This is a genomic window from Kribbella sp. NPDC055110 (assembly GCF_053607525.1).
Genome location: NZ_JBSGTS010000019.1, coordinates 56,897 through 113,388 on the forward strand (window position 1 = coordinate 56,897; position 56,492 = coordinate 113,388).

Consider the following 56,492-nt stretch of genomic DNA (forward strand, 5'->3'; position numbering starts at 1 on the left):
TCTTAGAACCGCCAACGATGGTGGGAGCGATCTTGTTCGCCCGGTCTGCCCAGTGGCGGGCGTGCTTCCATCCATTCGCAGCCATGAGATCCACGAGCTCTTCGCCGACAGTCCGCCGAATTGACGAAGCCTCAGGCCAGCTGAAGTACGGCGCGTCCTCTTCGCTCAGGGCGACGAGTACGAAGCGGGGACGCAACTGCGGAACCCCGTAGTCGAATGCGTGCAGCAGACGCCAGTCGGCGACGTACCCAAGGTCATTCAAGCGGTCGAGAACGTGTTGCCGGTACGCCGAGAAGCGTGGCGCGGACAGACCTCTAACGTTCTCAAGCATCAGAGCGCGCGGCCGCATCACGCCGCAGAGCTCGACTGCCCATGCGAACAGATCGCGCTCGTCATTCGCACCGAGCTGCTTGCCTGCGATGGAAAACGGAGGGCAAGGCACTCCTCCGGCCAGGAGGTCCACATCGCGGAATTGCTCAGGATCCCAGACTGCGGGATCGGCGACATCGCCAACGCGCACGTCCCACTTCGGCCGATTGAGCTTCAAGGTCTCCGCAGCCATAGGGTCGAGCTCGACAGCCAGCGCGTGTTCGAACCCAGCAAGCTCAAGCCCGAGGGCCTGACCGCCTGCCCCTGCACAGATCTCTACTACTCGCAATGAACTCACGAGACCTCCCCCGTAGTTCGAACATTTGTTCGAGTGTAGAGACGAGCTTCGGGCCTGGTCAAATCCGCGGACAGGTTCGCGGCAAGGGGCTGAGTCGAGCTAGGCCAGGTCAGATCTCGAGCCTTGCGCTGCTTCGACTCGGCGCATCTCATGCCGACGGGTTCCGCTCTGCCAGGGGATCGAACAGGCAGAGCTTAGCGCCTGCCCGCACGCTGTCGCGGGACGCAGGCCGGCCCTCACCCCAACTACTTTCCGGGCACGTCCAGACACTACTCTCCGGCCGGGCCGGCGGCGCGCTCAGAAGTCCGGACGATCAGACTGTGCGGATTCTCCTGTTGGACATCTGTCCGTGGTGGATGGAGGTTTGGAGGTATGGACTTTACTCAGCTTGGGCGGACAGGTCTGTCGGTTAGTCGGATCGTTCTTGGGACTATGAACTTCGGGCCTCTTACTGAGGTGGGGGATGCGCACGCGATCATGGATGCGGCGCATGACAAGGGGATCAACTTCTTCGATACGGCCAATGGGTACGGGCGGTCTATCTACCCGGGCCGTACCGAGGAGATCATCGGCGAGTGGTTCGCCAAGGAAGCCAAGAACCGGGAGAAGACGGTGCTGGCGACCAAGGTGTACGGCGATATGGGCGATGGCTGGCCGAACGAAGGAAGGCTGTCGGCGCTCAACATCCGGCGGGCGCTCGACGCGAGCCTGAAGCGGTTGCAGACGGATTATGTGGATCTGTACCAGTTCCACCACGTCGACCGGAACACGCCGTGGGAAGAGATCTGGCAGGCGATGGAGGTCGCCGTACAGCAGGGGAAGATCCTGTACGCCGGGTCGAGCAACTTCGCCGGATGGCACATCGCGCAGGCGCAGGAAGCGGCTGCGAAGCGGAACTACAACGGGTTGGTGAGCGAGCAGTCGCTGTACAACCTGATCCAGCGTGACGTCGAGCGTGAGCTGCTGCCGGCGGCGCAGGCGTACGGGCTGGGCGTGATCCCGTGGTCGCCGCTGCACGGCGGGCTGCTGGGTGGCGTGATCCGGAAGGAGAACGAGGGTGTACGGCGCCTCGAGGGCCGCTCCAAGGAGACGCTCGAGAAGCTCCGGCCGCAGATCGAGCAGTACGAGGAGTTCGCGGACGAGCTCGGGCACGAGCCGGGTGAGCTCGCGCTCGCGTGGCTGCTGCACCAGCCGGCCGTGACGGGCCCGATCGTCGGCCCGCGGACGATGGAGCAGCTGGAGTCCGCCGTACGCGCGGTCGACATCAAGCTCGACGAGAAGTCGCTGACCCGCCTCGACGAAATCTTCCCGGGCTACAAGACTGCGCCCGAGGACTACGCCTGGTAGGTCGGTTTTGCGGCGGCCTGGGCACACGTCCAGGCCGCCGTACGCCGATCAGTTCTGAGGGGCCGTCTCGACGAACTTCTCGCCGGCGAAGCGGGTCAGGGCCTCACGTACCTCCGCGGCTCGGCGGCTCTCCCCGAACCAGCCCACCGCCCGCGCGGGCCGGGCGATGAAGAAGCCGGACCCGAAAGGCTTGATGTAGGCCCTCCCTGCCCAGTCCCAGGGAACGTCCTCGTCGCGGCGAAACCACACGACGAGCTTCGGGTCGCTGTCCGGAGTGGTTGAGGCGTCTACCTCATTTCCGACCAACCCGACCCGTTCCAGTGCGTCCCAGCGGATCGAGAACTCCTTTGCCTGCTGGTTCTTCGGCCGGACGGTGAGCTTGTCCTCGTCCAACTCGAGAACCTCGTACGTCTTGTCCTGTCTGCTGATCCCGGCAAGGAACCAGAAGAAGATGAGCCCCACGTCGAGGCCATCGAAACCGGTGCCGTCGGCGTGCAAGTAGAAGGCGACCAAGCCGAACGGGATCGCGGCGAGCATGAACCGCAGGATGGTCGCCCTGGTCATGGCGTGCTTGTCCAGGGCGAAGACAACCGGGTCCTTCGCGGGCGGGTGGTTGACCGGCGGGTGTTCCGGTTCGGGACGTAACTTCGGCGGTGCGACGGTGTAGGGCTTGGTCGCACGCTCGTGCTCATTGATCAGCAGGGTGACCTGCTCGGGCAGCCAGCCCCCGGCGGTTCCACCGTCCACCCCGAGCCGGTCGAGCAGGTCGGAGATCGGCGGCCGGTCGGCCGGCTCCTTGGCCAGGCAGGTACGCAGGATGTCCGCGAAAGGATCGGGCAGACCGGCCAGATCGGGTTCGTCGTTAAGCAGGCGATAGAGGACCGTGGCCACTGCACCGGTGCCGAAGGGACTGCGGCCAGTGCCGGCGTACGCCAGCACGCTGCCGAGCGAGAACACATCGCTCGACGCGTCGAGGTACTCGCCCCGGACTTGCTCAGGCGACATGAACGACGGCGTACCGATCACCGACCTGGTGTGCAGAGTCGCGTCCAGCGCCTGGGAGATCCCGAAATCGATGATGCGCGGGCCGTCCGCGGCCAGGATCACGTTGCCCGGTGTGAGATCGCGGTGCACCAGCTTGCACGCATGGATGGCGGCCAGCCCTTCGGCCAGACCAGCGCCCAGCACCTGCACGGCCTGCTGCGGCAACGGCCCGTACCGCTCCACCGCCTCTCGCAGCGAGGGACCCGGGATGTACGCCGTCGCCAGCCACGGCCGATCAGCCTCGACATCGGCGTCGACCACTTGCGCGGTGTAGAAGCCGCCGACGCTTCGCGCCGCCAGGACCTCTTGGGCGAACCGGCGCCGGAACTGCGGATCGACGGCCAGCCCCTCCTGCACCAGCTTCACCGCTACCAAGCGGCCGCCGCGGGACTGTCCCAGAAACACCTGTCCCATCCCACCGGCACCCAGCCGGCCCAGCAATCGATAGCGACCGACTTCGTTCGGCTCACCAGGCAGCAAGGGGTCCATCCGGACGATCTCCCGTCGTGGCTGTCGGTTACCAAACCCCCATTACATCGTGAGCGAGTGTCATTTCTCAGCTGTGGCCGGCCGTGGTGGGGAGCATTCCGATGAGGGCGTCAGCGGCCAGGGAGGCGGCTGGGCCGGTGGGGACGGCGACGGAGACTTGCCAGTCGGACGCGGTGCCGGGGGCCAGCGAGACGGTGACGTGGTCGCCGCGCTTGGCGGCGATGCGTTCGGGGACGAGGGCTACGCCTAGGTCGTGAGCGACGAGAGCCAGAAGGGTGTGTACGTCGTTGACCTCGATCGTCACCGGGTGCGCGACGCCTGCCGTCGTGAAGGCGCGGTCCGAAATCGCGCGGGCGCCCCAGGTCGGGTCGAAGTCGACGAACGACTCCCCCGCCAGGTCGTCGAGAGTCACGCCGGACGCCTTCGCGAGCCGGTGGTCGGGCGCGCAGACGAGGACCATCGACTCGCGCGACAGCGGCCGCAGATCCAGCCCGTCGACCGGGTCGCCGGCGGTCGCGACGAACGCGACGTCGAGCCGGCCGGACGCGAGTTCGTCGAGCATCGGCGTGGAGCCGGCCTGGCGGACCTCGATCTCGACCCCCGGGTACGCGGACCGGAACTTCGCGAGCAGCGCCGGTACGTCCACCACCCCGAGGCACTGCTCGAGCCCGACCGTGAGGTGACCGCGCAGCAGCCCCTGGACCGCGGCGACGGCATCCTTCGCGGCCTCGGCGGCGGCGAGGGTACGTCGTCCCTCGCACAGCAGCGCCCGCCCCGCCTCGGTGAGCTCCACGCTGCGGGTGTTACGGACAAACAGACTCGCGCGGAGCTCACGCTCGAGCGCACGGATCGAGGCGGACAACCCCGACTGCGAGATCGACATCGCCTCAGCAGCCCGCGTGAAGTGTTTCTGCTCGGCCACCGCCACGAAGTGTTCCAAGTGCCTCAGCTCCATGACTAAGAACTGTAGTCGATCGAAGGAAATCGATTCACCTGTCCTACATGTCGGCGCGACCACCCGCCCCACCACCGCGGACCGCCAGGCCATCACAAATGCACCCGTGCCGCTCCCTCCAGGCGGCGGACCGCGTCTGGAGCGCGATTGTGATGGCCTGGCGATCCGCATCCAGGTGGTCCAGCGGACCTGCGGCACTCATCAACCGCGCCCGGCTGGGACTCGCGCTGCTCCGGCACGCTTGGCAGCACGACGCGCCGACCGAAACCATCACGTTGGTGAGTGCGGCAACTCCGCGCGGCGAGCGGACGCCCAGATATCCACAGCTGCAAAGAGGTGCGTTCGCCGTGGGGCCAATCCGAATACTTTTCCCGGCATGGAAGGCGAACCGGCGGATCAGCACCGCAAACCCGAACCCGACACCCACCCCAACCGTGCATGCTCGCCGCTCGACGCTGCGCGCGAGCATGCAAGGCACAAAGAGCATGACCAGGCGACCGCGATCTGGCAGGAGCTGATCGCCGGACGAGGCGACTCCAGTAGCGACGCAGCCGCCGATTACGCGGACTACGTCATCAGGCAGCAGCACGACGACATCGAGTCAAGCGCAATCCAGGAGGCGGTCAGCAAGAGCGGTTCATCTCCGTTCGCCCAGCTGTGGGCAGGTTCGGTGCTCGAACGACGCGGTCAGCTCGTGGACGCACTGATCTGGTATTCACGGACGATCGGTCACCTGACAGATGACGAAATCCGCGCTTCGCGATGGGCCACGCTGATGGCGGGCGGCCGACGCAGAGTCAAATGGGCGCTCGGACTCGAATTGGACAGTATCGACATGATCGGCGAGATCGGTGATGTCGAAGCGATGGACGGCTACTTCGACCTGCTCGATATCCTGCGCCTGCCGACGATCGTCGACGGCCGTGTGCAGGCTTGGAGCCGAGCCGAGTTCGCCGAGGCCCGCGAGTCGTGGCCCTCGCGCATCACGCCCAGCAGCGTCGTTGCTTACTACCGAGCGGTCGAAGGCGTGCTCCGCGAGTACGACGAGCACGTGACCGTCGAACTGATGACTTTCGAGAACTTCATGGACCGCGTCATGGCGTACCGCGCCGGCTCGGGCGATGACTTGTCGCCCGACGAGTCGAATCCGGACGAGGCCGTTGGGGTCCGCTGGCCGCCCGGACGTAACCAGCCCTGCTGGTGTGGGTCCGAGAGCAAGTACAAGAGGTGCTGCGGCACCGGCGAACCTCCCGGGCCACCGCAGGCGTGGGGGCCTGCGGGTCTGCGTGCGGGGGCGGAGCTCGCGGTCGGTAGGGTGTGATGCATGGCGGATGAGGAGTTTCGGGTTGAGGTTGTGCTCAGTGACGAGGGGCACGGGTTGACGTTCTGGGATCGGTTGCGGGCGTTGGATCTGGATGACGACGCGCGGAAGCGGCTCGGAAGTCAGGTGACGGTGACCCGGGACGGGAACCGGATGCTGATGTACACGCTCACGCTCGAGGACGCGCAGGAAGCCGAGCGGACCGCCAAGGATCTGGTGGCCGACGAGCACCTCGACGCGACGTACACGGTGACGCGGTGGAATCCGGCCGAGCAGGACTGGACCGACCCGAGCGTGCCGGTCGGCGCGCACGACGCGGCCAGCGATGAGGCCAAGAACGCGGACATGGAGGTCCCGGACCCGCGGTACGTCGTACTGCAGGCCTACAAGCCCGAATTCCTCCGCGACCTCGGCCTGTAAACCGTTCGCCTCACCCTGCAGGTCGAGCAGAAGTCCTTGGAAAAGAGGGGGTTCCGGCTCGGCGGGGTGGTCCGCGGGTTCCGGGCCGGGCCGCTGCGGGACGGGTGGCTTCGGGATGGGCGGCTTCGGGGCGGGTACCTGTGCAGCCGGTTGCGGGACGAAGCCGGCACCGGAACTCGGCAACGGTTCGGTGACGGGATCTGCCGGTGTACCCGTTGAGGAACCTCTCGCAGATTAGTCTCGGCGGGTCGCTGCACGCTTACACGGCGTGGTTCTGCGACGCTGAAAATGCTGAGGGAGAGGGGAATCCGTGTCTCGTCGACGTGGTCTTGTTGCCGGTGCCGTCGTTCTGTCGTTCGTACTCGCCGGCTGTTCCGACGTGGCCGCAAGTGAGACAACGCCTTCGCCTACAACGTCCTCTCCCGCACACGCTTCGACCAGTACGACGCCGAACGCCACGCCGACTGCCAAGCCCACCGTGAAGCCGACGGTCAAGCCGACGCCCAAGGTGAAGCAGAAGCCGGAGTACTACGCGCTGCGCGTGGAACGTCAACTGGACAAGCTCGGGTACCCGGTCGGCGACATCGACGGCGACATCACCGCCCGCGCCAAGCAGGCACTGTGCGCGTGGCGCGAGACGCACGGTATGCCGGTCAGCCGCAGCGGACTCAGCCTGAACGACGCGTACTCGGTGCTCAACGCAACCAGTCGCCCGGCACCGACCCGCTCCCCCGGCATCTACGTCAACAAGACCTGCCAGATCCTGTACCAAATCGTCGGAAAGACCTACAAGCGGATCGTCTGGATCTCCACCGGCGGCCCCGGGTACGAGACCCCGAACCGCACCGGCACGGTCTGGCGCAAGTGGGCCGGCGCGCACGAGAGCAGCCTGTACGACGACGCGTACATGTACGACTCCCTCTACTTCCTCAAGGACCGCCCCGGCATCGCCCTGCACGGCTCCCGGGTCAACTCCCTCGTCAAGCCCTACCCCGACAGCCACCGCTGCGTTCGCGTCCTGCGCCCCGAGATCCACCAAATCTTCACCGACACCCCGATCGGCACCAAGGTCCAAATCTACGGCGAGTACTAGTGCCGTTCCTGCCGGGCGTCTGATGACCGACCGGAAGACGCTGGACCTTGCGTGCGCGCGGCTGGCCGAGCATCACAACGAGGATCTGCCGCAAGGTGTCCCTCCGGTCATCGCGGAGACGTTCGCGGGCTACCGGGTGACGCCGTACGAGGAGTGGCTGATCTTCACCTCCGCGGGCGGTTTCACCAACCAGACCTTCCTGGTCAGTGGTCAGATGGTCTACGAGTCGCCGGGCTGGCAGTCGTACGAGGACGCCCTCACCGAGGCCCGGGCGTTGAAGGCGGCCGGCGCTACCCGGCGCCGGTCGCAATCGTCACGACCAGTGTGGCGGCGCGGGTGGTCAGCTCTTCGGGGGTGGCGGCGCCGGCGTGGATCTGCATCGCGACCCCGTCGAGCAGGGACGTGATCAGGCGCGCGCGCAGTCGAACTTCCGCCTCGGGGACTCCCTCGGAGACACCGCGCAGGAGAACTCCGAGTTCCCTGTAGAAGGCCTCATAGATCTCGTGGTTGAGACGCGAGAATCGTTCATGGTGGTAGGCAAGGAGCGACATCGTTCCGAAGACGGCGCCTGCTCCGGTCGTCCAGTTCCGCACCAGAGCCCGCGCGGCCGCTTCCAAGCCGTCGGCTGTCGTCGCGCGTTGGACGGCCGCGAGATCGTGCTCGAACTCGGCTCGGATCAGCGCCTCGAGCAGGTCGTCACGGGATGGGAAGTAGTACTGCAGGTTCCCCAGCGTCATCTCGCTCCTGGCCGCAACGCGGCGGAGCACGAACTGGTCGAACCCGTCCTCGACCAGCAACTCCCGCGCCGCAGCCAGCACGGCGTCCCGGCGGGCTCTGCCACGGTCGCTGAACGAGGTGGTCACACCTGCACCCTAGCTGGCTCTAGGTCGTTGACCTAGTATTAGGTCAACGACCTAAATGAGAGGAATTCGGATGCCGAACCGTATGACCCGGGCGGAGCGCGAGGCCTTCCTCGCCGAAGCACGTATCGGGGTGTTGTCAGTCGAAGCGGAGGATCCAGAGCGTGCGCCGGTCACTGCCCCGGTGTGGTACGACTACTCGCCGGACAGTGGTGTGACCGTGATCATGAACGGAAAGTCCCGCAAGGGCATCGCGATCGACGCCGCCCGGCGGTTCGTTCTCGTCGTCCAATCGGAGGCGACCCCGTACCGCTACGTGACCGTCGAAGGACCGGTCGCCGAGATCCGGGCAACCGATACATCGAAAGACCTACTACCCCTCGCGACCCGCTACCTCGGCGAAGACTTCGGCAAGGAGTACACGAAGGAGTGGGAACGGGCCGGCGGGCCTGAGACCGACCTCGTCTACGTCATGAAGCCACAGCAATGGAACACTGCGGACTTCACGAGCGATTTCAGCTGATCGCACCGAGCGGCCAGTTGCCGAAGGCTTGGCCGCTCGGTCACCGCCGACCTGGCTCCGACGCTAAGTACATCAGCGTCCGGCACATCGACCGGATCGATCACGACCAGCGGGATTCCTGCTCCACGGAACGAGCGCCAGTGCTTGTCGGTCAGGGACGAGGTGACGGGTACGACGTCCGCCCGACCCAGTCGCCCGGCCGTCAGACACTCCGCCGCCATCTGCGACGTCGTGCCTGATCCCGCGACACCGTTCAGAGAACTCCCGGCCAGTCCTCCTGGTTGGGACGGCTGCAGCCGGCTCAGCCGACGAGGATTCACTGGCTCTCCTCGGTTCCCTCCATGCCGCTGCGCCCCACAGCGATTGATCGGAGACAATCCTTCGGGCTGGGTGGACCTGCTGTCACGGGGCCAGGTAGATGGTTTTCAGGTGTTGGTAGGCGTGGAGGCCCTCGGGGCCCAGTTCTCGGCCGGTGCCGCTGGCCTTGATGCCGCCGAAGGGGGCGGTGGGGTCGTTGACGTAGGCGTTGATGCCGATGGTGCCGGTGTGGACCTGGCGGGCGATGGACTCGCCCCGGTCGGGGTCGGTGGTCCAGACGGAGCCGCCGAGGCCGTAGTCGCTCGCGTTGGCGATCGCGATCGCCTCGTCCTCGGAGCCGTAAGGGATCACGGCGAGCACCGGGCCGAAGATTTCCTCCTGAGCGATGGCGTGCTGGTTGTCCACCTCGGCGAAGACCGTCGGCTCGACGAACCAGCCCTGGTCCAGATCGGCCGGCCGGCCGCCACCGGTGGTCAGGCGGGCGCCGTCGTTCAGGCCCTTCGCGATGTACGACTCCACCCGATCCCGCTGGCGTGCGGAGACGAGTGGTCCGACCTGGGTCGACGGGTCCATCGGGTCGCCCAGGCGCAGGGATCCGGCGAGGCCGGTGACGGTGTCCACCACCTCGTCGTACCGCGATCGAGGCGCGAGGACGCGGGTGCCGAGCCAGCAGATCTGGCCGTTGTTCAGCAGGGTCGCGGCGAAGAAGCTCTCGATCGACGACTGCAGGTCGGCGTCGTCGAGGACGATCGCGGCCGACTTCCCACCCAGCTCCAGTGTCACCGGCCGCAGCAGCTGCCCGCAGGTCGCGCCGATCGCGCGCCCGGCCGCGGTCGACCCGGTGAACGAAACCTTGTCCACCTGCGGATGCGCCACCAGATAGGCGCCGACCTCACGCCCACCAGGAACGACGTTCAGCACCCCTGCGGGAAGCCCCGCCTCGACAGCTGCCTCACTCATCAGCAGGGCGTCGAGCACGGTCTCCGGCGCCGGCTTCAGTACGACGGTGCAGCCCGCGGCCAACGCCGGCGCGAGCTTCAGGAAAGTGATTGCCTGCGGCACGTTCCAGGGAACGATCGCCGCGACGACACCAATCGGCTCGCGGGCCACGACCGACTTGCCACCGAGCATGCCCGGCCGGATCTCTTCCTGCGCCACGTCCCGCACGAGCGCCCCGTAGTACCGCAGCAGCAGTGGAGGAAACGGTCCCTCGAACTGCTGCGCCAGCCAGATCGGCATCCCGTTCTGTACGCTCACCCGCCGCTGCATCTCCTCGCTGCGCTTCTCCAGCGAGACCGCGAATCGCTCGAGCACCTCCGCCCGCTGCGACGGTTCCCATCGCGACCACCCGGCAGGATCGTCGAAGGCCTTGCGCGCGGCCGCGACCGCGGCGTCGATGTCGGCCTCGCACCCTTCTGGTACGACGCCGATCCGTTCCTCGGAGGTCGCGGAGTGCACGGGGATCGTGCTCGATCCGGCCGGCGAGGTCCACTCGCCGCCGATGTACAGCTGGTCGTACTCGATCATGGCTCTGTCCTCGGATCAGTCGTGCACGAGCACGATCTTGACGGCATCGCCGCGGTGCTGGGCGGCGACGGCTTCGTTGATGCCGGCGAACGGCATCGTGGTGATGAGCTTGTCGAACGGGAACCGGCCGGCCCGGTGCAGATCCAGTAACTGCGGAATGAACACGTCGGGGACGCTGTCGCCCTCGACGATGCCGGTGATCGTTGCCCCGAGCATCTGTGCCTGGATCAGGCCGACCGGCAACGCGGCCGCCGGATCGGAGGGTACGCCGATGATCCCGACCGTCCCGCGCTGCGCCAGCGACAACATCGCCTGCTCCAGGACGCTCACCACGCCGGTCGTGTCGATCACGTAGTCGACACCGCGGCTGATGATCCCCCGGACCTGTTCGGACAGCGGTCCGTCGGCGGGGTCGACCGCATGCGTCGCGCCGAGTGCCAGCGCGAGCTCGCGGCGCTGGACGAGCGGCTCGACCACGATGACCGTGCCGAGCTCGCGCACCCCGGCCGCCAGTACGGCGGACAGACCGACCGACCCACCACCGAGAACCAGCAACGAGGACCCCGGCGCGCAGTCCAACGAATTCAGTACGGCGCCGGCGCCCGTCTGCACGCCGCACCCCAGCGGACCGACCAGCGATAGCGGCGCATCATCGGGTACCTTCACCACGTTGCGCTCGTGGGCAATCGCATGCGTCGCGAACGACGACTGGCCGAAGAACTCCGACCCCAGCACCGTGTCACCGGACCGCAGCGTGCTGCTGCCGTCCGGCCGTACGCCGGCGAAATTGAGCGGCATGAAGCTCTGACAGTACGACGGCTCGCCGCGGACGCACTGCACACACTCCCCACAGCTGTTGAAGGTCAGCGCCACCTTGTCGCCTCGGGCAACCTTCGACACACCAGGGCCGACGGCGACGACCACACCGCTCCCCTCATGCCCGAACACACCGGGCAACGGGAACGGCAGGTGGCCGTCCTTCGCCGCAAGGTCCGTGTGACACAGGCCGACGCCGGCGATCTCGACCAGCACCTCGCCGGCCCGCGGGTCATCGAGCGTGACCTGTTCGACCGAGAACGATCCACCGAGTTCCCGCACCACTGCCGCACTGATTTCCATCACGTTCTCCGTTCAGTTGGTGTCCGGCACCCGGACCCGAATCCCACCGCAGCCCTCGCCGACGATCAGCTGGCACGACAGCCGCGACTCCGGCCGGGCCCCTTCCGCGAACTCGAGCAGCTCGCGCTCCTCGTCCGAGATCTCGTCGAACTGCCCGTCCTCGACGTACACGTGACAGGTGGCGCAGGAGCAACTGCCGCCGCATTCGGCGACGATGCCGCTGAGGTTGTTGCGCACCGACCCGTCCATCACGCTCTGCCCGCACGGCACCTCGACCGAGTGCACGGAACCGTCGGGCAGCTCATACACGACTGCGGGCATGACGACTCCTCAGCAACGACTTGGCGGCCATGAACTCGGCGGGTGCGTTCGCGGTCTCGACCGCGGTGACGTCGCCCGTCTCGTCGCGGTGGTACAGCGCGAAGTGCCCGGACGACGGATCGCCGCGCCGCTCGACCTCACGTCCCGGCTGGACCACACCGGCGATCTTGAGCTTCAGGTCGAACTGATCCGACCAGAACCACGGCACCTCGGGCGAGGGCGGATCAAGACCGAGGATCGCGGCAGTCGCTTGCCGCGCCTGCTCGGTCGCGCTCGGAATGCTCTCCAGCCGCATCGCCCCGTCGACACCGGGCACCGGCCGCCGGGTGACATCACCGATCGCGAAGACGGCGGGATCGCTCGTCCGCGCGCACTCGTCGACGACGATCCCCCGCTCACAGACCAGTCCGGCGCCGGCAGCCAACTCGTCCCGCGGTTCGGCGCCGACCCCGACCACAACGACCTCGCAGGGGATCGCCGTACCGTCGTCCAGAACAACGGCGCGCACCTGGCGGTCCCGGCTGGTCAACCGGCGGACGACCGCGTTCGTCACGATCGTGGTCCCACGTTCACGGTGGTACGCCGCCAGCATCGCGGACAGCTCGGGACTCGCGACCCGGGCGAGCACCCGATCCTCGCGCTCCACGATCGTCACGTCGACGCCCTGAGCGCGAGCCGCCGCAGCAACCTCCAGTCCGATGTAGCCGCCGCCGATGATGACCACCCGGCGCTCGGCGACAAGGTGCTTGCGCAACGCCCGAGCGTCCTCGAGCGTCCGCAACATGGCAACTCCCCCAACGCCCGCGCCCGATACCGGCAGCTCCCGTGGCCGTGCCCCGGTCGCGAGCACGAGTACGTCGTACGGACACGGGCTCGACGCCTGTACCCGGCGCGCGGTCCGGTCGATCGAGACCACCCGTTCACCGAGCCGGAGGTCGATGTCCTGCTCCGCGTAGAAGGGGGCCGGACGCAACCATTGTTCGAGGTCGCCGGTGAACTTCTTGGACAGCGGCGGGCGATGGTACGGCAGGTCGACCTCGTCGCCGAACATGACGATCTCGCCGCGATGACCACCCTGCCGCAGCAGCGCGGCGAGCGTCGTACCGGCATGACCGCTGCCGACGATCACGACCCGCGGGCTCACGTCAGCTCCAGCCGAACCGGTAGGTTCCGCAGCCCGCCCACGAAGTTGGTCTGCACGACCTTCCGGTCGCCGGTGACGTCGATGCTCTTGATCCGCGGCAGCAACTCCTCGAACAGCACGCGCAACTCGAGCTTTGCCAAGTGCTGGCCGATGCACATGTGCGGCCCGTAGCCGAAGGCGATGTGCTTGTTCGGCCGGCGCTGCAGCCGGAAGGTGTCCGGCTCCTCGAAGACCTCGGTGTCGCGGTTCGCCGACTGGTACAGCAGCATGAAGCGATCACCCGCGCGGATCTCCTGGCCCCGCAAGGTGTAGTCCTGCGTCGCCTGCCGGGTGAACTGCTTGACCGGCGACGACCAGCGCAGCCCTTCGTTGACGAGATCAGGAGTCAGCGCCGGCTCAGCCTGCACCGCGGCGAGCTGCTCCGGGTGCAGAGCCAGCTGCTCGATCGTGCCTGCCATCGTGCTCGAGGTCGTGTCGTGCCCGGCGGTCGCGATCGCGATGAACCAGCCGTAGGCAAAGGTATTGGCGTAGTACTCCCCTTCCGGCGTTCGAGCCGATGCGATCAGCGTCGCGAGATCGTCCCGCGGGTCCGTCCGGCGATCGGCGACCAGGACGTCGAAGTACGCGTAGAAGTCCTGGATGGCGGCAGCCCACTGTTGTGCCGCGGCCTCCGGCGTCAGCGGCTCGACATCGGCACGCTGCGCGTCCGGATCCGCCGTACCGAAGAACTCCTGGGTGAGCGCCATCATCCGCGGCTCGTCGGACTCCGGTACGCCGAACAGGGTCATGATCACGTGCAACGGGTAGAACAGCGCGAAGTCCTGGACGAAGTCGAGGTCGTTCCTACCCGGCCGGAGGTAGTTGCCGATCGCCTCCCGGGCGAGGACGCGGATCTGGTCCTCCCACTTCTTCAGGTTCGCCGGCCGGAACCAGTCGGCGGCGATGTCCTTGACCGCGGTGTGTTCCGGCGGGTCGAGGTAGGTCAGCGTGTCCAGGATGCGCAGGCTGCCACCCGTCAACTGCTGGGTGAAGGCGTCGCCGGCCTGGTTCTGCAGGATCGGGTTGTGCGAGCCGGGCCGGTCACCGCCACCGCTCGTGAACACGTGCGGCTGTCGCTCGATCTCCATGATGTCGGCGTGCTTGCTGACCAGCCAGATCGGGTCGTAGCCGGCCACCGAGACCTTCCCGAGCGGGTTGTTCTCGCGCAGCCAGCGATAGGCCTCGAACAGTTCGGCGTCGTCACGGTGACCCTCGGGCAGGACGATGCGCCGGGCCACCTCCTCCGGCGTCACCAGGACGTCGGCACTCTCGGCTGTGGTCATCGGTCTCTCCCACCAGGATCGGAGACGTTTGGTCCAATACTTGGGCCTTTAGTGGGACAGACACATCCCCCGGAAGGGAGAGATTCGTACCCCTACGAGGTCAGCTGGTGGTAGCGCACCATGGCCGTGGCGCGGTTGGCGGCGCCAAGCTTGTGCAGCAGATGCTTCACGTGGGTCTTCACCGTGCCGGCAGAGATGTACAAGTTGGCGGCGATCTGATCGTTGGACTCCCCCGCGGCCAGATGCGTCAGCACCTCCAACTCACGCCGCGTCAGCTCGGCAAGCGGCCCACTGACGACGTACGACGGTCGCGGTGCTGCCGATCGCTCCGGCTCGAGGACATCGCCACTGCAGAGACCGTCGATCAGATCGCCCAGCGAACGAGCCTGATCCTCCATGCGTCGCTTGAGCGCGATCAGTTGCTCCTGGAGGATCGCGCGTTCGAACGCACATCCCAGGCCCTCGGCGAACAGGCCGAGGGCGTCCCGGTCGCCGGAGGTGAGCGTGCCGGTCGTGCCGTTCTGATCTGCGTGCAGCAGCCCGATCACGACTCCGTCGGCGATCACCGGCGCGACGACGTAGTCCCTGGTACTCATCAATGCCTTGAGTTGCGGATGCACTCGCGGGTTGCCCTGCGCGTCATGGACCAGCGCCGGTAGGCGACGCCGTACGACGTCGCGCTCGGGCCAGCCTGCGTCGGTGCGGCCCGGTGTCGAGAGACCGATCCGAAGCATCTCCTCGGTCATCGCCACGTCACCGGCGATCAGGCCGGACCGCGCGATCCAGGTCGTCCCCCGCAGCCGCGAGAGCAGGACCCGGTTGAACCCGAGTCCCTGCACGACGCGCGGGACCGACTCGGCGAGCTCGGCCACCGAGCCCCTCGAGCGCAAGCGACGCAGTGCCGCGTGAACCTCGACCAGACTCACGGGCCTATTGTAGAATGGTATGACCTTTTGGACAATCCTCGGAGGATGCTCCGTGTCACCACATCTGGCCGTCGACGGCGGACCTGAGCGGCTCTTCGGCTTCCGGCCGCACCAGGCGGACGGGCGCCGGACCGGATCGATGACGACCGGGCCGTGGCTCGCCGGGCCAGGCGAGATCCCGCGGGCCGGCGCGCTCGGCGTACTGGTCGACAACGTCCTCGGCACGACGATCTGTGCGGCGCATCCCAGCGGGCGCTGGTCGGTCAGTACCGAGATCGGCATCGACCTGGTCGGACCAGTCCCGGCCGATGGCACCGTCGTCCGGGCGAGGGTCGAGGCGCTCGAGGTGGACGCCATCGGCGCCTTCGCCACCGGCCACGTGGTCGATTCCGCCGGCACTGTCATCGCCCACTGCCGGCAACGGGGCCGCTTCGTCCCATCGCCGGTCACGACCAGCGGGTGGACTGAGGTGCCGCTGACCGACGGCGACCTGATGAGCCGGCTCGGAGTATCCACGTCGGCGGATGCACTGGATGTGACGACGACTCCGGTCCTGGCCAACCCGATGGGCAACCTGCACGGCGGTGTGAGTTTCTGCATTTCGGAGTGGGCTGGCGCGCTGGCCCTGGACCGCGTCGGCAGTCCGTTGACGGCCGCGTCCGTACAGGTGGCCTACTTGCGCCCTGTCCCAGTAGGTACTCGACTCCGCTTCACCAGCCACGTCGTGCATGCCGGTCGCACGCTCGGTGTCGTCCACGTCACCGGCTCCGACGAGGCAGGTAGGAGCTGCACTGTCACGACGCTGGTAACCCACTGACCGGCTGAAGCAGGCTGCGGACCTCGGCCGCGTGGTCGATTCCTTCGTGGACGGAGTCGGCCGCGATGATGAGCGTCACGTGCTCGGCGCCGGCAGCGACATACGGCGCCAGTCTCGCAGCGACCAGCTCTGGAGTGCCCGACGCCGTGACGTGCTCGAATTTCTCCGCAGGCAGGTTGTACAGCGCCTCGAGCCGCCGATCGAGCAGGTCGCGGGCCCGATCGGCGTCGGGCCCGAGACCGCACCACATGTTCAGACCGAACCAGGACGGTTCCGGACGGCCGACCTCCGCGGTCGCGGACCGGATGCGCTCGACGGTCTCGGCGTACCTGCGGGCCGAGCAGAAGATCCCGAGCCATCCGTCCCCGTAGGTCGCCGCACGCCGTACGGCGACATCCCCGGATCCACCGACCACCAGCGGCACCGGCGGCTCGGGAACCGGCAGGATGCTTGCCTTCCGCAACGAGAAGAACCGGCCGTCGTGATCGATCGTCTCGCCGGTCGCCAACCGCCGGAGAAGCTCGAGCGTCTCGTCGAGGCGGCGGCCGCGCGTCGCCGGATCGACGCCGGCGTTCGAGACCTCGCTGCGGTCCTCGCCACCGACACCGACGCCGAGCACCAGCCGTCCAGGCGCGAGCTGCGAGATCGTCGACAGCTGCCGCGCGATCAGCATCGGGTGCCGCAACGCCGCCAGGTAGACCCCGACCACCACGTCGAGGGTGTCGTGCCCGGTCAGGATCGAGGTCGCCGACACCAGCCCGTCGAATCCCGCACCGCCATGAAAGCTGATGTGGTCGCCCGTCGTCACGTGATCCAGGCCAACGTCGGCCACGTGAGCGAGCAGGCGGCGGCGCGCGGCAGGATCGGGGATCAGCAGGTCCTCGTTGACCGCGACGCCGACCCTCACGAGGCGGCGACCTTGCCCAGCATCGCGGTGGCGATGATCCGCTTCTGGATCCCGGCCGTGCCGTCGGCGATCAGGTAGCTGGCCACGTCGCGGTACCGCTGCTGCAGCGGGAGCTCGGTCGAGTAACCGAGATTCCCGAACGTCACCAGAGCGGTCTCGATCGCGTCCTTGGCGACAATTGGCGGCCACCACTTCGACATCGCAGCGTACTGGGTGTGCTTCGCCCCCGCCTCGCGTGTCCACAGCGATCGGTAGCACAGCCAGCGCGCTGCCTCCAGGTACGTCGCCTGCTCGGCGAGCGGGAACGACACCCCTTGGAACGCCGCCAGCGGCCGGCCGAACGCCTCCCGCTGCACGGCCCACACACACGCCTCGTCGATGCTCGCCTCCGCGGCACCCAGACAGAGCAGCCCCAGAGCGGGCCGGCTGAAGTCGAAGTGCTCCATCGCGGCGGCGAATCCACGCCCGGGTTCGCCGACGAGGTGATCCTCGGGAACGAAAACCTCGTCGAACGACAACTGTCCCCAGCACAACGGCAACGCACCCATGCCGGGCGTGTGCGTTCGCGTGACCCCGTCACCATCGAGTGGTACGGCGTAGCAGCTGATCCCGCGATGGCCCTCCGACCCCGGCTCGCGCGCGTACACCAAGGCCACGGCCGCCGCAGTCGCCAACGTGATGGCGATCTTCTCCCCGTTGATCCGCCAGCCACCCGGTACCCGCCGCGCCTCCGTCCGCATGCCCGACACGTCCGACCCACCGGACGGCTCGGTGACCGCGATCGCGGCCAGGGCCTCACCGGCGACGAGCCGCGGCAGCCATTCGTCGACGAGCGATTCCTGCCCGTTCACGGCGAGCTGCGCGGCGACCAGTCCGGACAGCACCGGCGCCGAAGCGACGTTCACGTCGCCGTACGCGAGCGCCTCGGTGGCCAGTCCGAGCGTGACCGGATCGAGCTCGCCGGTGCCGCCGTACTTCTCCGGCAGCCCGATGCCGAGCACACCAAGCTCCGCGAGCCGCCGGTGAGCCTCCCAGCTGAACTCGGGGTGCGCCGCCCGCTCGATGTAGTGCGGCGCGAGCTCGGCCGTCGCGAACTTCCGCAGCTGGCCGCGGAAGTCTTCTTGCTCCGGGCTGAACGCGAAGGACAACACGCCGACCACCTCCAGATGTAAATGGACTGACCAAATACTATCGGCCGGCCGTCGGTCCCGCCAGCGCCGCTTGTTCCATCGGCAGCTCACCCGTGGTGATCAGGTCGCGCAGGACGAACTTCTGCAGCTTCCCGGTCGCCGTCGTCGGCATCGCGTCGACGAAACTCCAGTACGCCGGCGTCTTGTGCGCGGACAACTGGGACCGGCAGAACGCCCGCAACTCGTCCACGCCCGGCTGCTCCTGATCGGCCGCGATCCGGACGACCGCGGCGACCGCCTCGCCCCACGTCTGGTCCGGTACGCCGACAACCGCAACTTCGGCCACCGCCGGATGCGTCTGCAGCAGTTCCTCGATCTCGCGCGGATAGATGTTGATGCCGCCCCGGATGATCATGTCCTTCAACCGGCCGGTGATCCGGACGAATCCCCGCTCGTCCATCGTGCCCAGATCGCCCAGGTGCAGCCAGCCGTCGCCGTCCACTGCGGCGTTGGTTGCCTCGGGCAATTTGTAGTACTCGATCATGGTCTGGTCCCCCCGGCAGCAGATCTCCCCCGCCACACCGATCGGCTGGATCTCGCCGGTCGTCACGTCGGCGATCTTCAGCTCCAGATGCGGCAGCGGCTGCCCGATGGTCTCGGCCTGATCCTCGGGTGCGTCGGTCAGTCGCGTCTGCGTGACCACACCGTGCATCTCGGTCTGACCGAACAGGATGGTCGTCCGGCATCCGAGCGTCTCCGTCGTCCGCCGGACGAGGGCGGCCGGCACCACCGCCGCGCCGCTCATCACCGCCTCCAGGCTGCTCAGGTCGCGGCCTGTCCGGTCCGGGTGGTCGAGCACAGCCAGCAGCATCGTCGGCACCAGCAGAGCATGCGTCCCGCGATAGGTCTCGATGGCCTCCAGGACCTGAGCCGGATCGAATCCCGGCAGCAGAACGAACGTCCCGCGCTTGGCCAGGGCACCGAACGACGTCACCGCGCCGCCGCCGATGTGGTACATCGGCATCGCGTTCACGTTCACGCCGCCGTCCCGCATCCCGGCGCGCTCGGCGACGAACGCCGCCGCGTTGATCAGGCCGCGGTGATGCAGTAAGGCTCCCTTCGGGAATCCCGTCGTACCCGACGTGTACTGGATCTGGATCGGATCCGTCGACGCCACCGCGGGCAGCTTCTGCCGATCGTTGCCACTCGCAAGGAAGCGGGGCCAGTCAGAGAACGAGATCACCTCGCGAAGCCCCTGGAGCTTCGGCCGGAGCTCGTCGACGACGCCGGTCATGTCGAAGCCGCGGTAGGTGTCAGCGTGCACCAGCCCGGCAGCGCCGGACTGCTCGAGAATGTAGCCGAGCTCCCGGGTGCGGTACGCCGGGTTGGCCGCGACCGTGATCATGCCCGCAAGACTGATCCCGTGCTGGAGCACGATCCAGTCCGCGCTGTTCGGAGCCCAGATCGCGATCACGGCACCCGGGTCGAAACGAGCGAGCAGTGCCCGGGCCGCTCGTTCCGCATCCGCAAGCAGTTCGGCGTAGGTCCAGCTCCTGCGCGCGGCCGGATCCTCGACCGCGTCGACCAGCGCGAGGCGATCGGGGACCGTCGTCGCGGCCTTACGCAGCAGGTCACCCAAGGTGACGTCCAGGAGGCCCGCGCGGTCGTCCGCGGGCCAGTACGACGTGGTCAACACAGTCATGTCTTCTCCAAATGCCGAGTCTGCACGCTGCTGGCGAACTCGTACGCCGCCAGGCTTGCCGGGTTCTTCGGTCGCGGCGGCGACCAGGCAGGCGTGGATCGTGTCGCCGGGCCGCAGGTCTTCCGGCCGGAGTCGCTCGAGTTCGGCGACGTCCTCCGGTGCAGTGACCCTGCGGCGCACGATGCCGGTCATGCGATCGAAATCCCTCCGTTGACGCTCACGACCTGCCCGGTGATGAGACGGGACAGGGGCGAGGCGAGGAAGAGCACGAGGTTCGCCAGGTCCACCGGCTCGGTGAGACCGAGATGGGCCTGCGCAGTGATCCGGTCGAAGATCTTCTTGCTGAACTCCTGGTCCATGGCCCGGTCGTACGAGCCGGTGTCCACGATCAGCGACGGTGTGATCGCGTTGACGCGGACGCCGTACCGCTTCGCCTCGAGGGCCAGCGTGCGGGAGAACGTGACGATGGCGGCCATCGCAGCGCCGAGGCAGGTCTCCCCCGGTGTCGGCACCTTGGCGGCGTCGGAGGCGATCGTGATGATCGATCCGGAGCCCTGCTCGCGCAGGAAGGGCAGCACCGCACGGCTGATCAGCAGCGGACCGAGCGCCTGCTGCGTGAGGATGTCCCGGACTTCCTCGATCGGGATCTCGTGCAGCAGCGTCGGCTGGTACGGCGCCACCGTCGAGCAGACCAGGACGTCGATGGCACCGAGTCGGCGATGCGCCTCCTGCGCCGCGCCCTCCGCAGCCGCCGGATCGTTGACATCGGCCGCGAGGAACTCCGCACTCGCGCCCGGGACCGCCGTGAGGAGGTGGTCGATCGCGCGCTTGCCACGTTCCTCGTTCCGGCCGAGCAACATGAGCCGCCGGCAGCCGGCCTGCGCGAAAGCAACCGCGGTTGCCAGCCCGACTCCCGAGGTCCCGCCCGCGATCAGGACCGCCGTACCGGAGAAGTCGAAGCCGTCGGCGGCCTTCGGTGCGTCTGTCATCCCGGCTCCCTCGGTGCGATCCCCGACCGATATTTGCTGTAAAGGTAAGACCATTATATTTGACTTAGCAATACCTCGAGACGCCGAATCGGTCCAAGATCAGAGCGTCCGGGTCGGACCGAGCGTGAGTTCGATCGAAGCCGAGCAGGTCGAACAGGACGGTGCCGGGCGGGCGTCCGGGTTCAGTTCGACGTCCCGCGCGTGGCCGGCGCTCTCGCGGGCCAGGAGGGCGGCGCCGTACGCGCCGGTGATCTGCGGCTCAGCCGGTACGACGACCTCGGCGCCCAGGCTCTCGGACAGGAAATGCACGGCGGCGGCGTTCCGGGCGACCCCACCGGTCATCACGACAGGCGTGTGTCTACCGACCTGGGCAACGAGACCGAGGGTCCGCGCGGAGACGGCACGATGGACCGACGCCGCGATATCGGCGCGATCCTCGCCGCGGGCCAGCAGCGACACGATCTCGGTCTCCGCGAACGTCGCACACATACTGCTGATCTCGAGGTCCTCGGAGCCCGCCAGCGCCAGAGCGGCGAGTTCGTCGAGTTCGCACTCGAGCGCACGAGCCAGCACCTCGAAGAACCGTCCGGTCCCGCTCGCACAGCGGTCGTTCATCGCGAAGTTCTCCACGAACCCCAGTTGGTCGACCAGGATCGCCTTGCTGTCCTGACCGCCGATGTCGACGACGAGCCGCACGCCCGGATGCAGCGCGGCGACGCCGCGCGCATGACAGGTGATCTCCGTGAACGTACGGCCGACGCCGGGAACCAGCCGGCGACCGTAGCCGGTAGCAACGGTCGCCGTGACGTCGGCCTCGCCGATCCCCACGGCCGCCAGGGCACCGGCCATCGACCGCGCCAGGCCGGCCCGGCTGACCGCTCCCATCTGCACCACCTCGGCGGCCAGGATCGCACCGGCGTCGTCGACAACCACCGACTTCGCCGTCGTCGACCCGAGATCGACACCCAGGTAGTACGCCGTCACGACACCGTCACCCCGCCGCCGCGACGGCCCCGCGCCGTACGTCGATGCCCTCGAGCATCGCGACCAGGCGGCTCTCCAGGATCTCATCCTTGTAGAACGACGCGTCCGCGACGTCGCCTTCGAAGAACATCGACGGGATGCCGAGCTCGCGCTGTGCGGCCTTCGCCAGCAGGCGTTGCGGATTCGTGAACGCACGACAGGTCCGCGATGAGTGGAACACGATGCCGTCGACGCCGTACTCCTGGCAGTCGCTCAGCAGCAGGTTCTGGAGCGTCTTCGTCCCGTGGTTCGTCGGGCAGAGCAGGTAATGCTGAGCCATACCGAGGATCGGGTCCTCGGGGTCGATCAGGTGCGGCTCCTGCCAGAACGCCTGATGGGTGTAGCGGCCGGCCACCACCGCGACGTCGTGGGCGGCGAACTTCCGGGCCAGCCAGCCCAGCTTGTTCCAGTTCATCATCCCGTCGAAGTACACGCGGTAGCGCTCGTTCCGGACCCCGGATACGCCCTCGGCGATCCGCCGCTCGATCTCCGCCTTGACGGCCGCGAAGTAGTCGACCAGCGGCTGACCGGCCGGCAGGAAGTTGATCTGCGCGATACTCGCGGTCCAGTCGAAGTACGTCGCCGGCGTCGGCGCCGCCTTGCACAACGCCATCGCCTCCCGGCGCAGCTCCGAGGCGCGCTTGATGTAGGCCATGTTCTGCCGCAGTGCATCCCAGTCGAACCGACGGCCGGTCATGGTCTCGACGAACTCGATCAGCTGGTGGAGCTGGTCGGCGACGTACCGCGAGGCCTGATTCCACTCCTCGCCGACCAGGTAGCCGGCGTCCGGCTTGTTGCCCCACAGGAACGGCAGCGACACGTTGAAGATCGGCACCTCCTTGCCGAACACCCGGTACGAGATCTCGTCCCACTGTTGCCCGGTGCTGCATCCGGCGTACGCGTTGACGAAGAAGTCGGGACTGGGCAACCGGCTCGCGAGCTCCTGCTGGTCATGCAGTCCGACGACGCCGGTGTGGTCCTCGTTGCTGCCCTGCCGAGTCAGCACGGCGCATCCGAGGTGGGTCCGCGCGTACGAGCACAGCTCCCCGATGTAGCCGTACTCCTGACCGGCGAGCTGCGCCGGACCCTCCAGGTGCTGCGCGGCCAGTCGTGCGGAGAACGCTTCGCCGTGGCACCACACGAGCCCGGCGGCCTGGAAGATCGGGTTGACCGCGGAGCCGTTGTACCAGACGACTTTCTCGCCACGTTCCCGCGCGGTGAAGACGCCGTCCCAGTAGTCGGCGACCATCTGGCCGCCCGCCTTGGTGATGCTCAGCCGATTGGAGTTGTCCATCTGATCACTTCCTATGAGCTCACGAACTGGGTACGGCGGACTCGTTCGAGCAGGGCCTCGACCCGCGTCCGGATCGACTCGACCGGGACGCCTTCATGCTCGGTCTCGAGCAGCAGATGCGGTACGCCGGACTCGGTCAGCTGCCGGCGCAGTTCGGGGTAGTAGAGCATGTGCGGTTCGCAGAACTTCGCCATCAGCACGATGACCGCCTGCGCACCGCCGGCCTTGACCGACCGCACCAACTGGTCCTCCCAGTCGGTGTCGTGCTTCACCCGAGTCGGACAGGGTAGGTCGGCGTCGCGCTGCAGGTACCAGTCCGCCATCGCCGCCACCGGGTCGATGCCCTCGGCAACGTCCGTCGTCAGGTACCGGTTGCCGTGGTACAGGTCGTCGTCGACGACCACCGCTCCACAGTCTTCGATCGCCTGCAGCAGCTCGGGTTTGGGCGCGTGACAGAAGTGACCCGACAGATGCACCCGGATGCGGCCGCCGGACTCGGCGGGCTCCGCCTGAATCGCCTTGAGTGCCTCGGTGTGCTCCGCCTTGTCCATCACCATCGAGGACTTGACCAGCACCTGCAGATCGGTCGAGGTCAGGCTGGTGCCACCGGACCGCCTCGCAGCGTAGAGAGCTCGTAGCAGTCTGCGGTTCTCGTTGTAGAGCGCGATGCTGGCCGACAGGGCGTCGTCGGTGATCGGCATACCGGCGAGGGCTTCGAGTTCTGCGATGAACGCCCGGATCGTCGCCGGGACCGCATCGGCCGCCTTGTCGAGAGACGGCTCGAGCTGGCCGAAGTACAGCGGCCGGTCAGGTAACTCCGCGCGTACGACGTCGACGGCGCCGAGCAACTGGATGCAGTGGTCGGCGAGCAGGAAGCCGTCGTAGATCTCCAGGTTGCCCTTGGCTGCCTGATCCGCGAGATTCCGGGTGTAGCCGCAGTAGAACTCGGCCAGCAGGTGGCGTCCGTGGACGTCGGGCTCGCGGTTCTCCTGGATCACCACCGGCAGGACGCCGGCCGCGTGCGCGATCTCGGCCGGGAAGTTCATCGGAAACAGTCCGACCGCCTTGCCTCCGGTGCGCTGCTTCCAGCTCCGCACGTAGCCGTCCGGGTCGTTCGCGACCTCTCGCAGTAGGGCGAGCTCGTCCGCCACAGTGCCACCGCCTCTGGTTTTCGGTCTGACCAATAACTCCTGTCTACCTCAAACCTGCACGAATGCCAATACTCAGTGCCCAAAGATGTATAACTTCAGGCGTTGAGCAGCTCGTTCCAGCGGGTGTGGGCGGCGGTGGACCACTGGTCGCGGCGGGTGCGGAAGAGTTCGGCAGCCTCGCGACCGACCCAGTTCGGCAGGAGTTGCTCCGGCAGTTGCGGGTCGAGGCGGAGGAACCGCTGGAGCAGGTTGCGGAGCTCGATGTGGCGGAGCAGCACGTCGTCACCTCCTGCCGGCCGGTGGCCGCCGTACTGCTCGAGGAAGTTTCGGTAGTGATCGGCCAGCTCGGTCAGGTTCCAGGCACGCCGGACGATCTGTGCATCGGTCAGTCCCACGTCCTCGGTGCGGCCGGAGAAGCAGATCGCGGTGTCGGTGAGCTCGAAGCGGGTGATCAGGTCCCGGAGCTCGTCGACCGATTCGGCGTGCGGAGTCAGCCATAGGCCGGGAGTCGGGTTGCCCATGCGGAGCCAGGTCAGGCCGCCGTACAGGCGTTTGCGGGTGGTGCGTTCGTTCTGCGGCAGCGAGACGAGGAGGATCAGCCAGCGTCCGTCCCAGGACACCGGTGCGGAGATGAACTCCTCCGAGCGGCGCTGCCCTTCCTCGACCACCGCGCGTCCTGCGTTCGTGAGTCGCCAGCGCACCGCGCGACCTTGCCGCTCGCTCTCGATCCACCCGGCCGCCGCCGACCGCGCGATCGCCTGCCGCGCCGCGTGCTCCTCGACGCCCAGCCCGCCGAGGACCTTCAGCAGCACAGTCGTCCACGCCGCCCCGTCGGGATAGGTGAACTCCCCCAGCACCGTGAGCAGATAGGACCGCGCACTGGCGCGCGGCAAGGGCGACTCGATGGGGTCTGCGGAGGTCACCCGCCCATCTTCGCCGATACCCGCGCGGAGTCAGCTGAAGTTCGGTGGGCGTTTGGCGAGGAAAGCCTGGATGCCTTCCCTGGCCTCGCCGTGTTCGAAGAGGCCTTGTTCTTCATCGGCTTCGGCCCGGAGGCCCTCGTCGAGGGGCAGCGCGTAGGAGGCGTCGACCGCGCGGACGACGGCGCGTTGGGCCGGGAGCGACGACGTGACCAGGTCGGCCGCCAGGGCAAGGGCCTCCTTCACGACATCGTCGTCGGTCAGGCGGTCGACCAGACCGATGGCCAGGGCTTCAGCAGCCGGGACCTGGCGAGCAGTGAGCATGATGTCCAGCGCGCGCCCACGGCCGACCAGCCGCGGGAGCCGTTGCGTGCCACCTGCGCCGGGGATCAGGCCGAGCTTCACCTCCGGCAGGCCGAACGCGCCGCGCGGGCCACTCACCCGCAGTGTGCAGGCCATCGCGAGCTCCAGGCCGCCGCCCAGCGCCAGGCCGTCGACGGCCGCGATCGTGATCCAGCCGGCCGCCGCGAGCCGGTCGTTGACGCCGCGCATCTGGTTGCCGTACGCAAGGAACGACTCCGCGTCGATGGTGGACAGGTGCAAGATGTCGGCACCGGCCGCGAAGAACCCGTCGAGCGCCGAGGCGATGATCATCACCTTCACGTCGCCGGACTGATCCGCCGCGTCGAGGGCGGCGTGCAGCCCATCGAGGATCGGCACGCCGAGCGCGTTCGCGGGCGGCCGATCCATCGTCACGATCCACACACCGGAACTCTCTGCGCGCCAGCTCACCACCTCAGGCATTCGACCCCCTCAGGCCATGGTCAGGCCGCCGCTGACCGACAGCGTCTGACCGGTCACGAACGCGGCGCCGTCGGAGGCAAGGAAGGCGACTGCCGGGCCGATGTCGTCCGGTCTGCCCAGTCTCTTCATCGGGACCGCCCGGGTCATCCCGGCGATCACCTTCTCCGCGTCGCCCGCGCCCTCGGCGAACTTCCGCAATGCCGGCGTGTCCGTGGGCCCGGGGCACACGGTGTTCACGGTCACGCCCTTCGCTGCCACCTCACGGGCAAGTGTCTTGCCGAAAGCGATGATGCCGCCCTTCGCACCTGAGTACACGGCTTCCAGCGACGAGCCCACCCGGCCGGCGTCCGAGCCGATGTTGACGACGCGCCCGAAGCCACGCTCGGTCATGCCGGGTACGACCGCCTTGAGCACGCGCAGCGCGCCCTTGAAGTTGACGTCGAGGATCCTGTCCCAGAACTCCTCCGTCGTGTCGAGGAACGGCATGAAATCGTCCCAGCCGGCGTTGTTCACCACCACCTCGATCAGGCCGAGCTCGGCCTCGACCGAACGGACCGCCGCCTCCACCGAGTCCGTCCGGGTCACGTCGATCTCGACCGCGATCGCCGTACCGCCGGCAGCGGTGAGCTCCTTCGCGGTCTGCTCGGCGACCGGTAGGTTCAGGTCGGCGACAGCGACCTTGAAGCCGGCCTCCGCGAGGGACCTGGCGATCCCCTTGCCGATCCCCTGGGCGGCGCCCGTGACGATGGCGACTCTCATGCGTTCTCCTCCGAAGGTGACGGGTACCAGCGCACCGGACCGGCGACGATCGAGTGACTGGTGAGCTTGCGGCCGAGCACGTCCTGCGCCATCCGGGCGGCGTCGATCACGGCCTCCAGGTCGAGACCCGTGCCGACGTCCATCTCGTGGAACATGCTGACCAGGTCCTCGGTGGCGATGTTGCCGGTCGAACCGGCCGGCACCGGGCAGCCGCCCAGTTCACCGAAGCTCGATTCGAAGCTGGTGCAGCCCGCCTGCAGTGCGGCGTACGCGTTCGCCAGGCCCTGACCGCGCGTGTTGTGGAAATGGGCGGTGACCTCGACACCGGGCAGCCGTTCCAGCGCCGCGGCGAAGAACTTCGAGGCGTACGCCGGATTGCACATGCCGGTGGTGTCGCCGAATCCGATCTCGGTCGCGCCCGACTCGGCGAACTCCTCGGCGAGACCCAGCACGCGGTCCATCGGCACGTTGCCCTCGTACGGGCACCCGAACGAGGTGGCGATCACCGCGCAGAAGCGCAGGTCGTCGGCGACGATCCGCTGGCCCATCACCTTCACGTCGGCCATGGTCTCCTCGACCGTGCGGTTGATGTTGCGCTTGTTGTGAGTCTGCGACGCACTGACGAACAGCGCCACCTCCTCGAACAGATCACGCACCGCGAGCGCGTTGTCGAGGCCCTTGCTGTTCGGCACCAGCACCATCCGGTCGACGCGGTCCGGCAGGTCGATCCCCCGCAGTACGGCGATCCCGTCGGACAGTTGCGGGATCACGTCCGGCCGGACGAAGCTGGCCACCTCGATCCGGGTGAACCCGGCCCGGCCGAGGGCATTGATCAGCCGGATCTTGTCCGCGGTCGCGATCGTCTCCGGCTCGTTCTGGAAGCCGTCCCGCGGACCGACCTCCCGGATCTGGACACTTGTCATGACAACTCCGCCAAGGTCTGTTCGAGGGCCTCGCGATGCGCCGGGGCTGCGACCGCGATCAGCCGGCGGGCACGTTCGGCGACTGTGCAGCCGGTGAGCAGGGCAACGCCGTACTCGGTGACGACCGCGTCGACATCCACCCGTGCCGTGGTCACCACTGCGCCACGCAACCTGGCGTTGATCGTCGACTCTTCGGCGATCTCCGAGCGCAGTGCGATCACCGACCGGGCGCCGGTGAGTGACGCGGCCCGGCTGAAGTCGACCTGACCGCCGACCGCACCGATGTGGACCCCACGGCGCAGTTCGGCGCCTACCTGGCCGAGCAGATCGACCTCGATCGCCGAGTTGATCGAGACCAGAGACCGCAGCTGCGACAGCACCGCCGGCGCGTGCGTATAGCTGGCCGGCCGAAACTCGATCGGATAGTGCGGCAACGCGTCGTACAACTGTGTACTTCCCAGGGCCGCACCGGTCACGACGACACCGGGATCGATTTCCTTGCGCGCCCCGGTGACGACGCCCTTCTCTACCAGGGCGACGACCCCGTCGGTCACCATGCCGGTATGGAAGCCGAGGTCGGTGTGCCCGGTGAGCGATTCGAGTACGGCGTTGGGCAGCGAGCCGACCCCGAGTTGCAGAGTGTCGCCGTCTCCGACCAGCCCCGCCACGTTATCGGCGATCGCCCGGTCCACCGCGTCCGGCTCCCGGACGGGTGCCTCACGCAGGGGCCGGTCCGTCTCCACGACACCGGCGAACGCGGACAACGGCAGGCTCGGGCTGCCCTTCGTCCGCGGCATCCGATGGTTGACCTCGGCAACCAGAGTCCGGGTGTATCTCAGCGCGTCGGCGACGTACTCCACGCCGATGCCGAGCGACACCATCCCGTCCGGGTCCGGTGCCGAGACCTGCAGCAGTCCGACGTCGCACGGCAACAACCCGCGCTCGAACATCCGCGGCAGCGCCGAGTAGTGACACGGTACGACGTCCAGCAGGCCGTGCCGCGACAACCGGCGCAACTCCCCCAGGCCGCCGTACGAGAGGACCGTCAGACCGTCGGGCACGGAGTCCGGAAGGTCACCGGACAGCCGGTCGTTCCAGGTGAGACCGCAGAACGCACGGATCGGCCCGATGTCGTCGACCTGGTCGAGCAGCGCGTTGACAAGTGGCTCCGGCTCGGCCCCGCCTTGACCCCACCAGACGCCGTCGCCGGACGACACGTACCTGCTCAGGTCGATCATGGATCCACTCGCTGTACGAGCGTCGCCGTACCGAGACCGCCTCCGCAGCACATGGTGACCAGCCCGATCTCGGCGTCCCGGCGTTCCAGCTCGGCGAGCAGGGTGCCGAACAGACGCGCACCTGATGCGCCGACCGGATGACCGAGGGCGATGGCGCCACCGTTGACGTTGACGCGGTCCATGTCGGGCTTGAGCTCACGCTCCCAGGCCAGCACCACCGAGCTGAACGCCTCGTTGATCTCGACCAGGTCGATGTCGTCGATCGTCATCCCGTTTCGTTCGAGGAGCTTGTGGGTCGCCGGGATCGGGCCGGTCAGCATGATGATCGGATCGACGCCGACCGTCGTCTGGTCGAGGATCCGTGCCCGCGGCCGCAACCCGTGGCGCTCGGCGCCTTCCGGTGATGCGAGCACCAGGCCGGCCGCACCATCCGACATCGGCGACGACGTACCCGCGGTGATCCGCCCGTCCGCCCGGAAGACGGTCTTCAGACCCGCCAGCGTCTCGAGCGACGTCTCCGGGCGGATGGCCTGATCACTGGTACGACGCTCGCCGTCGAGATCGAGCGGGATCATCTCGCGCTCGAACCGCCCGGCCGCGACCGCCTCGGCAGCGAGCCGGTGTGACCGGACCGCGAAGTCGTCCAGCTGCGTGCGACTCAGGTCCCAGCGCTCGGCGATCAGCTCCGCGCTCTCCCCCTGCGGCACGAAGTCGTACCGCTCCCGCAGTGCCGCCGGCCAGGGATCGCCGTACAGCTCGGAGATCTTCGCAGGCGAGTTCATCGGCACGTGTCCCATGTGCTCGACGCCACCGGCGATCACGACATCATGCGTGCCCGAGGCAACCAATGCGGCCGCCATCTCGACCGCGGTCTGCGCCGATCCGCACCGACGGTCCAGCACGGTGGCCGGAACCTCCGGTGGGTGGCCCGCCTGCAGCCAGGCATTGCGGGCGACATTGCGCGACTGCTCGCCGAACGGCGCCGTACAGCCGATGACGAGGTCCTCGATTGCTGACGGCGCGAGGCCCGTGCTCGTGAGCAGGGCGTTGTAGACCGAGCCCAGCAGCTCATTGGGGTGGGTGTCGCGATACCAGCCACGCTCGGGGTGTGCCTTGCCCATCGGAGTACGGAGCGCCTCGACGATGAGCGCTTCCCGGCCTGTCATGCGGGTCATCAGATGACCGTCCCTCCGTCGACCGGCAGCACCTGGCCGGTGATGTACGACGCGGCGTCGGAGGCGAAGAACACGAACGTCGCCGCGATCTCGTCCGGATCGGCCCAGCGTCCGAGCGGGATGCGTGCCAGCGTCAGCTCGGCGAGCTTCTCGTTGCCGCGGATGTTCTCGGTCATCGCGGTCGCCGCCAACGGCGCGAGCGCGTTCACGGTGATCTGCTTGCGGGCCAGCTCCTTGGCCAGCGACTTGGTCAGGCCGACAACTCCGGCCTTGGCCGCGCCGTAGTTGGCCTGGCCAATGGTCCCGACCAGACCGGCAGCTGAGGTGACGTTGATGATGCGGCCGGTGCCGTTCGTAGCCAGGTACGGCAACGCGGCCTGGCTGACGGTGAAGGTTCCGCCGACATGCACGCCAAGGACCAGTTGGAACTGCTCGGCGGTCAGCTTCGGGAACATCGCCGGGGCGATCACCCCGGCGTTGTTCACCACGATGTGCAGGGTGCCGCCGGTCAGATCTGCAGCCTGGCCGGCGGCACGGGCGGCTTGCTCGGCATCACGGACGTCGAGCACCGCGGACTCCGCGCGGCCGCCGGCCGAGACGATCTCGTCGGCGACGGCCGCCGCCGAGTCCTTGTCGAGGTCGGTCACGAGAACGGCAGCGCCCGCGGCGGCGAAGGCTCTGGCGACCGCTGCACCGATGCCGTTGCCCGCACCCGTCACGAGGGCCGACCGGCCTTCCAGTGAGAACATCAGTAGCTCCGCGGAAGGCCGAGGACGTGCGAGCCCAGATAGTTCAGGACCATCTCTTGGCTCAGTGGCGCGATCTTGAGCAGCCGGGCCTCTCGGAAGTACCTCGCGACGTGGTACTCCTCGGCGTACCCCATCCCGCCATGCGTCTGCAGCGCCCGGTCCGCGGCGTCGAAGCCGGCGTCGGCGCAGAGGTACTTCGCGGTGTTCGCCTCGCGACCACAGGGGCGGCCGTTGTCGTACAACCAAGTTGCCTTGCGCAACGCCAACTCGGCCGCGTCGAGCCTCGCCAAGGAGTCGGCCAGCGGGAACTGGATGCCTTGGTTCATACCGATCGGCCGCTCGAATACCACTCGCTCGTTGGCGTAGCGGACCGCACGCCGCAGCGCCGCCCGGCCCAGGCCGAGGGCCTCGGCCGCCACCAGCATCCTTTCAGGGTTCAGACCGTCGAGGATGTATTTGAAGCCCTGCCCCTCCTCGCCGATCCGATGCTCGGCCGGGATCCGCAGGTCGTCGATGAACAGCTCGTTCGAGGTGACCGCGTTGCGGCCCATCTTCGCGATCGGTCGGATGTCGACGTGATCGCGGTCCAGGTCGGTCAGGAAGAGGGTGAGACCGTCGGTCTTCTTGGTGACGTCCTCGAACTTCGTCGTGCGGGTGAGCAGCAGGATCTTCTCCGACTCCATCGCCTTGGAGATCCACACCTTGCGTCCGTTCACCACGTAGTCGGAACCGTCGCGTCTGGCGAAGGTCGTGATCCGCGTGGTGTCCAGGCCCGCGCCGGGTTCGGTGACGCCGAAGCAGACGTGCAGGTCGCCGGTGACGATGCGGGGGAGGTTCTCCTGCTTCAGCTCCTCGGAGCCGTGAACGATCACCGGGTGCATCCCGAAGATCGACAGATGCATCGAGCTTGCGCCGTTCATGCCGGCGCCTGAGGCCGAGACCTCCTCGAGCAGCAGAGCCGCTTCGCTGATGCCGAACCCGTGTCCGCCGTACTCCTCAGGTGTGGTGATGCCGAGCCAGCCGCCGTCGGCGAAGGCCTGGTAGAACTCGGCCGGGAACTCGTGCGCGGCGTCCTTCTCCATCCAGTACTGGTCGTCGAACTTGCCGGCCAGGTCGGCGACCGCGCGACGAATCGTCACCTGATCCTCGGTGAGCTCGAAGTCCACGGCCGTCCCCTTTGATTGACTGTGGCCCGATCATAGCAAATGGTCAGACCAAAAACTAGACCAGGGTGAGCGCGTCCGCGAGTCGTTCGTTCCAGGTGGCCGGGCGGCCGTAGAGGGCTTCGTCGAGCTTGGCCCGTTTGTAGAAGAGCTGCAGGTCGTGCTCCCACGTGTAGCCGATCGCTCCATGCAGAGTCAGAGCACTGTCGGCCACTCGGCTTCCCGCCGCAGTGACTTGTGCCTTCACCGCAGCGGCGTGCAGGTCGGACTGCGGCCCGGCACCGTCCACCGACGCGGCGGCGAAGTAGACCGCCGACCGGGCCGCCTCGATCTCGACCAGCATCGTCGCGGCGGCATGTTTCACTGCCTGGAACGAGCCGATCGGTACGCCGAACTGTTGCCGCTGCTTGCTGTAGGCAACAGCCATCTCGAGCATCTTGCCCATCGCACCCAACGTGTCCGCAGCGACCAGTACGGCGGCCCGCGCCGCACACTCCCTGAGGAATGCCGAAGCATCCACGTCGAGTCGCTCGGAGGTCGCACCATCGACAACCACGTCCGCAACCGACCGACTGCGGTCGAGCAGTCGCCGAGCGACAACACGCACACCGTCGGCCGACACGAGCCTCAGCTCGGGCCCTTCGACCACTGCGATGAAGCTCGCTGCGCAGTCAGCAGCAAGCACCCGGCGAACGGTCCCGTGCAGGCGACCGTCCGCGTCCAGCGTGAGGCGCGGTCCCTCGCCGGGGATGCTCTCCGCGGGAGACAGCAGTACTACCGGCTGAATGGCAGGAGCCGCGGCGGGGACGCCGGCGAGAGCCGACAGGGCCGGGGTGGTTGCGAGCCAGGTCGCGGAGGGGGCACAGGCGCCCGCGAGAAGTTCGGACGTCAGCGCGAGCTCGACCAGGCCGCCGCCTTGGCCGCCGATCGACTCGGGCAGGCCGACGCCGGACCAGCCGTCGGCGGTGAACCGGTCGGCGAACGAGCGCGAGTCGCCGGCGTCGAGCCATCGGCGTACGACGTCCGGTGGGGAGATGTCGGCGAGCCAGCCGCCAAGGCTCTCCCGGTACGCGTCCTGTTCCTCGGACAGTTGCCAGCGCATCAGGACAGTCCCTTCACCTGCAGGCGGATCTCCTCCACGGCCTCCGGGTTCTCCGCGCCGGACAGGTCGCCCGGATCCGCGTCCAGCACGGCCGCACGGACGGCCCGGCGCAGGATCTTCGCGGACCTCGTCTTGGGCAACTGCTCGACCCGGACCACACGAGCCGGCGCGAACGGCTTCCCGAGCTCGACGGCCACCAGGTTGGTGAGACGGATCGCCATCGCCCGGTCGTCGGCATCCGCGGCGGCGCGCCGTACCCAGAAGGCCCAGACCGACTCGCCCTTGGCCGGGTCGGGAATCCCGACCACCGCACACTCCGCAACAGCTGCATCAGTCGCCAGCACCGACTCGATCTCGGCCGGCGCGACTCGCTTCCCGGCGACGTTCATCACGTCGTCCGAGCGGCCGAGGATGTACCAGCCGGTCTCGTCCACCAGGGCGTAGTCGCCGTGCCGCCACAGTCCCGGGTACGTCGACCAGTAGGCGTCCCGGTAACGCTCGTCGTCCTTCCAAACTCCGCGCGTCATCGACGGCCACGGCTGCCGGCACACCAGCTCGCCCACACTCCCTCGCAGCGGCCGCCCGTCGTCGTCGACCACGTCGACGTCCATCCCCAACGCGGGTCCACCGAGCGAGCAGCTGCGGATGTCCTCGACCGGATAGGGGCAGAGGAACGAGCCACCCACCTCGGTCCCACCGGAGAAGTTGATCACCGGGACCCGGCCACCGAAGACGTCTCGCGCCAGCCACTCGTAGGACTCCGGATCCCACGGCTCGCCCGTCGATCCGAGGACGCGGACCGATGACAGATCACCCGCGGGATCGTTGCCAGCGGCACGTAACGTGCGGATCAACGTGGGTGAGACGCCGAGCATCGACACCCGATGGCGCTCGACCAGGTCCCACAACCGGCCGGTGTCCGGCACATCCGGCGAGCCTTCGTACAGCAGCAGCGTCCCACCGCAGGCGTGCGTGCCGATGATCGACAGTGGCCCCATGATCCAGCCCATGTCGGTGATCCAGCAGAACGTCCGCCCGGATGCCATCTCGAACCCGTACGCCACCTCACTCGCAACCTTCACCAGGAACCCGGCATGCGTGTGCACCGCACCTTTCGGCCGCCCGGTGGTCCCCGAGGTGTAGGCCAGCAAGAACACATCCGACGCCGACGTGGGCTCGACGACCGGATCAGGATCGGCCGCGAGCAGGTCCGCCCACACGTCGTCGGTCACCACCAACTCGACACTCGGACAGGTCTTCAGCGCCTCGTCCAGTTGATCCTGCAAGGCGACGGTACGGCGACGGCGTGTCGTGCCACTCGTCGTGATGACGGCCTTGGCGTCGGCGTCCTGGATCCGCGCGGCGATCGCGGCCGGAGCGAACCCGGAGAACAACGGCACCACCATCGCGCCGATACTCGCCACCGCGTACATCGCGACGACCGCCCGAGGCGTCATCGGCAGGTAGATCGCCACCGCGTCGCCCTTGCCGATGCCCCGCGCCCGCAGTCCGGCCCGGACTCGCGCAACCTGGTCGTCCAGCTCCGCGAACGTCAGCCGCCGTACCGTTCCGTCCTCAGTCTCGTGCACGACCGCGATCGCGTCGGGCATGGCAGCGGACCAGCGCCCGAGCGTGGCGTCGACGATGTTGATCGTGCCGTCGACGAACCACTCCGGATACTCGATACCGCGACTCACGGCCAGCACCTGGCTGTACGGCGTCCGGAACTCGATGCCGAGGTCTGCCACCACGGAGTCCCAGAACGATCCGACGTCCGCGACCGAACGTGCTCGCAACTCGTCGGCGGATGCGACACCGAGAGTGCGCATCAGGCGAGCCACATTGGAGTGCTGGAGGTAGTCGGGCGTCGGCCGCCAGGTATATGTCATCGCGGCATCCCCAGGATTCGTTCGGCGACGATGTTGCGCTGGATGAACGTGGACCCGCCCGCGATCGCCGTACCGCGGGCCTGGTTCGCCAGCCGCAGCCAGCGCCGGGACCGGACCGCCTCGTCGGAGGTGTCGTCGAGATCGAACTGACCGGCGAGCGGTTCGAGGGACAGTCGGAAGTCGGCCAGGTCCTCGACGAGCGGACAGAAGTACAGCTTGCCGATCGAGGCGACCGGGCCGGGCGGGCCGGACGCGCCGCCGATCACGCGCTGGCTGATCGTGCGATGCACGAACGCGCGCGCCCACAGGTCGGCCACCCGCTGACGAATCTGCGGATCATCACCGACACCCAGCTCGCGGATGTCGGCGATCAGGTCGTCGACGGCCTTGGTCGTGTTGACCCGGCCGGTGGCGATCGCCACCCGCTCGAACGACAAGGTGCCCATGGCAACTTTCCAGCCGCCGTCGACGTCACCCACGACAGCGTCGTCGGGCAGGAAGACATCGTCGAGAAACACCTCGTTGAACTCCGACTCGCCCAGCATGTGCGCGAGCGGACGCACCGTGACGCCTTCGCTGTCCATCGGCAGCAGGAAGTACGTGATTCCCTTGTGCCGCGGGCCGCCGCCCGTACGCGCCAGCAGGATCGCCTGCGCGGCCAGTTGCGCCCGGCTGGTCCAGATCTTCTGGCCCTGGATCCGCCAGCCGCCGTCCACCTTCGTCGCCTTGGTCCGCAGGGACGCGAGGTCGGAGCCCGAGTCGGGTTCGGAGAAGAGCTGGCACCAGATCTCCTCGCCGGCGAGGATCGGACGCAGGTAACGCTGCCGCTGCGCCTCCGATCCGAAGTGCGCGATGGTCGGGCCGGCGAAGTCCTCGCCGATGGTGTTGAGCCGCTCGGGCGCCCCGGCCAGGTCGCACTCCGCGCCGAAGATCGCCCGCATCCGCTCGTCCAGACCTTGGCCGCCGTACTCGCGAGCCCACGTCAGGCCGGCGTATCCGGCGTCGTACAACATGGCCTGCCAGGCACGCCAGAACGCCGGCTTCTCGGTCAGGTCCGCGGGCTCGGGCCAGGGCAGCTCGGGCAGGCGCTTCTCCAGCCAGGTGCGCAGCTCCTGCCGGAACCGGGCCTCGTCGGGGGCGTCGGCTAGGTCCATCAGCCCAGCTTCGCCTGGATGTCGGAGCGCAGCACGTGCTTCTGGATCTTCCCGGTCGCGGTCATCGGCATCGCCGGCACGATCTCCAGCCGCTCCGGCAGCTTCTGGGTGGCCACCTTGTGCTCGCGCAGCAGCGCGGAGATGTCGTCGAGCGTGATCGCCGGTTGCCCTTCGGCCAGTACGACGTACGCGCAGACCTTCTCGCCGAGCCGTTCGTCCGGCATCCCCACGATCGCGACATTCGCGATCGACGGGTGCCGCAACAAGTGGTCCTCGATCTCGCGGGCGCTGATGTTCAGGCCGCCGCGGATGATGATGTCCTTGAGCCGTCCGGTCACGCGGACGAACCCGTCGGCGTCCATCCGGCCGAGGTCGCCGGAGCGCGAGAAGCCTTCCGGTGTGAACAACTCCGCGGTCTGCTCGGGGTCGTCGTAGTACTCGATCATGTGGCTCGGGCCGCGGTACGCGATGTCACCCTCCTCGCCGCGCGAGCGCTCGACGCCGTCACCGCCGACCACCTTGACCTCGGCGCCCTGGAGCGCCGAGCCGTCCGACGTCGCGGAGCGCTCCGGCGGATCCGTGACCGTGCACATCGTGGTGAGGAAGTTCTCCGACCGTCCGTACAGGCTCAGCGTCCGGAAGCCGAGCAAGTCGTGGGACTTCTCCACGATCGCGCCCGGGATCGGCGAGCCGGCGCAGACCCACAACCGCAAGCTGCTCGCGTCGTGCTTGGCCGGGTCGTAGGCCCCCATCAGCATCTGCAGGAACGGCGTGGCAGTGACGGTGACCGTGCAGCCGTGCTGCTCGATCCGGTTCAGGCCTTCCTGCGGGTCCCAGGCCTCCATCAGGTACGACTTCGCGCCGGCGATCAAGGGCAGCACAACGCTCGTCACCAGGCCGGTGCTGTGGGTGATCGGGGACGGCCCGAACTGGACGTCGTTCTCGGTGTAGTCGAGGCTCTTCATGATCGCAGTCGCGCTCGCCCGCACGGTGTTGAAGGTGTGGAAGCAGCCCTTCGGGCGGGACGTCGTACCCGAGGTGTAAACGATCAGGAAACCGTCGTCCGGCTCCGAGTCGGGACCTGCCTCCGTCTCCAGCGCCGACAGGTCGCCGTCAACGACCAGGCTGTCGAGCGACTGCCCGGAACCCGCGGTCCGGGCGGCGTACACCATCCGGAGGTCCGGAGTTGTCGACCGCAACTCCTCGAACATCGCCAGGTGACCGAAGCCGCGGAACTCCTCGCACGTCACCGCTGCCACCGCACCGGAGTGCCTGAGGACGTACCCGACCTCCTCCTCGCGGTAGATCGGCATGATCGGGACCAGGATCGCGCCGATTCTCGACAGTGCTGCCGCGACGACGGCGAAGTCGGTCCAGTTCGGCAACTGAACGGCGACCCGATCGCCACGCTCCACACCCTGCCGGTGGAACCCGACCGCGAGCCGCAGTGCCTTCTCCCGGAAGTCGGCATAGGTGAGCGACGTCGTGCTGTCGAAGACGAAGGTCTGGTCGCCGCGCTGCTCGGCCTGCTCGGCGACGAGCGCGTTGAAGCTCGTCGGTGCCCAGTAGCCGGCTGCGTAGTAGCCGGCGATCTGCTCCTCGGAGTACCGGTCCCGAACGGTCCTGGTCGGTGCGCTCATGACTCTTTCCTTACTTCCTTGGACAGGAAGGCCAGGACATCCGCGATGACTTCGTCCTGGTTGGTTTCATTGAAGATCTCGTGCATCGCGCCCGGATAGACCTTCCTCTCGAGAGCAGAGCCGGCCAGGTGCTCGAACGCCTTCGCGGTCACGTCGTACGGCGCCAACGGGTCGAGCTCGCCGTGCAGCCACAGGGTCGGCAGATCGCCGAGCGAGGGGCCGGCGGCGATGTCGGCAACGGCCGTGAAGATCGCCGACAGGGTCTGGCGGCTCAGCGGTCCGTGATGGACGAGCGGGTCGGCCAGGTACGCCTCGCCAACCGCCGGGTCGCGCGAGAGCATCGCGGTGTCGATCGGCACCTCGGGCATCGGGTCCATCGACAGGAGCGCCTCGAAGCCCGGGTTGCCGCCCACCACCGGGCCGGTGAGCACCAGCGCGGTGAGCTCGCCGGGGAACGACTGCGCGAACCGGGTCGCGATGATGCCGCCCAGCGAGTGGCCGATCAGCACTATCGGCAGCCCGGGGTGGTCGGACCGCAGACGGTCGGCGACCTTGTGCAGGTCCGCGACCATCTTGTCGACGTCCTCGATCTCGGCCCGCTCCCCCGCGGACCCACCGTGGCCGTGATGGTCTCCGGCGTACACGACCGCGCCGTCGGCCACGAGCCGCTCCGCGACGTGGTCGTACCGGCCGCTGTGCTCGCCGATGCCGTGCGCGAGGAGCACGCCGTACGACGGCTGTTCGGCACTCCACGTGCGAACGAAGACGTCGCCCACCGTGCCGTCGATCATGAAGGCAGTCATCCCGCCCCTCCCGAGGTAGCTGATGCCCCGAGCATGCGCCATTCGGACTAATAGTTCAATGGTCTGACCATAAATTCTAACACTGCTTCCAGACCGGATCACGCTGCTCACGGAACGCAGTCACGCCCTCGACGATGTCCTCGGTGGTGAAGGCGAGGGCGAGCTGCGACCGGAGCGCCGACAGCGCGTCCGGCAGGCCGAGATCCCGTGTCGCGGCGATGGCGTCCTTGCCCATTCGCATCAGCAGGGGTGACTTGGCCGCCAGCTTGTGCGCCCAGTCGCGGACCACGGCGTCGAAGCTGTCCGCCGGAACAACGGCGTTGACGAGGTTGAGCCGGGCCGCCTCGGTGGCGTCGATGGGTTCGCCGAGCATCATCAGCTCGTTCGCCTTCAGGCGGTCGACGTTGCGGTAGATCAGCGCCGAGATCATGAACGGAAACACGCCGACGTTGATCTCCGGACAGCCGAACCGGACGCCCTCCTTCGCGATCACCAGATCGCAGGCGAGGGCAAGGCCGAACGCGCCGGCGAGGACGTCGCCACCGGCGGCACAGATCACCGGCTTCCCGAGCTCCCCGAGCCGCCGGTAAAGGCGAGGGAAGCGATCCAGCCCTGCGTACTTCGTGATCGTCGGGGTCTCGCCCGCGAAAGCCTTGAGATCCCCGCCGGCCGAGAAGATCCGGTCGTGCGACGACCCGAGCACGACCACCCGGATCGCCTGATCCGTCGCCGCCGCATCCAGTGCGGTCAGCAACTCGTCGAGCAACTCGTCGCTGAGCGCATTGCGAGTCTGTGGCGAATCAAGAGTGATGAAGGCAACCGCCTGGTCATCCACGTCGTAGCGGACGTTCACGGTGAGAGCACCACCTTCCCGAATCCTTGACCGCTCTCGAGGTAGGCATGGGCGTCCGCGGCCTCGGCCAGTCCGAAGACGCGATCGATCACCGGCGGGCGTACGTCGTACCGCTGGAGGAAACTCAGCAGACCGGCGAAGTCGCGCGGGCTGCCCATCGTGCTGCCGATCAGCTCGAACTGCCCGAAGTAGAACGGACGGATATCCAGTTCCGCGCGATCGCGGTGCGACGCCCCCAGGACTACCAGCCGGCCGCCCGGGCGTAGCGCCGACAACGACTCGCTCCAGTTGCCGACCGAGTCGAGGACGACGTCGAATCCGCCGCCAACGACCTTCTTCGCCGCCTCAGGCCAGCCGGGGTCGTCGTACCGGACTCCATCGGCGGCTCCGAGCTCCCGAGCACGGGCGATCTTGTCTTCCGACGACGAGGTGACAACCACCTGGCAGCCCGCCACGGTCGCCAACGAGACGGCCATCGTCGCTACGCCACCACCCGCTCCGAGCACCAGCACGGACTCGCCTCGTCGCAGTCGGCCGCGCGAGAACAATGCCCGATACGTGGTCAGCCCAACGAGTGGCAACGCGGCGGCTTCCGGCCAACTCAAGGCATCCGGCTTCGGTACGACGCAACTCGGCGGAACTCGCACATATTCGGCGTAGGTGCCGGGCTGATGGTCGCCGAGGATCTCCCAGTGCGGGCCAGGAGCCGACTCGTCGTCACCCCAGCGCAGCGAGGGCAGGATCACGACCTCCTCGCCCGTCTCGACATCGACACCGGCGCCGTCGGCTCCGGCGATGTGCGGAAGTGGCGAACCGTAGCGGCCCTGCCGGACCAGCACGTCGTGCCAGTTGAGTGCAGCTGCCTTCAGCCGTACGACCGCCCAGTCGGGATCAGGTCGCGGGTCCGGCATCTCCGCGAGCTGCAGGACTTCCGGACCGCCGAACTCTTTCATCACCACGGCGCGCATCCCGGTCACCTCGCATAGGTGAGGTAGATGGACTCGCCGACGGCCGCGGGCTGTTCCTGGCCGCGGACCTCGACCCGGAGACGTAATCGATAACGCACGCCGCCGTCGTCGCGTCGTACCGGATCCGTGATCGACCCAGCCAACCGGACCTCGGACCCCACCGGCACCGACGCCGGGAAACGCACGTCGTCGAGGCCGTAGTTGGTGCCGCGGGCGTGATCCTTGATCCGCAGCAGGTCCTTGAACATCACCGGCACCAGCGACAGCGCGAGGTAGCCGGTCCCGCCCGGACCGAACAGGTCGACGACCGCCTGATCCACCCGGCGCCAGGGCGAGGCGCCGAGATCCAGCTCGGTCACCTCCGCGAGTTCGGCCACCGTCAGCTCGATCATCGATCCTCCTCGGCCTTGCCGACATCCGCGTAGCGGTATTATGGTCAGACCAAAAGCTGAGCGTCAACGAGGAGAGCCGATGGACGACTTCACCGACGTGACCTACCAGGTCGAGGACGGCCTGGCCTGGATCACGATCAACCGCCCGGAGCGGTACAACTCGTTCCGGGCCCGGACGGTCGACGAGCTGGTGCTGGCGTTCAAGCGGGCGTGGGCGAGCGACGAGGTCGGTGTGATCGCGTTGACCGGGGCGGGCGACAAGGCGTTCTGCACCGGCGGCGACCAGAAGCAGCGGATGGAGACCGGCGACTACGGTCCCTCGCAGAGCGGGCTGTTCGAGGTCGATTCGTTGCACCGCGTCATCCGCGACGTACCGAAGCCGGTCATTGCCGCGGTCAACGGTTACGCGATCGGCGGTGGGCACGTGCTCCACCTGCTGTGCGACTTGACGATTGCCGCCGACAACGCGACGTTCGGCCAGAACGGTCCTCGGGTCGGTTCGTTCGACGCCGGCTTCGGCACCGGGTTGATGGCCCGGGCGATCGGCGAGAAGCGAGCGCGGGAGATCTGGTTCCTGTGCCGGAAGTACTCCGCTGAGCAGGCGCTCGACTGGGGTCTGGCCAACAAGGTGGTGCCGGCGGACCAGCTGCACAAGGAGGTCCGGGCGTGGGCCGACGAGATTCTGCAGCTCTCCCCCACTGCGCTCAAGGTGCTGAAGCAGTCGTTCAACGCCGACACCGAGCACTTCGCCGGGATCGGTCAGATGGCGTACTCCAGTCTCAAACTGTTCGGCGAGACCACCGAGGCGCAGGAGGGCATCACCGCGTTCAACGAGAAGCGCAGCCCGGACTTCTCGGCGTACCGCGGTAACTGACATGTTCAGCAAGGACGCACTCGACGGGTCGCGGATCCTGATCACCGGCGGCGGGACGGGCCTCGGACGCGGCGTGGCCGGACATCTCGTCGACCACGGCGCCGAGGTTCACCTGTGGGGTCGCCGCCTCGCCGTGCTGGAAGAGGCTGCCGCCGCCGCTGGGCCGGGCCGCGTCCACGCGCATGCTGTCGACGTGCGCGACTTCGAGCAGGTGGACGCGACGATGGAGTCGATCTGGTCCGGGTACGGACCGCTGACCGGCGTCGTCAACAATGCGGCGGCGAACTTCATCGCCCAGACCGAGAAGCTCAGCCCGCGTGCGTTCGAGGCCGTCACCGGCACGGTGATGAACGGGACCTTCCACACCACACTGGCCGCCGGGCGACGGTGGATCCGCGACAGCCTGCCTGGCAGCGTGCTGTCGACGCTGACCACGTGGGTCTGGACCGGATCGGCATACGTCGTGCCGTCCTCGATGGCGAAGGCCGCGGTGCACGCGATGACGATGTCACTCGCGGTCGAGTGGGCGAAGTACGGGATCCGGATCAACGCGATCGCACCAGGGCCGATCCCGACCGACTACGCCTGGGAGATGCTCAACCCGACAGACAACAGTTCCGTCGGCGCGACACAAACCGACACGGTTCCGGCCGGCCGGGCGGGGACGATCGAGGAACTCGCCAACCTGACGATCTTCCTGCTGTCCGACGCGTGCGACTACCTCACCGGACAGACGATCGCGATGGACGGCGGCCAGATGCTCGCCGGCCCGGCAACCTTCGCCGGACTCACCAAGCTCACCGATGCAGACTGGGATCAAATCAAGGAACGCAGCAAGGCCGCCACGGCCGCGAGCAAGGCGCAGCGTTCTACCTGAGTGTCGGGCGGTACATGTACGACGGACTCCGGGTGAGCGCGAACTCGAAGATCCCGATGCCCGGTGTGCCGCCGTGGTCGAACTCGCACAGCCTGTCCGTGAGTGAGGTCCCGACCGTCCGTGGCGTGACCGTGCCGTCGAGTGGGTAGACGTCGTACTCCAGACCCTGCAGCGATCCGTGCCGCCCGCCGTACCCGCCGCCGGCCATCAACGCGCCACGACCCGACGCGTCGACGTCGATCGTGTAGCTCGTGGCCTTGGTGGTCACCGCGACCGTGCCGGACCTCAGGTCGAGGGTGTCGTCGAAGACCAGGCCGTGGCGTACGTCGACGACAGGGTCCAGCCGTCCGTCGGTGTGCATCACGGCACCCTCCAGCAGGAGCCGTTCGCCTGAGCGGTCCTCGACGAGCAGGAAGCCGACCGAGCGGTCCGGGAACTGCGCCTGGTGCCAGAGATGCAGACCGTGACCGCCACTCATCGTCCGAACACCGCGTGACCTGTCGCGTTGCCCGTACCAGCCGTCGACCTGCTGAGCGGCACCGTCGATGGTGAGGGTTCCGCCGTACCGGCCGGACTGGAAGAGGTGCTCGAACCTGGTCGATTCGCCGACCGTGATGTCGCCCGACCATGCCGGCGTACGCGCACGCCAGGTGAGGTCGAATTCGACGCCGGCTGGATTCGCACCGAGGGTCAGGTGCCACGTTGAGTCTTCGACTTGCCAGGTGAGTGGTCCACAGCTCGAACCGTCGATCGTGCTGCCGAACCGGAGGTTGCGCTGCTCATCCGCGATGCAAGCGATCATGAAACCGTCTGTGCGCTTGTGGTCCGGGTACGCGCCGGCGCCGAGGATGACGCAGGGTGCTGTCGCGTCGGCGGGGTGGAGGTTGAACATGAAGCGGTCGAAGTGCATCACATCTCCAGACCGGCTGCGCGGCGAGCGGCCTCGAGGAACGACGGCACGTGCGCCGGATCGGCATAGTACGGATCCTTGCCCTGCCGGCGGCTGTACTCGTAGAGCACCGCGAGCTTCCACAGCGCGAAAGTCGTGTACCAGTTCAGGTTCTCCAGCGTCGCCCCGGTGCGTACGGCGTACCGGTCGGCGAGCTCCTTGCGGCTCGGGTAACCGGGTTCGAGCATCGCTCGTCCGAATTCCTGGGTCGGCGTCAGCGGACCGTCCTCGTCGGGGACCGAGGCGAGGAAGTAGCCGAGGTCGAGCAGCGGATCGCCGATGGTAGCCAGCTCCCAGTCGAGAACGGCGACGAGCTCGCCGGGGCGTTCGGCGGACAGGACGACGTTCCCGATCCGGTAGTCGTTGTGGATGATCGACGCCCCGGACTCGGCCGGGACGTGCGCCGCCAGCCAGTCGTCGATCTCGGCGAGTCGGCTGTCTGTCACCAACTGTGCGATGCGGCGCCGGTGCCGGTCGTTGAAGCCTTCCGGCCGCCCGAAGTCCTCGAGGCCGGCCGATCGCCAGTCGACCGTGTGCAGGTCGGCCAAAGTGTCCACAAGCGCTTCACCGATCCGGTGATGTGCCGAGGCCAACGCCGGCGGTGTCTCGGTGGTGGCGATCGGGCCGGCGGCGAAGGTCATCACATACAGCGGTACGTCGACCACCTCGCCCGCCTGCGCAGTGGCCAGCAACCGCGCCACCGGCACCCGCGAGCTCGACAGTGCGCCGATGACGCGGGCCTCTCGCAGGACGTCGTGCGCACCGGGTGGGAAGGGTGGCGGTGGCGGCCTGCGGACCACGACGACGTGCTTGCCATCAGCAACGAGATGTGTGAGGTTTGAGTGACCGTCGCCGATCGGGGTGGTGGTGATCTCGCCGCCGGTCAGGCCTCGATCCTGCAGGTACGACGCCAGCCGCGCGCGCGGCTCGGGCGTCCAGTCCCAGGGCATCGGCGTCAGGTCCCGGTGAAGCGGGGCACGCGTTTCTGCTTGAACGCGGCCAGCGCCTCGGGCATGTCGGCGGTGCGGGTCAGCAGTGCCTGGCCGCGGTTCTCCAGTTCGAGCGCGGCGGCGTACGAGGTGATCTCCTGGTTGTGCTGGATCGCGCGCTTCGACATCCGCACGCCACCGGGTGAATTGGCTGCGATCATCCGGGCGACCGCGACGGACTCGTCGAAGAGCGCCTCGGTCGGGACGACGCGGTTGGCGAGACCGATCCGGCTCGCCTCCTCGGCGCCGACGATCCGGCCGGTGTAGCCGATCTCCGCGGCTCGACCGGGACCGACGAGCCGGCTCAGGTTGTACGACGTACCGAGCTCACCGATCGACAGGCCGACGCGGATGAACGCCGTACTGAACTTCGCCGTCGGCGCGACCAACCGGATGTCGGCCGCCAGGGCCAGCGCCATCCCGCCGCCGGTCGCGGGACCGTGGATCGCCGCGATCACCGGGAACGGCAGGTGCCGGATGGCCTGGATGCCGCCGGTCGCGGTCTCCTGGAACCTGAGGAACTCCAGGACGCCCATCGCAGTGATCACCTCCAGCTCGTCGAGATCGAAGCCCGCGCAGAACGCCCGCTCGCCGGCGCCGGTCAGGATCAGCGCGCGCAGCCCGCTGTCCCGCAGCGCCCGGGCGGCCAGCCCGTGCTCGGTGAACATCCGTACCGTCTGGGAATTCATTCGGTCCGGGCGGTTGATCCGCAGCACACCGATGCCGCCGTCGAGCGGTTCGAAGGTCAAGGTCTCGAGCTCGGGAAAGTTCATCGGCCCGTGAACACCGCCGGCCTGTTCTCCTTGAACGCGCTCAGCGCCTCGGCCATGTCGGTGCCTCTGGTCAGCAGTGCCTGACCGCGGTTCTCCAACTCGAGGGCGGCGGCGTACGAGGAAACTTCCAGATTGGCCTGGAGTGCGCGCTTCGAGAGCTGAACGCCGCCTGGCGAGTTCCGTACGATCTGGCCGGCGAGGGTGATCGCGTCGTCGAGCAGCTCGTCGCTGACGCTGTTGACCAGTCCGAGCCTGGCCGCCTCGTCCGCCGCAACGAGTCGTCCGGTGAAGCAGATCTCACTGGCATGGGCCGGGCCGATGAGCCGTGTGAGCAGCCACGACGTACCGAGATCGCCGGCAGACAGGCCGATCCGGACGAACGCGGCGTTGAACCTCGCGGTGGGCGACGCGATCCGGATGTCGGCGGCGAGCGCCAGCGACAGTCCCCCACCGGCAGCGGCGCCGTTGACCGCGGCGATCACGGGAACTCGCAGCGACCGCACCGCCAGGAGTGCCCGGGCGGCCCGCTCTTGCTGGTCGAGCATGCCCAGAGCGCCGAGCCCGGCGAGCTCGTCCGCGTCCGCGAGGTCGTAGCCGGCGCAGAACGCCGTACCCGCTCCGGTCAGGATCACGACACGGCAGTCGTCCTCGCCGTCGAACGCCTCGGCCGCAGATTCGAGCTCGGCGAACATCGTGTTCGTCATCGCATTGCTGCGCGCGGGCCGACTGAGGGTGATGACGACGACGCCAGGTCGCGGCTCATCCAGCAGGAGCGTCTCGTACGTCGCGGTCAAGCTCTTCACCGGCGCCTCCATTGGATCAATGGTAAGGCCAAATACTAGCAGCGCGATCGCACCGCGGGAATGCTAATTTAGGTATGACCATATGTTTGGACAGTCGGGAGACAACTCATGGCCGCTCAACCCAGCTCGGAGACCGGGCCGCGGCGGCATCCCGTCCAGCTCACCCCGATGCAGGTACCCAAGGCGTCCGACGTACTCGCCGACGACCTCCGGGAGCGCATCCTGCGGGGCGAGTTCCCCGAGGGTACGGCGCTGCCACCCGAGCGGGAGCTGGTCAACCAGACCAAGATGAGCCGAACCACGGTCCGCGAGGCGCTCCGCATCCTCGAGGTCCAGGGACTCGTACGGGTCAAGACCGGACGGTCCGGCGGGGCATTCGTCTACAAGCCGGGCAAAGACACCGTCGCCGACTCGGTCAACCTGCTGATCCGCGGCCGGCAGATCCGCATCCCGGCGCTCCTCGAGACCCGCGAGGCGATCGAGCCGTACTGCGCGCAGCTCGCCGCCCGCAACCGCACCGACCAGGACCTCGAACGCCTCGACCAGGCGAACACCGACATCGCCGCCGACCGGACGCTCGCGGACTTCCTCCAGGCCAACGTCGACTGGCACATCGCCGTCGCCACCGCCAGCCATAACGAGCTACTGACCGGCATCATGCTCGCGCTGTCCCGCAGCATCTACGACGCCACCGACAACCAGGGCTTCGTCGACAACGCCGTACGCCAAACCACCCTGCGCGCCCACCGCACCGTCACCAAGGCCATCCGCGACCAGGACCCCGACGCCGCGTCCCGCCGCATGAGCCGCCACGTCCACACCTACGCCGAAGCCGTCCTCGAAGTAGAAGCCCGAACCACCGTCACCGTCCCCGACCCTGACTAGTGTCCCGAGTCTGAAGTTCGTGCCATAAGTTCGGCGGGTTCGACGCACGCCCAGGAATTCGCGGCACTCGGGCCTCCCCAAACCGGTGTGGGGAGGCACACCCACCCGAATCAGCCTGTAACACTCCCCAAACCACCGGAATCGGGCGCAGGCTCCATCTTTGAGAAGCTACCGACCGTCATCGGGCCGCGAGAATGGTCGGTGGGTTCTCAAAGATGCGATCCGCGGGTCGATCCGCGGGTCGATCCGCTCCGAATGGGGAGTGTTACAGGCTGGTTCGGGTGGGTATGGCTCCCCAAATCGGTTTGGGGAGGCCTTCGCGGCGCTAATGCTGGGCGGACTCGCCACCGACACGGCCTACCAAGTAGCCGCGTACTTCCGACTCAGGACACTAGAGCAACTCGCCTACGCCGCGTTCGTTCAGCTTCTCACCACCGCGGTTGCTCGGCTCGACGCCGTGGGTCAGTGCTTCGGTAGGCGTTCTCTGTGGGGTTTCGGGTGCCGTCGTAGGGATTGGGTGGGAGGCCTGCCAGTAGGTCGGGTAGGTGGAAGGTTTGGAACAGGGGCAGGTCGAAGAAGGCGACCGCGTGGACTATCGCGGTGACCGTGAGGGTGATGACCTGGCGAGGTCTGACGGAAGCGGGGGACCAAGTCGTCACCTCATCGGCCAGTCTCGCTCCGCAAGACGCCGACTGTCCACGCCTCCTCGTAGTGCGGGTTTCCGGAACATAATTGCCACGGAGCGCACATTTGTTACCGGAAAGGCAGCCTGGTCAAGGCGTCGGCCAGGGGCGGGACTCGGCGCGGTGGGTGTCGAGGTAGTCGGCCAGGGCCAGAGCGCGCAGGTCCTCGTGATGCGGTACGGCGAGTTGCGCGCCGATCGGCAATCCGGACGTCGACCAGCCGGCGTTGACCGTGGTCGCGGGGTGCTGGGACATGTTGTACGGCACCGTGAACGCGATGTGCTCGAACGGCTTCCCCGGATCGTCCGTCGGGTACGCGAGCTCCGCCGGGAACGCCGTGATCGGTGCGACCGGCGACAGGATCACGTCGTACGTCGTGAACACCCGGCCGACCGCGGCTGCCATCGCGCCCATCTGGCTGTACCCGTCGAAGACGTCCGACGCGGTGAGGTCGGAGGCCGTCGAGACCCATTCGCGGATCTGCGGAAGCACCTTCGCGCGGCGTTCCTCGGGCAGGGCGGCGATGTCCGTGGCGGAGCGGATCCGCCAGAAACGGTCGAGGCCGTCGAGCATCTCGCGGGTGATGATCGGCGTGATCGGTTCGACGATCGCGCCGGCCTTCTCGAGTACGGCGGCCGTGGCCGAGACCACCGCCGCGACCTCGGGATCGACCGGCAACCCGACGCCCGCGTCGAGCAGCAACGCAACGCGCAAACCCTCGACGTCGACCTCGAAAACGTCGGGTGCCAAGGGGATCGAGGTGTGGTCGCGCGGGTCGTACCCGGACATCACCTGCAGCGCGAGCGCGGCATCCGGCGCCGTACGGGTCAGGGGTCCGATCGCGCGCCCGGCGTACGGGTTGCCGACCGCGATCCGCCCGTGCGTCGGCTTCAGCCCGACCAGTCCGCACCACCCGGCCGGCAACCGGATCGATCCGCCGATGTCGGTGCCGACGTGGATCGGCCCGTACCCGGCGGCCGCCGCAGCCGCCGCGCCCGCGCTCGAACCGCCGGCGGTCTTCGTGACGTCCCACGGGTTGCGCGTCAGGCGGTGGAAGGTCGAGACGCCGGACGACAACATCCCGTACTCGGGCATCGTCGTCTTGCTGAAGATCACCGCCCCGGCGTCCCGCAACCGCGCTGCGGCCGGCGCATCCTCCGGCGCTGGGGAGAGAGCGGTTGCGGCGGTTCCTTGCGGTACGGGCGTTCCGCGCGTCGCGATGTTCTCCTTGACCGTTACCGGTACGCCGTCCAGCGCGCCCGCCGTACCGTCCCGCCAGCGACGCTCCGACTCCTGCGCCGCGGCCCGTGCACCCACCGGGTCCGGTGCGTAGAGCGCGCAGAGCTGCGGTTCGAGCTGATCGACGCGGGTCAGCACATCCTCGATCACCTCGACCGGGGACACCGAGCCGTCGCGGTACCTCGCCAGGAGTTCGGTTGCCGTCAAGTCAGCAAGATTCATGCAGGCACTCCTCGGTTCGGGTGGATCGTCGGCTAGTTCGGTGGGTCGAAGCGGCCGTCTACTGCGGTCCAGCCGCCGTCGACCGCGAGAACGCTGCCGGTCACGAAGCTCGAGGCGTCGGACGCGAGATACACGACCGCGCCGGCGAGTTCGCTCGGGTGGGCCCAGCGACCGAGCGCACCCTTCTGCGCGTACGCGTCGTACCAGCTCTTGTCGGCTTTGATCTGCGCGGTGAGCGGTGTCTCGACGACTCCCGGGGCGATCGCGTTCGCGCGGACGCCGGACGGACCGAGTTCGGCGGCCGCTGTGCGCAGGAGTTGGACGAGGCCGGCTTTTGTTGCCGCGTACACCGATTGCCCCGGCTCGACCGTGGTGCCGCGGATCGAGCTGAACCCGATGATGCTGCCGCTCCCCCGCGCCGCCATACCCCGCCCGAACGCGCGAATCAACTGGAACGAGGCGCGCAGGTTGAGCGACACAACCCGGTCGAACTCCTCGCTGGTGTAGTCGAGGATCCGCTTCCGCACGTTCGTCGCCGCGGTGAACACGAGCACATCCACAGGATCCAGCTCAACCACAGCCCGCTCGATCGCCAAGTCATCAAGCACATCCAACTCGTACGCCGCCATACCGACGCCGCTCGTCCCACGCCCCGCCGTCCCAGGCCCCGCCGTTTCGCGGGCGGCGGTGAGGTCTCGGTCTGCGCACGTGACGCGGGCGCCGTGCGCCGCCAAGGCGAGCGCGCTCTCGCGGCCGATCCCGCTTCCGGCGCCGATCACCACCGCGTGCCTGCCGTCCAACCGGAACAGGTTCGCGTACTCGGTCACTCGCTCCACCTCCTACTGTCGCCGGCTTTGTGCACCAGATCCGTGCCGCAGAGCGCCCGCGACGCGGATCCCGTGCACAAAGTCGGCGAGGGCTTCATGGGCGCGGGCGGATGATGGCCATCCGGGTCGTCGTGAGTTCCTCGATCGCGAAGCGCGGGCCCTCGCGTCCGGTACCGGAGTCCTTCACCCCGCCGTACGGCATCACGTCGGACCGGAACCCGGGCACCTCGTTGATCACGACTCCCCCGACGTCGAGTCGATCGATCGCCGCGAACGCGGTTTCGAGCGAGGACGTGAAGACGCTCGCGTGCAGCCCGTACCGGGTCTCGTTGACCGCGCGGAGAGCGCTCTCGGTGTCCGGAACAGAGCGCACCGCGATCACCGGCCCGAAGATCTCCTCGTCCCACGCCGGAAGACCATCCGGTACGTCGGTCAGCACGATCGGCCCGAGTACGTCGCCACGGGCCTCGTAGGCGATCGATGCGCCGGCGTGGACCGCATCGCCGACCCACTGCCGAACGCGATCGGTCGAGGCCGGGTTGATCAGCGCGGACACCCGGGTCAGCGGATCACGCGGATCGCCGACGACCACGCCGGGCAGCCGCGCGCCGAGCTTGTCCAGCAACGCTTCCCGCACCGACTCGACAGCGATCACGCGCTGAACCGAGATGCAGGCCTGCCCCGACGCGTAGTACCCGCCGCGCACGATCGCGTCGGCGGCCGCGTCCAGGTCGGCGTCCTCGGCAACGACCAGCGCGGAGTTGGATCCCAGTTCGAGCAGCACCTTCGTCGGCGCCGCGTCGCGCGCGATGCGATGCCCGACGGCCGCGGATCCGGTGAAGGAGACGGCGCCGATTCGATCGTCGGTGGTGAGCGTGGCGCCCACGTCGGCTCCGCCCGTGATCAGCTGAAGAGCGCTCTCTGGTGCTCCCGCGTCGGCGAGCGCGGATCGCATCAGGTGCACGAGCCAGAGCGTGGCGAGCGGCGTCTGCGGCGCGGGCTTCACGATGATCGGGCAACCGGCCGCGAAAGCCGGCGCGATCTTATGGGCGGCGAGCAGCAACGGGTAGTTGAACCCGGTGATCCCGATAACTACGCCGATCGGCTTACGCACCCAGAAACCCTGCAGACCTTCGCCGCTCGGCAGCAGGTCGAGCGGCACAGTCTCGCCGTGCAACCGCGCAACCTCCTCGGCCGAGGTCTGCAGGGTGAGCAGCGTCCGATCGATCTCGACCCGGCAGTCGACCAGCGGTTTTCCGGTCTCGAGCACGAGAAGATCGACGAACGCGTCTCGCTCGTCGAGTACCGCGGAATGCACGCTCTGCAAGACGTTCCGGCGTACGTACGACGGAAGTCGGCCGACCGTTTCGCGTACGGCGAGCGCGCTCTCGAGGGCTGTCCGCGCCACCGAGACGTCCCCGACCGGCGCGTGTGCCACGGTCGAGCCGTCGTACGGGAAGATCACCGGAGCCGTCGACGGTGCCTCGACCCAGGTCTCGCCGATCGGCAGGCCGGCCGGCATCGTGATCGTGTCGCCGCGATCGAGCAGGATCTTCACGCTGATTTCCCCTTCGCGAGTAGGTCGGCGGTGGTCGCACCGGAGAGTGCTCTCTGAAGCGTTGGGATGGCGGAGACCAGGCGCTGCGTGTACGGATGCTGCGGGGCGGCATACACGTCACCGGTGTAGCCGGTCTCGACGATCTGGCCGGCATGCATCACGGCCACGCGGTCGCAGACGTGTTTGACCACGGACAGGTCGTGCGAGACGAACACGAGTGTGAGGTTGAGTTCGTCGACCAGGTCCGAGATCAGGTTGAGCACCTGGGCGCGGACGGAAACGTCGAGAGCGCTCACCGGCTCGTCCGCGATCAGGATCCGCGGGCGCGGGGCGAGGGCGCGGGCGATGGAGATGCGCTGCCGCTGGCCGCCGGAGAACTGGTGCGGGTACCGGTCGCCGGCATCCGCGGAGAGGCCGACGGCTTCGAGCAGCTCGCGAACGCGCTCTCCCGACGCCGGATGTCCTTGTACGACGAGCGGTTCGGCGATGATGTCGCGGACCCGCATCCGTGGGTCGAGCGAGCTCATCGGGTCCTGGAACACGAGCTGGAGATTCTCGCGCAGCGACCTTAGGCGGCGTTCCGGGAGACGGGTGATGTCGGTGTCCTCGACGATCACGTGCCCGGACGTGGCCCGGTCGAGAGCGGCGATCAGGCGCAGCAGTGTCGACTTGCCGCAGCCGGATTCGCCGACGATGCCGAAACGTTCGCCCTGCTTGACTTCCAGGCTCACACCGCGAAGCGCGTGGACGACCGGGGCCGGCTGGAGCAACGAGGTGCGCGGGCGGGGGTAGTCGCGCACAAGATCGACAACCCGAATCGCGGTCGGCGTCTCCAGCCCATGCGTCGTCGGGATGTGCGCACTCAACGAGACGTGCCGGGTCGGCGGGGCGGGCTCGAGCGACGGAGCCTGCTCGGGTGGCGGGACGTGCTCGGGCGGCGGCTGGGACTCAGGCATCCTCCACCTCCGCCCGGTGATAGCCATCCGCTTCCCCCGCCGGGTGGTGGCAGGCGAAGCCCTCGGTCTCGGAGCCTGTCCACCCCGGAACCTCTTCGCACTGGGCAGTTGCGTGGGCGCACCGGGTTCGGAAGACACAGCCGGACGGGAACCGGCCGGCGGGCGGTACGTTGCCAGGGATGGTGGTGAGACGACGGGACGTGGTCTCGAGATCGGACGCAGCGAGCAGACCCTCGGTGTAGCGGTGACGGGGGCGCGTGAACACCTCGTTCACGGGACCAGCCTCCACCACGCGTCCGCCGTACATGACGAGGACCCGTTCGCAGACGGTGGCGACGACGGCGAGGTCGTGGGTGATGAAGAGCAGTGCGGAGGAGCGGTCCACGACGCCGCGGAGGATCAGGTCGAGTACGAGCGCCTGGACCGTCACGTCGAGTGCGGTGGTTGGCTCGTCGCAGATCAGTAGCGCCGGATCGTTGGCCAGGGCAAGCGCCAGGACGACTCGTTGCCGTTGGCCACCGGACAGCTGGTGCGGGTAGGCGCGAAGGGTCTCGGGCGGGAGCTGTACGCGTTCGAGCAGGTCGGCCGCCGCGGTTCGGGCCGCGGGTTTCGCGAGGGTCTTGTGGATGAGCATCGTCTCGGCGATCTGGTCGCCGACTCGCATGGTCGGGTTGAGCGCAGTCATCGGTTCCTGGAAGACCATCGCCATGTCGCGGCCACGCACGCGGGACATCCGCCGTTCGTCCGCGCCGACCAGTTCGTGGTCGACACCGTCGAGACGCACCGATCCGCCGGCCCGTACGTCCTCGGGCAACAACCCAAGGATGCTCAGCGCGGTCAGTGACTTGCCTGATCCCGATTCTCCGATCAGCCCGACCCGCTCTCCCGCACCGACCGTCAGGTCGACATCGGACACGAGCGCCGTCTCCCGAACGGACACGGACAACCCGCGTACGGTGAGAACGTCGTTCATCGGCGATCCTCCAGTTTCGGGTCGAAGCGGTCCCGGAGGCCGTCGCCGAGCAGGTTGAACCCGAGGACGGCGACCGCGATCGCGATCCCGGGGAAGATCGCCAGCCGCGGCGCGCTGAACAGGAACTCCTGGCTCTCCTGCAGCATCCGCCCCCAGGATGGTGTCGGTGGCGGCGTTCCGTACCCGAGAAACGACAACGCCGCCTCAGCCAGCACCGCGATCGCGAAGGACACCGAGGCCTGAACGGTGATCAGGCTGGTCACGTTCGGCAGGACGTGCCGGAGAGCGATCGGAAACGGTTGCCGGCCGGCTGCGCGCGCCGCGAGAACGTATTCCGTCCGCATCACCTGCAGCGCTCCGCTCCGGATCACCCGCGCGAAACTCGGCACCGAGGCGATGCCGATGGCAACCATCGCGGTCAGCGTGCTGGCGCCGAACACCGCGCCGAACATGATCGCCAGCAGCAACGCCGGGAACGCGAGCAACAGGTCGTTCGCGCGCATGATCACCTCGCTCGGCCACCGCCGTACCATCGCCGCCAGGATTCCCAGCGGTACGCCGATGACCGCGGCAACGCCGACCGCGACGACGCCGACGAACAGCGTGGTGCGCGAGCCGACCATGATCTGGCTGAGTACGTCCCGGCCGAACTTGTCGGTCCCGAACCAGTGCGACCACGACGGTTCCAGCAACCGCGAGGCGGGACTCACCAGCGTCGCGTCGTACGGCGTCCAGACGAACGAAACGAGCGCCATCAGTACGATCACCGTGACGATCACGCCGCCGGCGATCAGGCTCGGGTTCAGTCGCTTCATCTACGCCGTCCTCAATCGCGGGTCGAGGGCGACGTACAGGAGGTCGACGACGAAGTTGACCAGAAGTACGGCGAGGACGAGGACCATCACGACGTCCTGGACCAGCAGTAGGTCGCGATTCGAGACGCCGTCGAGCAGCAGGCTGCCGAGCCCTGGGATCACGAAGACTCGCTCGACGACCACCGCGCCGATCAACAACGTCGCCAGCTGCAGACCGAGCACAGTCACGACCGGTACGGCGGCATTGCGCAGACCGTGCCGCCACAACGCCTGGAACGGTCGCAGCCCCTTCGCCCGCGCCGTTCGGAGATAGTCCTCGCGCAGCACGTCCAGCACCGCGCTGCGGACGTAGCGGGTGAGGACGGCGCCCTGGACGATCCCGAGTGACAGCGCCGGCAGGATCAGCTGCTTGAGGAACATCGCCGGATCCTGCGCCGGCGGCGTCCAGCCGTTGGCCGGCAACCAGCCGAGCCGCACCGCGAACACCACGATCAGCAGGATCCCGGCCAGGAACGCCGGGACCGCGACACCCACCTGGGAGAACGCCGACAGCGCCAACCCGGAGATCTTGCGGTGCCGCGCCGCCATCACGGTCCCGGCCGGCGCGGCGACCACCAGGGCGATCATCATGCCCGCGACGACCAGCCACAGCGTCACCTGCAGCCGGTCGAAGACCTGCGGGCCGATCGCAACCTTCGACACGTACGACGTACCGAGGTCACCGTGCAACAGCCCGCCCAGCCAGTCGAAGTACTGCGTCGGCAGCGGGCGGTCGAGGCCGAACTGCCGACGCAGTTCGGCCACTGCCTCGTCGGAGGCGTTCACGCCGAGCGCGACCCGGGCGGGATCGCCGGGCAGCACCGCCATGAACGCGAAGACCAGGACCGAGCTCACCGCAAGACTGACCAAGAACACGCCGGTGCGCTCGATCAGGCGGAGGATCATCGGGCGAGCTTGGAGAGATCGAAGTTCTCGGTGATCGCGTTGGTCGGCAGCCCCTTGATGCTCTTGTCGGCGACCATCAGGTTCGGCAGCAGGAACAGCCAGTCACCCGCGGCCTGCTCGGACAGCCGGCGCGCCGCCTTCTTCATGTTGTCGACCTGCGCGGCCTCGTCACCGGAGTCCGCCGCGGCCAGGTAGCCCTGCAGCGTCGGGTCGTCGTACCGCGTGTAGTACTTCGGGTTTCCGAACACCGCACCGAGGTCGCGCGGCTCGACGTGGGCGATGATCGACAGGTCGTAGTCGGCGTTCTTGAACACCGTGGTCAGCCACGCCGCCGGGAACTCGAGCTGGTCGATCGTCACCTTCAGGCCGGCCTGCTCCAGCTGGCTCTTCACCACCTGGCCGCAGGACGTTGCGTACGGCAACGTCGGGAGCCGGAGCCGGAGCGTCTTGCCGGCCGCACCGGACGCCTGCAGCAACGACTTCGCCTTGGCCAGGTCGTACGGCGCGACGCCGGTCAGGTCCTCGTACCACGGGTCGGTCGGCGGGACCATGCTGCCGATCAGCTTGCCGCGACCCGCCCAGCACGTGTCGAGCAACGCCTTGTGGTCGATCGCCATCCGGATCGCCTGCCGGGTCCGGACGTCCTTGAACAGCGGCAGCGAGTTGTTGAAGGACAACAGCACCTCGCCGTTCGTGGTGCCCTCGATCACCTGGTACTTGTCGTTGCTGGTGAACTGGCTGAGGGCCTCCGGCGCCTGCACCGTGCTGATCACATTGATCGTGCCGGTGAGCAGCGCGTTGTTCAGCGCGGTCGCGTCCTTGAAGTACTTCAGCGTGACCTGCTGGAAGTACGGCTTGCTGCCCCAGTAGGTCTCGTTGCGGACCATGACGATCGAGTCGCCGCGGTTCCACTTCGAGAACTTGAACGGCCCCGAGCCGACCGGAGCGGTCGCGAGCGCGCTGACACCGCTCTCCGAGAACATCGCGCCGATCCGGGTGGTCATCCGGAACAGCCAGTCGTTGCTCGGCTTCGCCAGCGTGACCTGCAACTGGGTCGGCGACAGCGCCTTGGCCTGCGAGACCACGTCCATCGCGGCCTTCAGCGACGTCGTCCACGCGGTCTTCACCCGGTTGATACTGAACACCGCGTCGTTCGCGGTGAACTGCTTGTCGTTGGTGAACT

General features: G+C 67.9%; 54 protein-coding genes (2 of these 54 running past the window's edge). 9 read left to right on the forward strand and 45 right to left on the reverse strand.

Features of this window, described 5'->3' with window-relative positions; genetic code table 11:
• A protein-coding gene (locus ACWF0M_RS26450; RefSeq protein WP_452238401.1) for a DNA cytosine methyltransferase crosses the window boundary here: on the reverse strand, window positions 1-667 show its 5' portion. It extends 578 nt beyond the left edge of the window; 667 of the gene's 1,245 nt are visible here — the first part of the coding sequence; its start codon is at window positions 665-667; its stop codon lies off the left edge, out of view.
• A 432-nt stretch (window positions 668-1,099) separates the two neighbouring features.
• Here ACWF0M_RS26450 and ACWF0M_RS26455 point away from each other — a divergent pair, with 432 nt between their 5' ends.
• The gene (locus tag ACWF0M_RS26455) at window positions 1,100-2,014 is read left to right on the forward strand and encodes an aldo/keto reductase (protein ID WP_452238402.1); all 915 of its coding nucleotides are present in this window, start codon (window positions 1,100-1,102) and stop codon (window positions 2,012-2,014) included.
• 48 nt (window positions 2,015-2,062) lie between these two features.
• On the opposite strand, the gene ACWF0M_RS26460 is transcribed toward ACWF0M_RS26455, so the two are convergent.
• Together ACWF0M_RS26460 and ACWF0M_RS26465 are read right to left on the reverse strand one after the other, a co-directional pair.
• Window positions 2,063-3,547, reverse strand: coding sequence for a serine/threonine-protein kinase (locus ACWF0M_RS26460; protein WP_452238403.1), 1,485 nt, complete (start codon window positions 3,545-3,547; stop codon window positions 2,063-2,065).
• Window positions 3,548-3,614: 67 nt separating this feature from the next.
• Window positions 3,615-4,502 (reverse strand): LysR family transcriptional regulator, encoded by an 888-nt coding sequence (locus ACWF0M_RS26465; RefSeq protein WP_452238404.1) that lies wholly within the window; start codon window positions 4,500-4,502, stop codon window positions 3,615-3,617.
• Window positions 4,503-4,878: 376 nt separating this feature from the next.
• Here ACWF0M_RS26465 and ACWF0M_RS26470 point away from each other — a divergent pair, with 376 nt between their 5' ends.
• The 3 genes from ACWF0M_RS26470 (at window position 4,879) to ACWF0M_RS26480 (ending at window position 7,336) form a co-directional block, all read left to right on the forward strand.
• Window positions 4,879-5,823, forward strand: coding sequence for an SEC-C domain-containing protein (locus tag ACWF0M_RS26470; protein ID WP_452238405.1), 945 nt, complete (start codon window positions 4,879-4,881; stop codon window positions 5,821-5,823).
• Window positions 5,824-5,826: 3 nt separating this feature from the next.
• Window positions 5,827-6,243 (forward strand): hypothetical protein, encoded by a 417-nt coding sequence (locus tag ACWF0M_RS26475; RefSeq protein ID WP_452238406.1) that lies wholly within the window; start codon window positions 5,827-5,829, stop codon window positions 6,241-6,243.
• A gap of 310 nt (window positions 6,244-6,553) precedes the next feature.
• Window positions 6,554-7,336, forward strand: a complete 783-nt coding sequence (locus tag ACWF0M_RS26480) for a L,D-transpeptidase family protein (protein WP_452238407.1) — start codon at window positions 6,554-6,556, stop codon at window positions 7,334-7,336.
• A 290-nt stretch (window positions 7,337-7,626) separates the two neighbouring features.
• Here ACWF0M_RS26480 and ACWF0M_RS26485 read toward each other — a convergent pair whose 3' ends face one another.
• Window positions 7,627-8,199, reverse strand: coding sequence for a TetR/AcrR family transcriptional regulator (locus ACWF0M_RS26485; RefSeq protein WP_452238408.1), 573 nt, complete (start codon window positions 8,197-8,199; stop codon window positions 7,627-7,629).
• A gap of 70 nt (window positions 8,200-8,269) precedes the next feature.
• Between ACWF0M_RS26485 and ACWF0M_RS26490 the strand changes: the two genes are divergently transcribed.
• Entirely contained in the window at window positions 8,270-8,719 is a 450-nt protein-coding gene (locus ACWF0M_RS26490) for a hypothetical protein (protein ID WP_452238409.1), read from the forward strand.
• Between the two features lie 402 nt (window positions 8,720-9,121).
• On the opposite strand, the gene ACWF0M_RS26495 is transcribed toward ACWF0M_RS26490, so the two are convergent.
• The 6 genes from ACWF0M_RS26495 to ACWF0M_RS26520 form a co-directional block, all read right to left on the reverse strand.
• A complete protein-coding gene (locus ACWF0M_RS26495) occupies window positions 9,122-10,564 on the reverse strand; it encodes an aldehyde dehydrogenase (RefSeq protein ID WP_452238410.1) in 1,443 nt (480 codons plus the stop codon).
• Window positions 10,565-10,579: 15 nt separating this feature from the next.
• On the reverse strand, window positions 10,580-11,683 hold the full coding sequence (locus ACWF0M_RS26500) for an NAD(P)-dependent alcohol dehydrogenase (protein WP_452238411.1): 1,104 nt from the start codon (window positions 11,681-11,683) through the stop codon (window positions 10,580-10,582).
• A 12-nt stretch (window positions 11,684-11,695) separates the two neighbouring features.
• Complete coding sequence (locus ACWF0M_RS26505) at window positions 11,696-12,004, reverse strand: 2Fe-2S iron-sulfur cluster-binding protein (protein ID WP_380194289.1); 309 nt, start codon at window positions 12,002-12,004, stop codon at window positions 11,696-11,698.
• Window positions 11,985-13,148, reverse strand: a complete 1,164-nt coding sequence (locus tag ACWF0M_RS26510; RefSeq protein WP_452238412.1) for an NAD(P)/FAD-dependent oxidoreductase — start codon at window positions 13,146-13,148, stop codon at window positions 11,985-11,987. Before ACWF0M_RS26510 ends, ACWF0M_RS26505 begins: the two co-directional genes overlap by 20 nt.
• Window positions 13,145-14,470 carry a cytochrome P450 gene (locus tag ACWF0M_RS26515; protein ID WP_452238413.1) on the reverse strand — a complete coding sequence of 442 codons (1,326 nt, stop codon included), beginning with the start codon at window positions 14,468-14,470 and terminating at the stop codon, window positions 13,145-13,147. The genes ACWF0M_RS26510 and ACWF0M_RS26515 overlap by 4 nt, the downstream gene beginning before the upstream one ends.
• Before the next feature lie 92 nt (window positions 14,471-14,562).
• Window positions 14,563-15,396, reverse strand: a complete 834-nt coding sequence (locus ACWF0M_RS26520) for a LuxR C-terminal-related transcriptional regulator (protein ID WP_452238414.1) — start codon at window positions 15,394-15,396, stop codon at window positions 14,563-14,565.
• A gap of 52 nt (window positions 15,397-15,448) precedes the next feature.
• Between ACWF0M_RS26520 and ACWF0M_RS26525 the strand changes: the two genes are divergently transcribed.
• Window positions 15,449-16,213, forward strand: coding sequence for a PaaI family thioesterase (locus ACWF0M_RS26525; protein ID WP_452238415.1), 765 nt, complete (start codon window positions 15,449-15,451; stop codon window positions 16,211-16,213).
• On the opposite strand, the gene ACWF0M_RS26530 is transcribed toward ACWF0M_RS26525, so the two are convergent.
• The 23 genes from ACWF0M_RS26530 to ACWF0M_RS26640 form a co-directional block, all read right to left on the reverse strand.
• On the reverse strand, window positions 16,191-17,120 hold the full coding sequence (locus ACWF0M_RS26530) for an LLM class flavin-dependent oxidoreductase (protein WP_452238416.1): 930 nt from the start codon (window positions 17,118-17,120) through the stop codon (window positions 16,191-16,193). The genes ACWF0M_RS26525 and ACWF0M_RS26530 overlap by 23 nt on opposite strands.
• Window positions 17,117-18,271 carry an acyl-CoA dehydrogenase family protein gene (locus tag ACWF0M_RS26535; protein WP_452238417.1) on the reverse strand — a complete coding sequence of 385 codons (1,155 nt, stop codon included), beginning with the start codon at window positions 18,269-18,271 and terminating at the stop codon, window positions 17,117-17,119. Before ACWF0M_RS26535 ends, ACWF0M_RS26530 begins: the two co-directional genes overlap by 4 nt.
• Window positions 18,272-18,308: 37 nt before the next feature.
• Window positions 18,309-20,144: an AMP-binding protein gene (locus tag ACWF0M_RS26540; RefSeq protein ID WP_452238418.1), complete on the reverse strand. Its 1,836-nt coding sequence runs from the start codon at window positions 20,142-20,144 to the stop codon at window positions 18,309-18,311.
• Window positions 20,141-20,941 carry an SDR family NAD(P)-dependent oxidoreductase gene (locus ACWF0M_RS26545; protein ID WP_452238419.1) on the reverse strand — a complete coding sequence of 267 codons (801 nt, stop codon included), beginning with the start codon at window positions 20,939-20,941 and terminating at the stop codon, window positions 20,141-20,143. The genes ACWF0M_RS26540 and ACWF0M_RS26545 overlap by 4 nt, the downstream gene beginning before the upstream one ends.
• Window positions 20,942-21,040: 99 nt before the next feature.
• The gene (locus ACWF0M_RS26550; RefSeq protein ID WP_452238420.1) at window positions 21,041-21,925 is read right to left on the reverse strand and encodes an acyl-CoA dehydratase activase; all 885 of its coding nucleotides are present in this window, start codon (window positions 21,923-21,925) and stop codon (window positions 21,041-21,043) included.
• Window positions 21,926-21,932: 7 nt separating this feature from the next.
• Window positions 21,933-23,258 (reverse strand): 2-hydroxyacyl-CoA dehydratase subunit D, encoded by a 1,326-nt coding sequence (locus tag ACWF0M_RS26555; protein ID WP_452238421.1) that lies wholly within the window; start codon window positions 23,256-23,258, stop codon window positions 21,933-21,935.
• A gap of 11 nt (window positions 23,259-23,269) precedes the next feature.
• The gene (locus tag ACWF0M_RS26560) at window positions 23,270-24,409 is read right to left on the reverse strand and encodes a 2-hydroxyacyl-CoA dehydratase subunit D (protein WP_452238422.1); all 1,140 of its coding nucleotides are present in this window, start codon (window positions 24,407-24,409) and stop codon (window positions 23,270-23,272) included.
• A gap of 95 nt (window positions 24,410-24,504) precedes the next feature.
• A complete protein-coding gene (locus ACWF0M_RS26565; RefSeq protein ID WP_452238423.1) occupies window positions 24,505-25,332 on the reverse strand; it encodes a PaaX family transcriptional regulator in 828 nt (275 codons plus the stop codon).
• A 30-nt stretch (window positions 25,333-25,362) separates the two neighbouring features.
• A complete protein-coding gene (locus tag ACWF0M_RS26570) occupies window positions 25,363-26,133 on the reverse strand; it encodes an enoyl-CoA hydratase/isomerase family protein (protein ID WP_452238424.1) in 771 nt (256 codons plus the stop codon).
• A gap of 9 nt (window positions 26,134-26,142) precedes the next feature.
• On the reverse strand, window positions 26,143-26,892 hold the full coding sequence (locus ACWF0M_RS26575) for an SDR family NAD(P)-dependent oxidoreductase (RefSeq protein ID WP_452238425.1): 750 nt from the start codon (window positions 26,890-26,892) through the stop codon (window positions 26,143-26,145).
• On the reverse strand, window positions 26,889-27,815 hold the full coding sequence (locus ACWF0M_RS26580) for a hydroxymethylglutaryl-CoA lyase (protein WP_452238426.1): 927 nt from the start codon (window positions 27,813-27,815) through the stop codon (window positions 26,889-26,891). The genes ACWF0M_RS26575 and ACWF0M_RS26580 overlap by 4 nt, the downstream gene beginning before the upstream one ends.
• Window positions 27,812-29,053 carry an acetyl-CoA hydrolase/transferase family protein gene (locus ACWF0M_RS26585; protein ID WP_452238427.1) on the reverse strand — a complete coding sequence of 414 codons (1,242 nt, stop codon included), beginning with the start codon at window positions 29,051-29,053 and terminating at the stop codon, window positions 27,812-27,814. Before ACWF0M_RS26585 ends, ACWF0M_RS26580 begins: the two co-directional genes overlap by 4 nt.
• Complete coding sequence (locus ACWF0M_RS26590) at window positions 29,050-30,228, reverse strand: thiolase family protein (protein WP_452238428.1); 1,179 nt, start codon at window positions 30,226-30,228, stop codon at window positions 29,050-29,052. The genes ACWF0M_RS26585 and ACWF0M_RS26590 overlap by 4 nt, the downstream gene beginning before the upstream one ends.
• Complete coding sequence (locus tag ACWF0M_RS26595) at window positions 30,228-30,977, reverse strand: SDR family NAD(P)-dependent oxidoreductase (RefSeq protein ID WP_380194254.1); 750 nt, start codon at window positions 30,975-30,977, stop codon at window positions 30,228-30,230. Before ACWF0M_RS26595 ends, ACWF0M_RS26590 begins: the two co-directional genes overlap by 1 nt.
• Entirely contained in the window at window positions 30,977-32,143 is a 1,167-nt protein-coding gene (locus ACWF0M_RS26600; RefSeq protein ID WP_452238429.1) for an acyl-CoA dehydrogenase family protein, read from the reverse strand. Before ACWF0M_RS26600 ends, ACWF0M_RS26595 begins: the two co-directional genes overlap by 1 nt.
• 55 nt (window positions 32,144-32,198) lie before the next feature.
• On the reverse strand, window positions 32,199-33,242 hold the full coding sequence (locus ACWF0M_RS26605; protein ID WP_452238430.1) for an acyl-CoA dehydrogenase family protein: 1,044 nt from the start codon (window positions 33,240-33,242) through the stop codon (window positions 32,199-32,201).
• On the reverse strand, window positions 33,242-35,131 hold the full coding sequence (locus tag ACWF0M_RS26610) for an AMP-binding protein (protein ID WP_452238431.1): 1,890 nt from the start codon (window positions 35,129-35,131) through the stop codon (window positions 33,242-33,244). Before ACWF0M_RS26610 ends, ACWF0M_RS26605 begins: the two co-directional genes overlap by 1 nt.
• Window positions 35,128-36,285: an acyl-CoA dehydrogenase family protein gene (locus tag ACWF0M_RS26615; protein ID WP_452238432.1), complete on the reverse strand. Its 1,158-nt coding sequence runs from the start codon at window positions 36,283-36,285 to the stop codon at window positions 35,128-35,130. The genes ACWF0M_RS26610 and ACWF0M_RS26615 overlap by 4 nt, the downstream gene beginning before the upstream one ends.
• Complete coding sequence (locus ACWF0M_RS26620; protein WP_452238433.1) at window positions 36,285-37,925, reverse strand: AMP-binding protein; 1,641 nt, start codon at window positions 37,923-37,925, stop codon at window positions 36,285-36,287. Before ACWF0M_RS26620 ends, ACWF0M_RS26615 begins: the two co-directional genes overlap by 1 nt.
• A complete protein-coding gene (locus ACWF0M_RS26625; RefSeq protein ID WP_452238434.1) occupies window positions 37,922-38,728 on the reverse strand; it encodes an alpha/beta hydrolase in 807 nt (268 codons plus the stop codon). Before ACWF0M_RS26625 ends, ACWF0M_RS26620 begins: the two co-directional genes overlap by 4 nt.
• Before the next feature lie 76 nt (window positions 38,729-38,804).
• Window positions 38,805-39,581: an enoyl-CoA hydratase/isomerase family protein gene (locus ACWF0M_RS26630; protein ID WP_452238435.1), complete on the reverse strand. Its 777-nt coding sequence runs from the start codon at window positions 39,579-39,581 to the stop codon at window positions 38,805-38,807.
• Window positions 39,578-40,549, reverse strand: coding sequence for a zinc-binding dehydrogenase (locus ACWF0M_RS26635; protein ID WP_452238436.1), 972 nt, complete (start codon window positions 40,547-40,549; stop codon window positions 39,578-39,580). Before ACWF0M_RS26635 ends, ACWF0M_RS26630 begins: the two co-directional genes overlap by 4 nt.
• A gap of 5 nt (window positions 40,550-40,554) precedes the next feature.
• Window positions 40,555-40,941 (reverse strand): hypothetical protein, encoded by a 387-nt coding sequence (locus ACWF0M_RS26640; RefSeq protein WP_452238437.1) that lies wholly within the window; start codon window positions 40,939-40,941, stop codon window positions 40,555-40,557.
• 79 nt (window positions 40,942-41,020) lie between these two features.
• On the opposite strand from ACWF0M_RS26640, the gene ACWF0M_RS26645 reads away from it, so the two are divergent.
• On the forward strand, window positions 41,021-41,815 hold the full coding sequence (locus tag ACWF0M_RS26645) for an enoyl-CoA hydratase-related protein (protein ID WP_452238438.1): 795 nt from the start codon (window positions 41,021-41,023) through the stop codon (window positions 41,813-41,815).
• A gap of 1 nt (window position 41,816) precedes the next feature.
• On the forward strand, window positions 41,817-42,692 hold the full coding sequence (locus ACWF0M_RS26650; RefSeq protein ID WP_452238439.1) for an SDR family oxidoreductase: 876 nt from the start codon (window positions 41,817-41,819) through the stop codon (window positions 42,690-42,692).
• Here ACWF0M_RS26650 and ACWF0M_RS26655 read toward each other — a convergent pair.
• Genes ACWF0M_RS26655 through ACWF0M_RS26670 form a run of 4 tightly spaced genes read right to left on the reverse strand, consistent with a single transcriptional unit; the run spans window position 42,685 to window position 46,206 of the window.
• Window positions 42,685-43,602 carry a hypothetical protein gene (locus tag ACWF0M_RS26655; RefSeq protein ID WP_452238440.1) on the reverse strand — a complete coding sequence of 306 codons (918 nt, stop codon included), beginning with the start codon at window positions 43,600-43,602 and terminating at the stop codon, window positions 42,685-42,687. The genes ACWF0M_RS26650 and ACWF0M_RS26655 overlap by 8 nt on opposite strands.
• The gene (locus ACWF0M_RS26660) at window positions 43,602-44,591 is read right to left on the reverse strand and encodes a phosphotransferase family protein (RefSeq protein ID WP_452238441.1); all 990 of its coding nucleotides are present in this window, start codon (window positions 44,589-44,591) and stop codon (window positions 43,602-43,604) included. Before ACWF0M_RS26660 ends, ACWF0M_RS26655 begins: the two co-directional genes overlap by 1 nt.
• Window positions 44,592-44,596: 5 nt before the next feature.
• Window positions 44,597-45,403, reverse strand: a complete 807-nt coding sequence (locus ACWF0M_RS26665; RefSeq protein WP_452238442.1) for an enoyl-CoA hydratase/isomerase family protein — start codon at window positions 45,401-45,403, stop codon at window positions 44,597-44,599.
• Entirely contained in the window at window positions 45,400-46,206 is an 807-nt protein-coding gene (locus ACWF0M_RS26670) for an enoyl-CoA hydratase/isomerase family protein (protein WP_452238443.1), read from the reverse strand. Before ACWF0M_RS26670 ends, ACWF0M_RS26665 begins: the two co-directional genes overlap by 4 nt.
• 108 nt (window positions 46,207-46,314) lie before the next feature.
• Between ACWF0M_RS26670 and ACWF0M_RS26675 the strand changes: the two genes are divergently transcribed.
• Window positions 46,315-47,091, forward strand: a complete 777-nt coding sequence (locus tag ACWF0M_RS26675; RefSeq protein WP_452238444.1) for a FadR/GntR family transcriptional regulator — start codon at window positions 46,315-46,317, stop codon at window positions 47,089-47,091.
• A gap of 773 nt (window positions 47,092-47,864) precedes the next feature.
• On the opposite strand, the gene ACWF0M_RS26680 is transcribed toward ACWF0M_RS26675, so the two are convergent.
• The 8 genes from ACWF0M_RS26680 to ACWF0M_RS26715 form a co-directional block, all read right to left on the reverse strand.
• Window positions 47,865-49,235 carry an amidase gene (locus ACWF0M_RS26680; protein ID WP_452238445.1) on the reverse strand — a complete coding sequence of 457 codons (1,371 nt, stop codon included), beginning with the start codon at window positions 49,233-49,235 and terminating at the stop codon, window positions 47,865-47,867.
• A gap of 32 nt (window positions 49,236-49,267) precedes the next feature.
• Window positions 49,268-50,062, reverse strand: a complete 795-nt coding sequence (locus ACWF0M_RS26685; RefSeq protein ID WP_452238446.1) for an SDR family NAD(P)-dependent oxidoreductase — start codon at window positions 50,060-50,062, stop codon at window positions 49,268-49,270.
• 94 nt (window positions 50,063-50,156) lie between these two features.
• Entirely contained in the window at window positions 50,157-51,620 is a 1,464-nt protein-coding gene (locus ACWF0M_RS26690; protein ID WP_452238447.1) for an aldehyde dehydrogenase family protein, read from the reverse strand.
• A complete protein-coding gene (locus tag ACWF0M_RS26695; protein WP_452238448.1) occupies window positions 51,617-52,576 on the reverse strand; it encodes an ATP-binding cassette domain-containing protein in 960 nt (319 codons plus the stop codon). Before ACWF0M_RS26695 ends, ACWF0M_RS26690 begins: the two co-directional genes overlap by 4 nt.
• Window positions 52,569-53,549, reverse strand: a complete 981-nt coding sequence (locus ACWF0M_RS26700; protein WP_452238449.1) for an ABC transporter ATP-binding protein — start codon at window positions 53,547-53,549, stop codon at window positions 52,569-52,571. Before ACWF0M_RS26700 ends, ACWF0M_RS26695 begins: the two co-directional genes overlap by 8 nt.
• Window positions 53,546-54,364: an ABC transporter permease gene (locus ACWF0M_RS26705; protein WP_452238450.1), complete on the reverse strand. Its 819-nt coding sequence runs from the start codon at window positions 54,362-54,364 to the stop codon at window positions 53,546-53,548. Before ACWF0M_RS26705 ends, ACWF0M_RS26700 begins: the two co-directional genes overlap by 4 nt.
• Complete coding sequence (locus ACWF0M_RS26710; protein WP_452238451.1) at window positions 54,365-55,309, reverse strand: ABC transporter permease; 945 nt, start codon at window positions 55,307-55,309, stop codon at window positions 54,365-54,367.
• A protein-coding gene (locus ACWF0M_RS26715; RefSeq protein ID WP_452238452.1) for an ABC transporter substrate-binding protein crosses the window boundary here: on the reverse strand, window positions 55,306-56,492 show its 3' portion. Its footprint extends 328 nt past the window's final position; 1,187 of the gene's 1,515 nt are visible here — the last part of the coding sequence; its start codon lies beyond the right edge, outside the window; the stop codon is at window positions 55,306-55,308. Before ACWF0M_RS26715 ends, ACWF0M_RS26710 begins: the two co-directional genes overlap by 4 nt.

Coding starts and splice junctions, on each gene's coding strand:
- ACWF0M_RS26455 (WP_452238402.1), top strand. CDS start 1,100: ATGAACTTCGGGCCTCTTACTGAGGTGGGGGATGCGCACGCGATCATG.
- ACWF0M_RS26590 (WP_452238428.1), bottom strand. CDS start 30,228: ATGACCCGCATGACAGGCCGGGAAGCGCTCATCGTCGAGGCGCTCCGT.
- ACWF0M_RS26470 (WP_452238405.1), top strand. CDS start 4,879: ATGGAAGGCGAACCGGCGGATCAGCACCGCAAACCCGAACCCGACACC.
- ACWF0M_RS26695 (WP_452238448.1), bottom strand. CDS start 52,576: ATGCCTGAGTCCCAGCCGCCGCCCGAGCACGTCCCGCCACCCGAGCAG.
- ACWF0M_RS26700 (WP_452238449.1), bottom strand. CDS start 53,549: ATGAACGACGTTCTCACCGTACGCGGGTTGTCCGTGTCCGTTCGGGAG.
- ACWF0M_RS26665 (WP_452238442.1), bottom strand. CDS start 45,403: ATGAACTTTCCCGAGCTCGAGACCTTGACCTTCGAACCGCTCGACGGC.
- ACWF0M_RS26465 (WP_452238404.1), bottom strand. CDS start 4,502: ATGGAGCTGAGGCACTTGGAACACTTCGTGGCGGTGGCCGAGCAGAAA.
- ACWF0M_RS26635 (WP_452238436.1), bottom strand. CDS start 40,549: ATGCGCGCCGTGGTGATGAAAGAGTTCGGCGGTCCGGAAGTCCTGCAG.
- ACWF0M_RS26505 (WP_380194289.1), bottom strand. CDS start 12,004: ATGCCCGCAGTCGTGTATGAGCTGCCCGACGGTTCCGTGCACTCGGTC.
- ACWF0M_RS26580 (WP_452238426.1), bottom strand. CDS start 27,815: ATGACAAGTGTCCAGATCCGGGAGGTCGGTCCGCGGGACGGCTTCCAG.
- ACWF0M_RS26490 (WP_452238409.1), top strand. CDS start 8,270: ATGCCGAACCGTATGACCCGGGCGGAGCGCGAGGCCTTCCTCGCCGAA.
- ACWF0M_RS26495 (WP_452238410.1), bottom strand. CDS start 10,564: ATGATCGAGTACGACCAGCTGTACATCGGCGGCGAGTGGACCTCGCCG.
- ACWF0M_RS26605 (WP_452238430.1), bottom strand. CDS start 33,242: ATGCGCTGGCAACTGTCCGAGGAACAGGACGCGTACCGGGAGAGCCTT.
- ACWF0M_RS26615 (WP_452238432.1), bottom strand. CDS start 36,285: ATGGACCTAGCCGACGCCCCCGACGAGGCCCGGTTCCGGCAGGAGCTG.
- ACWF0M_RS26555 (WP_452238421.1), bottom strand. CDS start 23,258: ATGGACAACTCCAATCGGCTGAGCATCACCAAGGCGGGCGGCCAGATG.
- ACWF0M_RS26575 (WP_452238425.1), bottom strand. CDS start 26,892: ATGAGAGTCGCCATCGTCACGGGCGCCGCCCAGGGGATCGGCAAGGGG.
- ACWF0M_RS26475 (WP_452238406.1), top strand. CDS start 5,827: ATGGCGGATGAGGAGTTTCGGGTTGAGGTTGTGCTCAGTGACGAGGGG.
- ACWF0M_RS26710 (WP_452238451.1), bottom strand. CDS start 55,309: ATGATCCTCCGCCTGATCGAGCGCACCGGCGTGTTCTTGGTCAGTCTT.
- ACWF0M_RS26645 (WP_452238438.1), top strand. CDS start 41,021: ATGGACGACTTCACCGACGTGACCTACCAGGTCGAGGACGGCCTGGCC.
- ACWF0M_RS26675 (WP_452238444.1), top strand. CDS start 46,315: ATGGCCGCTCAACCCAGCTCGGAGACCGGGCCGCGGCGGCATCCCGTC.
- ACWF0M_RS26655 (WP_452238440.1), bottom strand. CDS start 43,602: ATGCACTTCGACCGCTTCATGTTCAACCTCCACCCCGCCGACGCGACA.
- ACWF0M_RS26460 (WP_452238403.1), bottom strand. CDS start 3,547: ATGGACCCCTTGCTGCCTGGTGAGCCGAACGAAGTCGGTCGCTATCGA.
- ACWF0M_RS26545 (WP_452238419.1), bottom strand. CDS start 20,941: ATGACAGACGCACCGAAGGCCGCCGACGGCTTCGACTTCTCCGGTACG.
- ACWF0M_RS26610 (WP_452238431.1), bottom strand. CDS start 35,131: ATGACATATACCTGGCGGCCGACGCCCGACTACCTCCAGCACTCCAAT.
- ACWF0M_RS26585 (WP_452238427.1), bottom strand. CDS start 29,053: ATGATCGACCTGAGCAGGTACGTGTCGTCCGGCGACGGCGTCTGGTGG.
- ACWF0M_RS26650 (WP_452238439.1), top strand. CDS start 41,817: ATGTTCAGCAAGGACGCACTCGACGGGTCGCGGATCCTGATCACCGGC.
- ACWF0M_RS26515 (WP_452238413.1), bottom strand. CDS start 14,470: ATGACCACAGCCGAGAGTGCCGACGTCCTGGTGACGCCGGAGGAGGTG.
- ACWF0M_RS26660 (WP_452238441.1), bottom strand. CDS start 44,591: ATGCCCTGGGACTGGACGCCCGAGCCGCGCGCGCGGCTGGCGTCGTAC.
- ACWF0M_RS26500 (WP_452238411.1), bottom strand. CDS start 11,683: ATGGAAATCAGTGCGGCAGTGGTGCGGGAACTCGGTGGATCGTTCTCG.
- ACWF0M_RS26570 (WP_452238424.1), bottom strand. CDS start 26,133: ATGCCTGAGGTGGTGAGCTGGCGCGCAGAGAGTTCCGGTGTGTGGATC.
- ACWF0M_RS26680 (WP_452238445.1), bottom strand. CDS start 49,235: ATGAATCTTGCTGACTTGACGGCAACCGAACTCCTGGCGAGGTACCGC.
- ACWF0M_RS26625 (WP_452238434.1), bottom strand. CDS start 38,728: ATGACTGCCTTCATGATCGACGGCACGGTGGGCGACGTCTTCGTTCGC.
- ACWF0M_RS26540 (WP_452238418.1), bottom strand. CDS start 20,144: ATGACCGGCATCGTGCGCCGCAGGGTCACTGCACCGGAGGACGTCGCC.
- ACWF0M_RS26705 (WP_452238450.1), bottom strand. CDS start 54,364: ATGAAGCGACTGAACCCGAGCCTGATCGCCGGCGGCGTGATCGTCACG.
- ACWF0M_RS26640 (WP_452238437.1), bottom strand. CDS start 40,941: ATGATCGAGCTGACGGTGGCCGAACTCGCGGAGGTGACCGAGCTGGAT.
- ACWF0M_RS26595 (WP_380194254.1), bottom strand. CDS start 30,977: ATGTTCTCACTGGAAGGCCGGTCGGCCCTCGTGACGGGTGCGGGCAAC.
- ACWF0M_RS26620 (WP_452238433.1), bottom strand. CDS start 37,925: ATGAGCGCACCGACCAGGACCGTTCGGGACCGGTACTCCGAGGAGCAG.